We start from the raw sequence: 40,567 nt of genomic DNA on the forward strand, positions 1-40,567 counted from the left end.
CCTTTCCGTTGCTCCGCAGGAGCAGGAAAGACGGGCCTCATGCGCGAGGACGTTTTCAAAACCAAGCCCGGCCCCGGCCGGAGGGACCACGAGCGCTACAGGTTCTTGACACCCATCGCGCGCATGGCGTTCAGGATGGCGATGATCGCCACGCCTACGTCGCCAAAGACGGCAAGCCACATATTGGCGATACCCAGCGCTGCCAGCACAAGGATCAGCAGCTTAATGCCCAGCGCAAAGATTATGTTCTGCCAAACAATCGACATGGTCTTGCGCGCCACGCGGATCGCGCGGGAAATGTTGGACGGCTTGTCGTCCATCAGCACCACGTCGGCGGCCTCGATCGCGGCGTCGGAGCCCATGGCGCCCATGGCAATGCCCACATCGGCGCGCGTAAGCACAGGCGCGTCGTTGATACCGTCGCCGACAAAGGCGAGCTTGCCCTTGCCACTTTCGGCCGCGAGTAGTGCCTCAACGCGCTCGACCTTGTCGCCCGGCAGGAGCTGCGCGTGGAACTCGTCGAGACCGAGTTGCTTGGCCACAGACGCTGCAACCTCCTCGCGGTCGCCCGTGAGCATGACGGTGCGGTTGATACCGGCGGCATGCAGGTCGCGAATCGTTTGCTCCGCATCGGCCTTAACGGTGTCTGCAATCACGATGTGGCCGGCGTACACGCCGTCAACGAGCACGTGGAGGATCGTGCCGACAACCTCGCAGTCCGGTGCTTCAACGCCGGCCGCGCCGAGCATCTTGGCGTTGCCAACGACGACGTGCTTGCCGTCGATGGTTGCCGTCACGCCGTGGCCCGCGTCGTTGGCGGAGTCGCTCACGCGCTTGGGGTCGACCTCGCCCTGGTAGGCGTCGCGCACGGACTGCGCGATGGGGTGATCGGAGAACGACTCAGCAAGGGCTACGACTTCGAGCAGCGACTGCTCGGTATAGCCAGCCTCGGGGTGCACCGCGACGACTGAGAACGTGCCGTTGGTGAGGGTGCCCGTTTTGTCGAAGACGATGGTGTCCACGTCGGCGAGCGTCTCGAGGTAGTTGGAGCCCTTGATGAGAACGCCCAGCTTGGACGCGCCGCCGATGCCGCCAAAGAAACTCAACGGTACGCTGATCACGAGGGCGCACGGGCAGCTGACGACCAGGAAGGTCAGGCCGCGCAGGATCCAATCGGACCAAGCGCCAGTCACCAGGCCGCCGCCAAGCGCGAGCACCGCGGCAGCGCCAGTGACGGCGGGGGTGTAGACGCGGGCAAAGCGCGTGATGAAGTTCTCGGTGCGCGCCTTCTTTTCGCTGGCATTCTCCACGAGCTCCAGAACACGCGCGACGGTTGACTCGCCAAAGGGCTTGGTGGTGCGCACGTGGATGAGGCCCGTCATGTTGATGCAACCGCTGATGATATCGTCGCCGGTCTTGGCCGGGCGGGGGACCGACTCGCCCGTGAGTGCGGCGGTGTCGAGCTGGGTTTCGCCCTCGACGATGACGCCGTCGATAGGCACGCGCTCGCCGGGCTTGACCACGATCACGGTGCCGACGGCGATGTCATCGGGAAAGACCTGTTCGAGTGTGCCGTCGGCTTGCTCGACGTTAGCGTAGTCGGGCGCGATGTTCATCATGGCACTGATCGACTTGCGGCTCTTGCCCACGGCGTATGCCTGGAACAACTCGCCGACCTGGTAGAACAGCATGACAGCGGCACCTTCGGCCATGTGCGGGTCGGTGTCGGGGAAGAGCACCATGGCAAACGCGCCGATGGTCGCGACGGCCATGAGGAAGCTCTCGTCGAAGGCCTTGCCGCGGCGGATGTTATTGAATGCCTTTTGCAGTACGTCGTAGCCGGCAATCAAAAACGGCACGAGGAACAGCACAAAGCTGGCGTAGATGTTGCCGGGCTCCCCAAATGCGATAGTGAGGGCGCCGAGCTCGTCGAGGGCATAAACAACGGCAAAAATGCCCAGTGCTACCAGGATGCGGTTGCGCTTATGCTCAAGGGACTCTTTCTTCTTGCGCTTCTTCTTTTTCTTTTTGGGATCGGCGGCTGTCATGATTCAAACCTCTCATTTGAGTTTATGAACACTCGCTCATATAATTTCGCGAGCAAAGGCCGCGGCAAGCGCGGCCTCGCAGGTCAACGTATGCGCGGGTTAGAGAATGATCTCGCAGTCCGGCTCGGCGTCGGCGGTGAACTCAACGACGCGGTCCAGGACCTCGTCGAACTTGGCGTCGTCGGCCTCGAGCGTCAGCTTCTGGGTCATAAAGTTGACCGAAACGGACTTGACGCCCTCGAGCTTGGCAAGTTCGTCCTGAAGCTCGCGCGCGCAGTTGGCGCAATCGATCTCGTCGAGCTTGAACTGCTTTTTCATGGTGGGTTCCTTTCCCTGTGTTAGCGGTCTGGGTGCCGGCCGCGCTGATACCGTGGTTGATTGCTATTCGCAGATATGGCTCATGCCCTGGTTAAGCATGGTGTAGACGTGATCGTCGGCGAGCGAGTAGAGAATGTTGCGGCCGTCGCGGCGGAACTTGACCAGGTGCGACTGCTTAAGCGTGCGCAGCTGGTGCGATACTGCCGACTGCGAGGTTGCGGTCGCTTCGGCGATGTCAGCCACGCAGAGCTCGCGGCCCATGAGGGCATAGAGGATCTTGATGCGTGTGGTGTCGCTGAAGACCTTGAACAGGTCGGCCAGGTCGTACAACAGCTCCTCGTCGGGAAGGTCCTCGGGCGAGCAGGTGGTGGGGACGATCAGCTCGGTGGCCTCGATGCCAGTCTTTGTTTCATCAGCGTGGCTGCTCATTGCAACATCCTTTCATATGAACATGCGCTCATATAACTTACTTCCGATTATATGAGCGCATGTTCATATGTCAATACTATTTACGTTAATTTCGATGACTGCTTGCCGCCTCTGCGATTTTCTGCGGGTTGGGAGACATCGACGCAATGCTCGCCAACATATTTCGAGATGTTCGGCCAGCATGCTAAGAAAGCCACCTTGAGAAGCATTAGAACTGTTCATATTTGTACTTTATCGTGTTAAATACCGCGAGAATCAGTTCTTCCTCTACGGGAGTTCCTGCAGAATCAGTTTTATCTAAAGTTATATTGAGCATTGCTGCAGCCAATCTGGCACATCGGTGGCCGAATAAGTCGAAAAATGTAGGTGGACATCCGCAGAGATCGCCTTTAGAAGAGCGAATTCTCAATTAGATCAATAATCGTGTCGTCTTCCGTGCGGTTTTCATCGATTTTTGCGAACATGTCGCATTCCCAAGGCCCATTGATTTCCTCAGCAAGGGCCCCGACGTGTTGCATGTCGTCGGGTTCTGGCACATCGTTGATGCTCGGGTCATCAGCTTGCGGATATTGGCTTGCAATTTCGCGCTTGGCGGCCTCTTCTTCTTTGAGTGTCTCCAGGACGCGGCGACCGTATTCGAAGTAGCGCCGCAAGACAAATTGACGAAGAGTTTCTTGCAGGATGGCGAAGTTATCCGGGAGTCGACCGGGCCATATCTTCTCGCGAATGCGAATCGCTTCCATGACCCGCCTAAAAGCGGACTGCTTGAAAAACGAATGACGACTAACTGTGATAACGGCATATCCCATGTTTCGCAGCGTGTTTCGGCGTTCCTCGTCAATTGATTGCTGTTCGGGCTCGTCGTGGTAAAAGCCGTTGTATTCGATATCGGTCATCGAATTTTCGAGCAGCGCGTCGAGGTAGAAAACCGTCCGTCGCGTTAGGGCGGCGTATCTTTTGGGGACTGGGATCGGATAGTCCGTTTTGATAGCGCGTATGGCTAAGCCACCCATTGACTTGGGCATTGTCAGCATCATGACAAACGCCGTTTCGAGTGGGGAGCGACAGCCTTCGCGTACATAAGAAAGTGCCTTAAGTGCTTTATTAGATCCACGATACCCCGATGCCTCTGAAAAGAAGGCTCTGAGCTCTTCAACGCTGGTTAGGGCTGGGCGCTCGCGATATTGAGTTTCGTCGGACGTTCCAAGCGCGTAGGAGCCGCAGATTTCAAAGTAATACTCAACGAGCTCCGAAAGGTTGAGGTCGGCTGTTGCTTCTAACGCGCACAGCTTGATGTCGACGATGTAGACGTTCGGCTCGAGTTCTAGGTAGCTTTCTGCATCAAACGTATAGCGCGTGCAGTGGCAGATGCAGCCCTTGCGGTGCCTTTTGGCATTATTGGAAAACGTCAGCACATGGATGCTTTCAGAATCGACATTCTTTCTGTTGAGCCATGCTCGCGCCGCTTCCAGGTTGGACGTGGTCGGCGCAGACACCTTGATCTTTTCCATAGATATGGGATCGGTCGCGTGGCTTGCGAGCGAGTTGACTGTTTGGTATACAGCGCGTGCCGTGGTATGTGACAGAACGATTCCCATACGCGCATGATGGCATAGCGGACGCCATATACGCTCGAAACTTCGGGCAACGGTATTGGGGCGCGGCTTATCTTCTGCGAACGGTGGGTTTTTGAGCTGTCGTATTGAGGGGGGCAGCTTCGGCTGGGGAGGTTTCTGTCGGCTGCCCCATTTTGGTGAACTTTAGTTGCGGATTCGTAGCTTCTAAGCGTTTTTGCCGACCGCTCAGATGCCTCACCAACATAATTTGAGTTATTCGGCCTTATCCTATACGAATGGTGCGATCGCAACGTCCTATTCGAATTGATTCAGGTAGATTTATAGGGCTTGGTTGCGAAATTGGGGCGACTATAGCGCTCGATTGCGGTTCAAGGGGCCTTGACTAGTGGTTCAGCTGGCCGAACAACTCGAAAAATGTAGGTGGGCCAACCTGCCGACTATGTGAAGCACGCGTATTTGCTCGTTTTGATGAAAACTAGGGTGCAGCCATAAGGCTGCGCCCTAGTTTACTGCGTGCCGGTGTGCCCAGACGGATTGCGCTGTGCCTGGCAGGCGCTCCCGCAGATGGATCGGTTATTTCGCGAATAGGTTCTTGAGGTTGAACTCGGCTTGGACGGTGCGGAGCATGAGGTCGGTGTCGTCCAAGCCCAGGTGCTGCTCGTTGGCGTCGGCGGCGAGGGTTCCACGGCGGCGCGCCCAGTTCTCGAGCGCGGCTGGGGCGGACTCGCGGGGGAGCGAGCGCACGTCGGCGTCCAGGCTGCGGCAGATCTGGCGCGAGTCGATGACGATGATCTTGCCGGCGCGGCGTGCCTCGGCGTAGCCGTCCAGGTGGATCTTGAACCAGCTGTCCTCAAAGGCGGCGTTGTGTGCCATGTACGGGTACTTCTTCATAAGCTTGAGCAGCTGCTTTTGCAGCTCTTTGTTCTCGCGGAACGGCTTTTTGCCGTCGATGTCGTCCCAGGTGATGTGGTGGATATTCGACAGCGGCACATCTTCGCCGCGGTAGATGTCGGGCAGGCCGCAGTAGTGTGCCTCGGCGTCATGCGGGACGGCGTCGCTGGTGAGCTCCATGATCTCCCAGCCCACGTTGATGATATAGCCGCGCTCGGGTGCACGGCCGGTGGTCTCGATGTCGATACCGAGCACGGTGCCCTGGATGGGCTTGCGGGCGTAGGCCACGCCGAGCGCGTCGCGGTCGCCGCGGATTTCGCGCATAACGGACGCGGCGGTGCGCTTTTGCATCTTGCCGATGGCGGCGCAGGTGTCGGCATCGGACAGGCCGCGCGAGAGCGTCGCGGGCGTCACGTTGCGCAGACGCGCCTCGCCAATCTGGTCGCACAGGTCGCGGTTGCGGTCGGCCAGGTCGCGCACGGTGGCAAAGTCGAAGCCGGGGTCGCCCTCGGCGGTAAAGTACTCGGTCTCGAGCACCTTGAGGGCCTCCTCGCCCTTCTGGCGCTCGGACTCCATGGCGCCGTGGTCGCCGTAGATAAACATGGGGATAAACGGCTGGCGCTCGTATTCGAGTGCTTGCGATACGTTCATATGCTACTCCTTGGACGGGCCGCGTTGTGCGGCTCGAGGTTACTGAGTTATGGCGAGATGATAGTTTACCATAGGCAACTATTGGCACCGCGCCCGGGACAACTACAATACCCTAGTTGACCGCTAGGACTTTTACAATGCTGCCGAAAGACACGAAAGGTTCCATCCGTCATGGATTTACTGATTGATATTCTGCTCGACGCCGGCAAGGACACGCTGTCGCTGGTGCCGTTTTTGTTGGTGACGTATCTTGCTCTCGAGACACTTGAGCACGTTGCGGGCGACCGCGTCAACGGCGCTATCAAGCGCGCCGGCGCTGCGGGTCCCGTGGTTGGCTCGCTGCTGGGCATGGTGCCGCAGTGCGGATTTTCGGCCATGGCAGCAACGCTGTACGCCGGCCGTGTCGTGACCTTGGGCACGTTGGTGGCGGTGTTCCTTTCGACCTCCGATGAGATGCTGCCGCTGTTGCTTGCCGAGCAGGTTCCCGTGCAGACTATGGCGATGCTTTTGGCTTCGAAAGCGCTGATCGCACTGGTCACGGGTTTTATCGTGGACGCTGCCATTCGCGGCCTGCGCCGTAACGCCCGCGCGCACGCGGCGATTCGCCGTACCGTGCTGGGAACCGCGGCCAACCCGGCCCACGTGAACTGCGCGCACGACGACCACAGCGGCGGTGACATCATCGACGAGGTGGCCGAGGCAGGCGTGAGCGCCGACCACATCCACGAGCTGTGCGAGCGCGACCATTGCGGTTGTGATGAAGACGAGGACGAGCACGAACACGGACATGGCCACGATCACGGTCATGAGGGCGAACATGAACACCATGATGGTCACGGTCACTCTCACTCCCACGAAGGGACGCCTGTCCTGTCGATCATCCGCAGTGCGATCTCGCACACCGTGCAGGTCTCGGTATTCATTTTTCTGGTGACGCTGATTCTGGTCGCCGTGCTCGAGACGTTCGGCGAGTCCGCGATCGAGCAGTTCCTGCGCGGCAACGAGACACTCGCTGTCCTGGGTTCGGCGCTTGTCGGGCTGATTCCCAATTGCTCGGCGAGCGTGGTCATTACACAGCTGTATCTGGAAGGCGCGCTGCAACTGGCGCCGATGCTCGCCGGCACGCTCATTTCCGCCGGCGTGGGTTATCTGGTGCTGTTCCGCACCAACCGCAGCGCCCGCGAAAATGCCGTGTTCCTGATCATGATGTACGTCATCGGCGCTGGCTGGGGCCTCATCCTCTCCGCCGTTGGCCTCTAAGTGGGCCTAAAAAATGGGCTTCAAATAGCCATGCTCAGCGCCTGCGCAATGCGGCGACGCATGGCATTTTGAAGCCCGTTTTTTGTTGAGCCATGGATTCCGAGCGCTCACACCGCTCAAAACAAAAAGGTAGATTTCCGGACATGTCCCAAAAATCTACCTTGGTTAGCGCAGCAGCTCGGTGAGGTTGCGTTTAAAGCGGGCGCGGTCTTCGCTGGTAAATGCCGCCGGCCCGCGAGTGCGTCCGCCGGCGCGGCGCACCTTCTTTTCCTCGTGGCGAATAAACAGCTGCATGTCGATGGTTGCTTTGTCGTAGACGCGCCCGCGCACACCGATAGCGGCGGCATCGCGCCCGAGCACCATGCTCGCCAAGCCAATGTCCTGCGTCACGACCACGTCGCCCGCCTGCAGGCGTTCGACAATGGCAAAGTCGGCGCTGTCGGCGCCCACGCTCACGTCGAGCGTCGTGACCCAAAAGCCGCGTCGCGCGTGCTCGGCATCGCGCGGGTCGTCGCGGCGAATGTGCCGTTCCAGGTTTTGCGTGCTGTTGCCGGCGATAACAACGGCGACGCCCGCCCGCCGCGCGCAGTCAATCGACTCGCGCGTGACCGGGCAGGCGTCGGCATCAATAAAGAGCGTTCGCGGCATCTAGTGCACCAGTTTGCCAAATTGAATAGCGCGAACAATCAGCGTTACGCCAAACACCAGCAGCGCGGCGCCGCTAAAGATGACGAGCATCTTGGCCGACCACAGCGGATAGATAAACACGAACATGCCGGCGATGATGGAAAGTGCGCCGCTCAGGATGGCGAGGGCGCGGTTGGACGAAAGCTCGGACTCCAGAATGGACATGACACCTTCGACAATCCAGCCAAAGCCGGCCACGATAACCACCATCGTGGTGAGCGTCGCGGTCGAGTAGGCCTGGTTGCGCAGGATTATGACGCCGCCCAGAATGATGAGCAGGTTGGAGATGATGCTCGTAACGCGCCAGCCGGTGGGCAGCAGCGGCTCGAAAACAGCGGTAAACAGCCTGATCGCGGCCGTGATCACAAAGTAGATGCCCAAGACGGTCGTCAGGAAGACGAGGGATTTGGCGGGCGCAAACAGCAGTGCGATGCCGGCGACGAGCGCCAAGACGCCCGTGATGGCGTAAATCCAGCGCACGGCCTTGACGGCCTTGCCTGCCATGCTTTTCTCGTCAAATCCAAACTGGCTCGATTTTTGGTCATCGTTCTTAAAGATGCCCATAATGTCTCCTTTCCGTGCGGCGTAAGCCTTGATCGTTACAACCAGTAACGCTTAAAGGCGCTAGCGTATGGGTCGGGGAGGGCGAAACGTAACCCAAAGGTCCCGAATTGTTTCCGTTGTTCCCCACGTCGCGATTTTCTATTCAACAGGTGTAGAACATTGCAGCCCTGTTCGTTATTGCCCACGTTTTAGGTTAGATTTTCCTAAGGACAATTGGCTTGTATTGGGGGTCCCTATGAACGAAGCAGTTCCCGAGGCACCGTCGAGTGTCGAATCGATGGCAAAGCAAGGTTGCGAAAAGCTCGGTCTGGAAGCGTTTGATGCGCTGGTCCGTCGTGCCCGTACGTGCCGTCGCTTTGACGAGTCCATGCGCGTGCCGCGCGAGTTTTTGCTTGAGCTGGCGGAACTGGCGCACCTGGCTCCCTGCGGCGCCAATGCTCAGCGTCTGCGTTTTCATGTGGTGAGCGGTGCCGAGGACTGCGCGCGCGTATTTGATGAGCTTGCATGGGCCGGCGCGCTTAAGGACTGGCCGGGTCCTGCCGAGGGCGAGCGCCCGACCGGCTATATCGCGATTTTGGCCGAGCGCGCCGTTCCGGGCAAGCCTGCCGCTCCCATTACCGAGGTCGACACGGGCATTGCCGCGCAGACGATGATGCTCGCCGCCCGCAGCGCCACGCCCGAGGTGTCAGCCTGCATGTTCAAGGCCTTTACGCCCCGCGCGATCGATGCCATGGGGCTCGATAACGACAAGTATGAGCTCAAGCTGATCATGGCGTTTGGCGTTCCGGCCGAGACACAGGTGATCGATGCGATCGATTCCAATCCCGACGGCTCCATCAATTATTGGCGCGACGAGGCGCGGGTGCACCACGTACCCAAGCGTTCGCTCGCCGACGTGCTGGTGTAGTTGAGTGTCACCGCGGTGTGATCCGGCGGTAAACCACCACAAAGGTACCCGTCCCCTTTGTGGTGGTACGAGGGGAGGGTGTGTGGCAGATCTGTATTTGGTGCGGCATGGGCAGACTGAGCTCAATGTGCAGAGCATTTTGCAGGGCTGGCACGATTCGCCGCTTACGGCGCGCGGGCGCGAGCAGGCGCTGACGGCGCGTACGGCGTTTGCGGCGCGTGGCGTGGCCTTTGATCATGTGTATTCCTCGCCGTTAGGCCGGGCGCGGCATACGGCCGAGCTTATCGTTGGCGAGGGCCGTTCCATTGAGCTGGTCGATGACCTGCGTGAGTGGCATTTTGGCTCGCTGGAGGGCACATCAAATCGCGAGATGCCGCCGCAGCCCTGGGGCGATTATCCTGTTGCCTTTGGCGGCGAGTCGGAAGTGCAGCTTCAGTCGCGCATGGTCGCGGCGCTGTCCCGTATTATGGCCAGGCCGCAGCACGACTGCGTGCTGGCGGTTTCCCATGGCTCAGCCTGCCAGGAGTTTCTTGAGTATGTGACTGGCGGGGGAGAGCTGCCCGACAACGGTGCCGTGCTTCATTTTGGCTATTGCGACGGGGCGTTTTCGCTTTTGGGTTGGTAACGAACGAAAGGACCCCTATGAATAAAGATCTGTATCTGGTCCGTCATGGACAGACGATATTCAACCTTAAGCGTATCATTCAGGGGTGGAGTGATTCGCCGCTTACGCAGTTGGGTTGCGACCAGGCGGCGCGCGCCGGCATGTTTTTACGTGCGCGCGGCATTGAGCCCGATCATGCCTACACCTCCACGCTTCATCGCACCGAGCAGACTATCGCCAACTTGTGGCCGGGCTTGGCGTACGAGCGCCTGGACGGCCTGCGTGAGTGGTTCTTTGGCGACTTTGAGGCCGAGCGCGTGATGCTCATGCCCGAGCGCCCGTGGCGCGATTTCTATCGTCAATTTGGCGGCGAGGGCCAGATCCAGGTGCGCACGCGCATGGTGGCGACGCTGACCGATCTTATGCAGCGTCCGGACCATACGTGCGTGCTCGCGGTAAGTCATGGCTCAGCTATCAAGGAGTTTTTGGACCACGTGCGGGGCGCGGCGGCCGACGAGCGCGAACGCGTGCCGGGCAACTGCTCAGTGCTGCATTTTGCGTTTGACGATGCGGCCGATACGTTTGAACTGGTCGAAGTCTTTACGCAGGAAGACTACGCGCGCGAGCTGGGGCTAGAGCCGCTCGTGGCGGCGGCAGGTCCGCAGCGTGGATGACGCTGACGTTGCGGCCCGGTTTACCGGCGTAATTGTTTGATGCGAAAAGGGCGGAGGTGCATGCGTTTGCTGCATCTCCGCCCCTTGTTTGTTTGGATGCTGGGTTTTCCAGCTTAGCGTTTGAGTTCGCTAGAACCGTGAGACCTGGTGAGTGAGCAGACCCGTCGGAACCTGCGGCGCGCTGCCGCTGACCTGCGCGGCGGGGAACAGCACGGCTACAGCAAAGTTGAACGGCTCTTTGCCAGAGTAGGCGCCGGCAGCGCGGGCCTCGTCGGCCAGAATCTGCGATGCCCCAGCCAGTGCGGCGACATAGGCGGAGTCACCGGCGAACACCGGGTCGGGCGCCTGATCGAGCATGGCACGGATGGCGGCAACGGCGTCCTCGCGCTTGACCTCCCACACGCGATGTGTGACGCCCGCGGGATCGGTGACGGCGTAGAGCGATGCGCCCTCTTTGGCAGCGCTCAAAATGATATCCATGACGGGCGACGCCTCGTAGGCGAGCGACACGGGGCGCGGCTGCACCTTGAGCTCGGCGATCGCGCGCGCGGTGGCGAGTGCGTCGATGCTCTCGGCGGCAGCCTCGTCGCCGCCCGTCAGCACGTTAACCGGGCAAATCGCCACGACACCCGTCACGCGTCCCGGCTCACCCGAGCATTCGTACACGTAATACGCCGCGCCTGGATCCTTGAGCATCAGACCATCGGCAATGGCTCCGCGCAGAGCATCGTTGCCGCTCAGGATGCTGCCCATTGCAGGCAGTGCCTCGAGCACGCGGTCCTGAGCCGGGCGGATGCAGGGAAACGGAAGTGCTTTCATGGGGCGGTCCTAACGCACGAGTCGGTTTGTTCGCGGCTTATTATGCCCCAACTTGGCCGCTCGCGTCCCAGAGCACGTTATCGGCGAGCGCGATTAGCACCTGCTGACAACGAACGATGTCGGCGTGGGGCACATATTCGTTGGGCTTGTGCGCGAGCGCGAGCGACCCGGGACCGTAGCTCATGCAATTGCGGTTACCTGTCTTGCCGGCAATGACGGCGGTGTCGGTGTAGCCGGTAAAGAAGCCGACGGTCGTGTCCGCGTCCGTCACGTCATCGGCGGCACGCTTGAGCGCTGCTAGAAGGGGAGAGTTCGGGTCGCGCTCGATGGCGGGGCGGTCGCCCGTCACGGTGTAGCTGCCATGGCAACCGGGAACGGCGGCTTCGGCGACGGCGATGGCATGCTCGACCATATTGATTGCGGCGGCCGTATCGGTCGGCGGGGTCAGGCGCATGTCGACCCAGACCTTGGCGTGGTCGGGCACGACATAGGGGCGATAGCCGCCCTCGATCTGTCCAAATGTGACGGTCGAAGGCCCCAGGTCATCATGTACGGGCAGCGCCGCGAACGCACGGCGCAGCGCACAGACGACCTCGGCCATGGCGGCGACGGCGTCGGCGCCCTTCCACGGCTGGCTCGCATGCGCTGTGACGCCGGCCATGTCGATCTCGAACCACGTGCGCCCCTTGTGCGCCACCTGAATCTGTCCGTCGGTGGGCTCGGTATCCAGCACCCATTCGCGCGAGCCGACCCAGTCGGCGTCGATGGCCGCCTCGGAGCCGCGCATAAAGTCCTCCTCGTCAACCGAGCAAATGAGCGAAAAGCCGCGGTGGGGAAGTGCGCCCTTCGCCGCAATACGCTCAAACGTGTGAATAAGTGCGGCAATGGCGCAGGCCAGACCGCCCTTCATGTCGCAGGCGCCGCGGCCATAGAGCTTGTCGTCCCGCACGGTCGCCCCGAGCGGCGGTATGTCTGCGTCCCAGCCATCTCCCAGGGTGACGGTATCCATGTGGCAGATGTAGACGAGCCGCGCCTCGTCGCTCGCGTCCGGCACGGTAATCATAAGGTTGCGGCGCCCGGGGAGCACTTCGAGCTCCTCAATCCGCACAGCATCGAGCGCAGGACTATCAAGCTGCGCTAGCTGCTGCTCAATGAGCCTCTTAATGAAGTGCTCAATCTCGCCCTCATATGCGCCGGGGTCTGAGCTGTCAATCTTTACAAGGTCCTGCGCAAGCCGCCAGGCAAAGTCCTCATCAACCATATGCAACCTCACAATCAGTTTGCTTTCCAAACCGATTGTAAGCCTCCCGAGAGATTCACGACGTGCAAGTAGCAGTATTTACCGTTCGCAGGCCGAGCCATCGCGTTTGTCGTCTGGGCGGGCTCACAAACGACGTACTGGGTACGTACTCTTCATGGACGACATGCTGTGCGACATATCAGCCTTTAGGTATTACCGGATACCTCCACAGGTTTTGGCAATAATGCCGGACCTGCCCGATTCTGCGGACGATCCGCGCAGGGAGCACCTATGTGAGCATCCGCTCGTCACGCATTTCCTGGGCACCCCGTTACACGTGTTGGCGCAGGGCAGCTGCGGACGTAAGGGCGATCGCATTGTCAGGCATGTTTGGAACGGGGAGAGGCCGTTTGATTCCGTGCGGCAGACGGAGTTTGGCTTCGATGTTGCGTCCCCACTCTTTACCCTGCTGACCCTGGCTTCCTCGGTCTCAAACGAGCGTCTAATCATGTGCATGTATGAGATGTGCGGCACCTTTGCCGTGTGCAAGATTGCGCCTCAGGTAAAGTCGGCACTTGAGCAGGCATATGGGAGCCGATGGAGTGACGCACGGTCGGGCCGGGAAAACGTAAAGGATGTCTCGGGGAATCCAACGGACTTGTGGAAACGACCTCCCTTGATCGAGCTCTCTGAGCTTACAGAGTTCGTCGATAAGGTCCGGGGGCTCCGCGGCGCTAAATCGTTCATACGAGCCGCGAAATGCATTACGGGGGTGGCAGCATCGCCGCTCGAGGTCCAGGCTTCGATGCTGTTTGGTCTTACGAGGTTGCGCGGCGGCGAAGGGCTGCGCCTTACCAATAACGTTGAGATTCGTATGACGCGCAGCGCCCGTCTGATTTCGGGGCTTGATAGGCGCTATGCCGATATCCTGCTGGCAAATAAGGACGGCAGCCGAGAGTGTCTGGTTGAATGCCAGGGTAAAGCCATTCACGGATCCATTGAATCCAAGATTTCGGACTCCGATCGAACGACGGCCTTGCAAGCCATGGGATATCCCGTCGTTCTGATGACCTATGGTCAGCTGGCCGACTTCGATGCCTTCCGCGTGGTGATGGAGCTCATCATGTCCTATCTCGATGTGCCGCTGAAAGACAAGACGCCGCGACAGCAGGAGCTCGAACGGCGGCTTCGTGAGGAGATTTTTATCGATTGGGCGGGAATGTAGTCGCGCGGTGGGTAAACGGTAGCGCGAGCTAGAGTTCTGGTCGCAAAAAGGCTTCAATTTTGCCTTGGAGGGACCCTAAAAATGCTATCTAGAATAAGTTGTTTCGGAAAATAGACAGTCAACTTACATTCGGCACATAGAGACCGATTTTTACCTACTAAAGTCCCTGATAAAGCTGTTTATCAAAGCGGGTGTGCTTAGCGACTGGAGCCTCACTATCGATTATCTGAAAAAACTTGTTCTGGGTATCATTTTAAAGTCGTCCGGAGCAACAAAATCGCCCCCCCGTTTCGTGAATACGGGGGGGCGAATGGGCTTCGTGGTCTGTCTGGCAGGCTTGGCACCGGCGCTATTTAATCACGCGCACGCGATACATCGACGGAATCTGCTTGAGCGCCTCGATCGTGCTGCCGTCCAGGTGCTCATCGGTGTCGAACATGGTGTAGGCGTTCTCGCCAGCGGACTCGTTGGTCATGCGCTGCACATTGGCGTTGTCCTTGGCGAGAATGGCCGTGATCTGGCCGATCATGTTGGGCACGTTGGCATGCAGGCAGGCAATACGGCTTGCGGCGCGCGCCTTGCCCATGCTGCAGGCGGGGTAGTTGACGCTGTGCGCGATGTTGCCGTTTTCCAGGTAATCCTTGAGCTCGCTGATGGCCATGTCGGCGCAGTTGGCCTCGGCCTCGCCGGTGCCGGCGCCCGAATGCGTGGTGATAAACGTATTGGGCATCTTGACGGTCTTGGGCGTGGCAAAGTCGCAGCTAAACCAGCTGAGCTTGCCCTCGCGCAGGGCGGCGTCGACGGCGTCTTCGTCAATGATGGTCTCGCGCGCGTAGTTGATGAGCACGGCGTCGGGCGCTAGCAGGTTAATCTGCTCGGTGCTGATCATACCGATGGTGTCGGCCTTGCTGGGCACGTGCACGGTGAGGTAGTCGCAGCCGCGGCACAGATCCTCGAGCGTGCCCACGCGCTGCACCTCGCGGCTCAGCACCCACGCGTGCTCGACGGAAATGAACGGGTCGTAGCCGTAGACGTCCATGCCCAGATCGACACAGGCGTTGGCGACCTTGGAGCCCACGTTGCCCAGGCCGATGACGCCAATGCGCTTGCCCTTGAGCTCGCGACCCACAAAGGCCTTCTTGGCCTTCTCGGCGTCGACTTGGATATCGGGGTCGTCGGCGTTGTCGCGCACCCAGTTCATCGACTGCACCACGCCGCGGCTCGAAAGCACCAGCATGCCCAGGACGAGCTCCTTGACGGCGTTGCTGTTGGCGCCGGGGGAGTTAAAGACAACGACGCCCTTCTTGGCGTACTCCTCGACGGGAATGTTGTTGACGCCGGCGCCGCAGCGGGCGATGGCGCGAATGCCCTCGGGCAGCTCGTAGCCGTGCAGGTCGGTCGAGCGCATCAGGATGGCGTCGGCCTCCTCGGCGGTGCTTACAAACTCGTAGCCCTCGCCAAACTCGACTTTGCCGTCTTTAGTGATGTCGTCGATGGTCTTAATCTTACGCATGGAAAAACTCCTTAGCAGGTTTTGATCTAAGCAGGGTGGTTTGAAGTGGCTGGTCGGCCCGCGCGTTGCGGGCTAGTTAGATCGCGGGCTCAAACTATGCTGCGCTTCGAAGTCTTTCATGTACGAGGCCAGTGCCCGCACGTCTTCCATGGTTACGGCGTTGTAGACGCTGGCGCGCATGCCGCCCACCAGGCGATGGCCCTTGACGTTTTGAATCTGGTGCTCGGCCGCGCCTGCGACAAAGGCGGCGTCGAGGTCGGCATCGCCGGTACGGAAGGTGACGTTGGCGATGGAGCGGCTGTCGGCCTGTGTGGTGCCATGGAACAGCACGCTGTGCTCGAGCAGGTTATAGAGCAGGTTGGCCTTGGCCCAGTTGCGTTCGGCCATGGCGGCAAGTCCACCGGTCTGCTCAACCCAACGGAACACCTTGCCGCACACGTAGATACCAAAGGTGTTGGGCGTGTTGAGCATGGAGCCCTTGGCGGCCTGGGTCTTAAGGTCCATGTACTGCGGCGTCTGCGCAAAGGCTGGACCGTCGGCGATCAGGTCGTCGCGCACGATAACCACGGTGACGCCCGCGGCGCCGGCGTTTTTCTGAGCGCCGGCGTAGATGAGTCCGTAGCGCTCGACGTCGAGCGGCTGCGACAAAAAGCAGCTCGAGACATCGGCGACCAGCGGTACGTCGCCGAAGTTAGGCAGCTCGTGGTACATGGTGCCAAAGATGGTGTTGTTCTGGCAGATGTAGACGTAGTCGAGCCCGCCGCCCGCGGCCTCGGCGGCAATGCGCGCGTTGATGTCGGCCATGGCGGGAATGCGGTCGAAATTGGCGTCCTCGGAGCTCGCGAGCAGCACGGCCTCGCCGTACTTGGCGGCTTCCTTGTACGCCTTGTTGGCGAAGTTGCCGGTCACGACGTAGCCGGCGCGGCCGCGGCGCATGAGGTTCATCGGGATGCCCGCAAACTGCAGCGTGGCGCCGCCCTGCAAAAACAGAACACGGTAGTTATCGGGGATGCTCAGCAGGCGGCGCAGGGTTGCCTCGGCGTCGTCGATGATCTGCTGGTACATGCTAGATCGATGGCTCATCTCGAGCACGGACATGCCGCAACTGCGGTAGTCCATCATCTCGTCGGCGATCTCGGCGAGCACGCTTGTAGGCAGTGCGGCCGGGCCAGCTGAGAAGTTGTGCACACGTGCCATCTTCTAGTTCCCCTCGTAGTCGTTTGAACGTTCGGGATACTTTAGCACAGTGCAGCGCCGGGTGCGACCGCATCACGGTAAAACTCGAGTGCGCCGCTATGATTTACAGGATGGTTACATGGGGGAGGGTTGCCTCGAGGCTCACATACGATCCGCCTCGGCCTTCATTCTATGTTGAGTGTAGCGGAGGGCGGGGACAGATTCACAAGCGCGGTTGTCTGGCAAGTGTGATTTGGGGCAACCTCGTCAAAGCTTCTGAGCTGCGAAAATAACCGTTAACCGGATTTAATTTTGTTGCTCAACATTTGACACTCTGGGCGTGGTAACTTTTTTACCAACAGGTATGATTATTGTCATGTGCGCCGCGCCTGCCTGCCGGGCCGCGGCGCATTCGTGACAGCCTCTGACACCCTTGGAGCGTGCACTGTGGATGTAACCGCAAAAAGCGTTCGGGGGGGGGGGTGCTCACCCGCGAGCAATTCCTCCCGCATGAGATGCGCATCGTCGCTGGCCTGCGTACGCAGGGCGTAAGCGACGAGCAGGTCATTGTACGCGTAAAGAGCGAAAACCTCTTTCAATATCCCACGGAGCGCATGGTCGCCAACCGCGCAACCGTGTGCCTTCGCCGCCTCGACGCCATGGTGCCCACGGACGCCGCATGCGCCGCGCGCGGCATCGACCCCAAAACCGCCGTCGAGGCTGCGTTATCCCTAACCGGCCTCATGGCATCCGGTACTCCCACGCAGGCGGACCAGGCCATCTTTTACAGCATGATCTGCCGCTACGATATCGTGCGCGAGTTCGTGCTCGTCGAGGTGGGGGAGCGCCTGCAAAACTTCGACTATGCCTTCACGGCGGCTGACCTCAACGCCTTTATGACGCGCTTTACCACGGAGTATCCGGACGCGGCCCGCTGGACCGAGGCCACGGTCAAGCGCATTAAGGGCTCGATTCGCCAGACGCTCCGCCATGCCGGCCTTATCGGCGAGGGTATGGGCCCGGAGTCTGAGCGCCTGTCACCACTCTTCCTCGATTCCGATGTCGAGCGAGCCTTGGTTCAGCTGGGTGAGCAGCCGCTTATCGCGGCCCTTACCGGTAGGGAGGTGATGTAGCGTGGTTCCCGCCAACAGCGCCGTCGACCCCGCAATCACCCCGGCGACGGACATCACCACCAATATCGGCATCCATTCCCGCCAGAGCGTCGTGGCGGCGCATGCCCGCTCCGAGCGAGCCCGCCAGGAATTTGAGCGCCGCGCTCAACTCCTGCGCGAGTGCCTGTGCAGCGAGGACTTTTTGGCCAACAGGGGCATAGGCAATGAGATCGGCTTCCACACCTTTTGTTATGACCCCGCGCTGGAGTTTGAGGCGCGTGCATTATTTGACGCCCTTTCACGCGATGCCGAGGCCGACAAGCTTCCGTGCACGCTCAAGGTCGTGAACCTCTACGACGCCGTGCTGGCAATCCTTAAAGATCTTGATGTCCTTGAGCCTATGCAAGAGCAAGAAGGTGATTTTGGATTAGAAACTGTGTTCGATGATGTGGTGGATTATTGCCAGCCGGATGCTGTCTCCGACCTGATTTTGGATTTGACTCAACCTCGCGAGTCGGGCGATGTGATTTTGCTTGTAGGGGTTGGCGAAGTCTATCCCTTTTTGCGAGTTCACAACCTGTTTGATTCTATGCAGTCTGACTTCCATGATGTGCCGGTTATCGCGGCTTATCCCGGTAGCTTTAATGGCTCGTCTGTCACCTTGTTTAACAGGCTTGCAGCAGAGAACTATTACCGCGCGATCGATATCTCATAAGTCGACCTCGACCCCTGCGTTGTTGGCTGTCGTTCTCCAAATTTAAGGAGCTTAAAATGGATAAAACAATTGTCCGTAATCTCTTTTCGAAAGATATCAACCGTTCCATTAACGGGGTTGTTGTCGTTGACGATAAGAAAGACGAGTCAATCAGGCAAGAGCTTAGCGAGTACGTGGTGACACGTGAGCTGCAGGGGCATTTTGCTACTCTTTTCAATGCTTATAGCGCTTCTTTAGATTCACCGACCAATAAGATGGGCGTGTGGGTCAGCGGTTTCTACGGATCCGGTAAATCGCATTTCCTTAAAATTGCGAGCTATTTGCTTGGGAACCTCAACGTTGATGGCAAGCGCGCTATTTCCTATTTTGACGGCAAGATTGCCGATCCCATGGTGTTTGCTTCAATGGAGCGCGCCTGTTCCATTCCTACGCAGACTCTTCTCTTTAATATCGACAGCAAGGCGGGCTCATGGAAGGGTGATAAGTCATCCGTTGCTGTTCTTTATGGATTTGAGCGTGTGTTTTACGAGGCCCGAGGTTTTTACGGCATTAAACCTAAGCTCGCTCAGCTTGAGGAGTACATTGACGAAATTGGCAAGACTCAAGAGTTTCGCGATGAATTCGAGCGTTTAACGGGCAAATCATGGGTCGATAATCGTAAAACCTACAGGTATAACAAATCTTTTCGCGGGCTTCTTAAAGATACTTTGGGCATGAGCGACGATGAAATCAAAGCTTGGATTACTAGCCCTGATGACGAGCTTCTTCAACCCGATGAGTTCGCCCAAAAGGTTAAAGAATACGTTGATGCTCAAGCAGCCGCCAATGGTGGCGATTTTCGCCTTGTTTTCATGGTTGATGAGGTTGGACAGTTTATTGCTAACGACAACGGCTCGGATCGCTTGCTAAGTCTTCAGACGGTGGTCGAGGAGTTGGGATCGGTTTGCGGCGGCCGCGTTTGGGTAATGGTTTCGAGTCAAGAGGACATTTACAATCTCGGTCTTCCGGGCGGGATTGATACGGGCAAGTTCTCCAAGATTTTAGGTCGTTTCGACACCCGCCTTTCGCTCTCCAGCTCCAGCGTGGACGAGGTCATCCAGCGCCGTGTGCTCGAGAAGACCGCGCCGGCGGCCGATATGCTTGCACAGGTCTACGAGCAAGACGCCGCCGTGCTCAAAAACAACTTTACCTTTGAGGGTGGCTCGCGCTCCGACCTTGCCGGCTACGCTAACTCCAAGGATTTTGTGGCAAGCTACCCGTTTGTGGGCTACCAGTTTAAGCTCCTGCCCGACGTGATGACCGAGGTACGCAAGCACGGTGTCAAGGCCAAGCACATGTCCACGGGCGAGCGCTCCATGCTGAGCGCCTTCCAGGAGAGCGCTCAGACCATCCAACTTGAGCAGACCGGTGCGCTCGTGCCGTTCTGGCGCTTCTTCGACACCATCTCCAAAGATCTTGAGCATGGCATTATCCAGGTGGTCGACCGCGCGATCCGTGCGGCCGAGGACGCAAAGGGCCTTGAGCCCTATGACGTGCGGGTGCTCAAGCTCCTGTACCTGATTCGTTACATCGGCTACGTCAAGGCCACGGTCGAGAACATCTCCATTCTTATGATCGACGGCCTCGATGTGGATAAGCGTGTCCTCAAGGACCGCGTCAAGGAGTCCCTTGCCCGCCTGGAGCGCGAGAACTACGTGGCGCGCCAGGGCGATACCTATAGCTTCCTCACCGACGAGGAGCAGGAGATTACGCAGGAAATCGCGCGCACCCCGATTGACAACGCGCAAGTGATCGAGTCCATCAAGAAGCGCCTGTTCGACAGCATCTACAACGCGCGCAAGCTCAACCGCGGGGCCAACGACTTCCCGTTTGACCGCTATGTGGACGGCTCAATCCACGGTGGCAGCATGGGCGGCATGGAGCTTTACGTGGCGACTATGGCGAGCGACCTGGGCCGTGCGGACGATACCGAGCTGGCCTTGGCTTCTTCGGGCAAAGCCGTCGTGGCCCTGAGCGATGAGGCGGATTACTGGGAGACGCTCGTCAACGCCGCCAAGATCCGCAAGTACGCCAAGACACGCAACCTTCAGGAGCTCCGGCCGAGTACGCGCCAGATCGTTGAGTCCAAGATGCGCGAGGCGGCCCATAGCGAGAAAGAGGCCGACGCCCTTCTGACCGAGGCCGTGCTCCATGCGCGTTGCGCCGTCAACGGCCGCATGGTCGAGGTGCGTGCAGCCAAGCCTGCCCAGGTCTTTGAGCAGGTGCTGGCACAGCTGTGCGATGTGGTCTTTGAAAAGGCCGACTACATCGGTGCGCCGGTCACGAGTGATTCCGATATCCGCTCCACGCTGGCGGGCAACGTCCAGACGGGGCTCGATGGCATGGATGCGGGCAACACGCGTGCGCTCAAAGAGGTCGAGGACTTCCTCAAAGTGCAGCATCAGCGCCATCTGGATACCACTATGGGCGATATCCAGCGCCAGTACCAGCAAAGGCCCTTTGGCTGGCGCGAGGTCGACATCGCCAATGTGGTGGCGCAACTTGTGGGGGAGCAGCGCGCGCAGGTGCTGTTTGGCGGCCAGACGGTCCAAGCTAACGACAGCCGCATGGTGGCACTCCTGCGCAAGGATGCCGATAAGGCCCAAGTGCGCCTTCGCGTGCGCATGAGCGACCGTTTGCTGCGCGCCACGGGCGAGCTTATGCGCGACCTATTTGACCTCAAGACCGTACCCTCCAACGAGGATAAGCTTGTGGCCGAGCTCAAGGAGCATCTTGAGGGGTTGCGCGAGACGTGCCTTGCTATGGCGCGCGACTACTACACGGGCATCAAACCGGCCTACCCGTATCCCGGCGAGGCTGAGTGCGAGAAGATGCGCTCGGAGGTGGCCGACGTCCTTAAGGATCAGAACGAGGCCGAGGCGTTCTTGACCACGTTCACCAAGCACGAGGACCGCCTGTTCGACGCCAAGGAAGACTATGACAGGGTGGCTGAGTTTTTCGATTCCAACCAGCGCGCAACGTTTGATCACGCCAAGGAATTCTTGAGTCGCACGGAGGGCATTGAGTATGCCTCCGACGACATTCCCGGCGCGGTGGAGAATGTGGCAAAGGTGTGCGAGATCCTCAAAGATCCCAAGCCCTACAGCCGCATTAAAGACCTGCAACCGCTGATGGCCCCCGTCGAGGAATACATTAAAAAGCTCCTGGGCATGCGCCGCAACGAGTTCTTGCATCGCATCGAGAACGACCTGCAGGACCTGCAGAAGCAGGCCGAGAGCCAAGATGGTTTTGTCAAGCAGGCCAAGGATGCCATAGCAGACGCCGGCACCAAGTATGAGTCGTTCAAGAACCGCACCCACGGCGTCCAGAGCCTCAACGAGCTTAACGCCCTCGCGGCAAACTGGGAAAGCTGGACCATCACGGCGGCCAACAAGATATACGACGCCGTGGACGCCGCACGCGAGCGTATGGAAAACGAGCGCCGTTCCACCGAGGTCACCAGCACGGGTGAAGTGGTCAAAAAGATCACCAACAAGGGCACCGCTACGCCAAGTCACGGTTCCGTTCCCGTGCCCGTGCCCAAGCCCCAGCGCAAGGTCAAGACCGTGCGTCGCGCCGACCTGGCCAAGCCGAGCCGCCTCACAACCGCAGAGGACGTGGATCGCTACGTGGACGACCTGCGCGCCCGCCTTATGCAGGCGCTTGCATCAAACGACGAGATCCGCATTAACTAACCCGCTCAGCCGCCGGCGCCCAAGCATGCGCCGGTGGCTTATGGCGTTTTGAAAGGTACGGGAACCATGAACGATTCCGCTCTCAAGAACTTCTGCACGTGGGCCCGCGTGGAACTTATTAACGGCGTGGAGGCGCAGATGGTGCGCTACGGCATCACTGAGCCTACGCTCGCGCCCGCTGGGTCCGAGACCGTCAACGGCCAGCCTCTGAGTCCGCTCGAAGTTGAGCAGCGCGACGAGCTGCTGCGCCTACAGGCCGCAGAGGGGCACGACGCCCTGCGCGACCGTGCGGCCTACACCTGGTTCAACCGCATCGTGGCCATTCGCTTCATGGACGCACGCGGATGGCTTCCCGGCCGTATGCGCATGCTGAGCCGCGCGGACGGCAGCCATGGCAGCGAGGCCGTGGAGAACGCACTGGACGTGGAGATGGCGACGGCCGATACCGATCGCATAGCCGAGCTCAAGATGGCGGGCTTGGATGAACCGCTGTGGCGCTATCTTTTTGTGGCTCAGTGCGAGGAACTTGCCGATTGCCTGCCAGGCGTCTTTGAACGCGTGGGCGGTGCCATGGAGCTGCTGTTGCCCCAGGGCCTCATGATGGCCGACGGCGTAGTGGGCAAGCTCAACGCCGTTATCACTGACGAGCGCTGGCGCGAGGGCGTGACCGTTCTGGGCTGGATGTATCAGTACTACAACGCTGACGTAAAAGACGAGTTCTTCAAGTCAAAGCGCAAGGCAGCGGCGGCGGACATCGCGCCCGCCACGCAGCTCTTCACCCCTGAGTGGATTGTGCGCTATATGGTCGAGAACTCGCTCGGCCGTCTGTGGATGCTCAATAACCCGGGGAGTTCGCTGCGCGAGTGCATGGATTATTACATCGAGCCCGATGCTGAGCACGAGGACTTCATACGCATCTCGAGCCCCGAGGAGATAACTCTCTGTGACCCCGCATGCGGCTCGGGCCATATCCTGGTCTATGCGTTCGAATTGCTCTTCCATATGTACGAGGAGCGCGGCTATCGTGAGCGCGAAATTCCCGAGCTTATTCTTACTAAAAACCTTGCGGGCATGGAAATCGATCCCCGCGCGGCGCAGATCGCGGAGCTGGCGCTTGCCATGTGCGCCCGCGAGCACGATCGTCGCTTCTTTAGGCGTGGCGTTGGCGCCGACGTTACCGTGCTCTCGAGCATTCCGCTGGGGGAGGACGAGCTGCCGGGTAACAAGAAGCTCGCCGAGGAGTTGAGTCATTTGGGCGAGATTGGCTCGCTGCTCAATCCTTCAGAGGCCGAGATTGACGAGCTCAAAGCTGCCGCCGCGAGCTGTTCCGACGACCTTTTTGCCTCTGCGACCAAAACTAAGCTCGAAGGCGCCGCCGCCATCTGCGAGAAGCTGTCCCGTCGTTTTACCTGCACCGTGGCTAATCCTCCGTATATGGGCAGCAGCAGCTTTAACCCCTTCATGAGCAAATGGGTCAAGAAGAACTACTCTGACGTGAAGAGCGACCTGTTCTCTTCGTTCATCGTGCGCATTATGGACTTTGCCAACGAGCACGGCGAAGTTGGAATGATGACTCCGTTCGTTTGGATGTTCATCGGTAGCTACGAGAAGCTTCGAAATAGGCTTATTGATGACAAGACCCTAACCACGCTCATTCAGCTCGAGTATTCTGGCTTTGCAGGGGCAACCGTGCCTATCTGCACATTTACCTATCACAATTCGCATATCGATGGCTATAAGGGCGGATACGTTCGTCTTGCCGATTTTACTGGTCCCACGGTTCAGGCTCCCAAGGCGCTGGAGGCCATCCAAAACCCCGACTGCGGCTGGTTCTACCGCCGCGACGCCGAAACCTTCAAGAAGATCCCCGGCACTCCCATAGCCTACTGGCTTGGACAAGGGGCGCGTCTTTCGTTCAAGGAAGGAACGCCATTGTCTGTGATCAGCTCACTAGCGCAGGGGCTAAAGTGCGGCGATACCGATCTTTTCGTTCGATGCTGGTTCGAGTGTTCGAATCGGGACGTCCTAGGCGTTACGGGAGATCCATCTCGAGCGAAGTGGCACTTTATGCTTGATGGGGGCGACTACAGAAAGTGGTCAGGAAATCAGATAGATGTTGTTAATTGGCTGGATGATGGGCATGAGATTAAGACTAATAGGGACAAAAATGGAAAAGCAAAAGCCCGTGTCCAAAATGAACGTTTTTACCATAAAAACGGCGTGTTAACCTGGTCAGCGCTTACAAGTGGTCCGATTAGTGTTCGAAATTGTTCGGACAATTCTATTTGTGGCGGAGCGGGCTATTACATTGTTCCGGTTAAGCAGGAAGACAGGCTATTCATTCTTGGCCTGCTTAATAGCTCTACAGCGCAATATATTAAGCTGGCGTTGAGCCAGACTTTTAATAATGAAGTTGGAGACCTTAAACGCATCCCTGTCCACGGGATAGATTCTTCTAATGAGGAAGTTTTGAAATTGGTTCAGGAATCACTCCATGCATCCGAACTTGACTGGGACTCGTTTGAAACCTCCTGGGATTTCAAACGCAACCCCTTGGTTTAGGTGAGATTCATGTTCGAAACAGTATCAGCAAATAAGGTTGTGTTTGTTGAATCTAATCCTGCATGGGTTAAATGCGGTCTATCTCAGAAGTCACTGGGCCCTGTGCTTGCCCCGCTTCTTAGGTTCTTCGTTGTCGAAACCCCAGCTCCGGGGCTGTCTAGCAGAAGCATCCCGGTATCTGAATACGGGTGGGATACTCCCTGGAGAAAACCCCAATATTTGAATAAAAAACTTAAGGCAGCAAGCTCAAACAAATCTTTATATTGGTCCGCTGCAACCATTGGCGATATGGAACAGGCTTTGCGGAGCGCTGATTTGTTTGATTGCGGTGACATTGTGTCAAAGCCCTTTGAGTCTGCGGTCTTTTATGACGCTAAAAGTAATCAAACGCTCAGCTTGTTTTATCACTTAAGAAATGGATTTGCTCACGGTAGATTCTGCGCGTTTAAGGCAAAAGGCGATATATGGTTCGCAATCGAAGATGTTGCAGGTAAACGAGGGAACGATCCGGCGACTGATGTTAGAAGACTTACGGCAAGAATTCTGATTAAGAATTCGACATTATGTAAATGGATGAAGTTGATAAAGGCTGGGCCTAGTATCTGCTGATGGGCTTCAGCCCGCGTTGGGTGATGGACTGGCTATGAGTAACGAGTTGAGAAATGACATTGAGCGTGTCTTCTGCGCGCCTGACGCAGCTTGCAATATTTAACTTGCGATTTCGTTGAAACCCTGGCGCGTTTCCTACAAATGCTCGATGCAGCGAGCGAATTTTCCAGAGTCGATGGGTAATGCCGAGATGACCTTACATCCCTTCGCTTCTAGCTTATTTCCCTCCTTGACGAATCATCAACAATGAAAGGACGGCCCACCATGGCCACTTTACTTCAAGATAAATACGAGGCCCGCAAGGCCGAGGTTAATGCTCGCTTTGAGCGGCTTCGCGCTAATGAGGAAGAGCTCAACCGAATCTTTGCCAAGATCTACAACATGGAGGGCGAGGTGCCCATCGAGGTTGAGGATAAGTACGTCTCGGTGGCGCGCATCTTCGATACCGCCGATGAGATTCCCGAGAGCTATAAGGGCAACAAGTACGTGCGCACCAAGCGCGACGAGATCACCTCGCTCATAAGCTATGCCGTGGGCTGCATGTTTGGCCGCTATTCGCTGGATGTGGACGGGCTGGTCCTGGCCGATCAGGGCGCCACGGTCGACGACTATCTGGCTAAGATGCCCGATCCCGCGCACGTGACCTTTATGCCCGATAGCGACAACGCGCTGCCCATTACCGATGACGAGTACTTTGACGATGACATCGTGCGCTACTTTATCGACTTTGTGCGCACCGTGTACGGCGAGGAGACGCTTGAGCAGAACCTGGCCTTTATTGCCGAGGCACTCGGCGGCAAGGGTACCTCGCGCGAGGTGATTCGTGCCTATTTCCTAAAGGATTTCTTTAAGGACCACTGTCAGACCTATAAGAAGCGCCCCATCTACTGGCTGTTCGACAGTGGCAAGAAGAATGGCTTCAAGTGCCTTGTTTACATGCATCGCTATCAGCCCGACCTGTTGGCTCGCATCCGCACCGACTATGTGCATGAGCAGCAGGAGCGCTACCGTGCCCAGATCGGCTATGCCAACGATGCCCTTGCCAGTGCCGAGCGCGGCGAGCGCGTGCGTTTGGATAAGCGCGTCAAAAAGCTCAACGACCAGCTCAAAGAGACCATTGTCTATGAAGAGAAACTGCACCACTTGGCAGACCAGATGATCAAGATCGACCTGGATGACGGCGTCAAGGTCAACTACGCCAAGTTTCAGGATGTGCTGGCAAAGATTAAGTAACTGCAAATACGGTAAGGATATTCATGCCCAAGATCGATGTAGAAGAACAGCTCAAGCTGCGTTTTTTGCAGCCGTTGCCCGCATGTATGCTGCGCCGTGTGGTGATTTGGCACGATGCGGACGGCGAGTTTGCTCCTGAGTTTGAGCGATTGGCTGCCGAGGGTTTCGACGGCGCGGGGGCCGATGACGGCGTTATGCCCGCTCACGGTGACTTTGAGCGCCCAGTGCGCTTTGTTGAGGCCTGCGAGGGCCACATGTTTGCCGTTAAGAAGCTCATCAACCGCGATGACCTTGCGAGCGATATCTTGCTGTATCGCCGTTGCCCGCGCGGCAGGCTTGAGGGTGATTGGCTTGCCGATGTTGAGCTGTATGCAGATCAGTTCCAGGCTGACTATCTTTCGCTTTTGGCCGATCAGCTGGGCATCGAGAATATCGACGCCGTGCGCGAGAGCCTGCGCGAGCACAAGACGTTCTTTGATGCCAAGACCCGTTGCGCTAAGTTTGCCGCGTGTGTTCCGCATGCCTCGGGCGCATCCGATATCGAACTCGGCACCCTTACGGTGATTTTTGGCGGTAAAGAGCTTGGCGACGCGCGCCCCGCGTTTGTGCTGCGCGGCTGTATGACCACGCTGCTGCACGAGGGCCCCGAAGCGCTGGCCGAGTTGGTGGACAAGTACTGCGTGCGCGATGTCCTCTCTGCCTTCATTGTACGTTGCTATGGGTTTGAGGGGCCGCTGTATGAGCGTGATTCGCTGCTTGCGCTGGCATCCCATATGCTCATCACGGCGTCATCCACCGCGCTTCCCGAGGGAGCGCTCAAGGGACTCGAAAGCTATGTGGCTCCCGCCTACGGACCCTATTGCCTTGAGGCAGTGCGTACGTGGGACCAGACTGCTGATGCTCAGGCGTCGAGCGAGGATTTATTTGAGATCTGCCGTTTGGTGGAGGATGCTCGCGGGCTCTTTGCGCGGTTTGAGGCTCTGCCGATCGATGTGCTAGCCTCGCTTGATGTGTTCCCGTGCGTCAATGAGGCCGTGCTCTCGCAGCTGTTCAGCTCGTTTGCTCAGGGTGCGGACCGTGTTGAGGACGCGCGCACTTTTGCGTCGCGTCGCTGCGACCTGAGCTGGTACCGCCGTGTCAAGAGCTACTTTGACCTGCTTGTCGCTGTGGCCGATATGTGTGCGTTTAGGCAGGCGCATGCGGGCGGGTTCCATCTGGCGCAGCCCCAGCAGGTGTGGGATGCCTACACGTCCGATTGGTATGCCATGGACGCTGCCTATCGCCATGTGTGCACCGCGTATCTGCGGGCGCGTTCCGTCGAGTGCGATGTGCTCGAGGAGCCTGCCCGAGCTGTGGTGGACTGGGCGGAGAATCTTTACAGTAACTGGTTCTTGGCCGATGCCAATGCCTGCTGGACATCGGCTGCGCAAGGGGAGTGGGCCGATTGCGGCTACATCGAGGGTCCCGAACGGCAGGATGAGTTCTACTGGCACGTGCTGCCCACCTTTGTGGGCTCTGCCAAAACGACGATCGTCATCGTGAGCGATGCGCTGCGCTATGAGGTTGGCCGCGATGTTGCGACGCTGCTCGAGCGCGAGCGCGGCGGCAACGTCAAGGTCTCTAGCATGCAGGCGGTCTTTCCCTCCATTACCGAGGTGGGTATGCCCGCGCTGATGCCGCACCAAGCGCTTAAACTTGCAGCGGATGGCTCGTTTGTGCTGGCTGACGGCATGCCCACTGCGACGACTCCGCAGCGCGAGGCCGTGCTTACCCACGTTGAGCCCACGGCCCGCGCTTTGCGCTCGAGCACATACCTCAACATGGCAGGAACCGAGCGCAAGGCGCTGCTCAAAGACTCCAAGCTCGTTTATCTCTACCACAACAAGATCGATGCCACGGGCGAGAAGGCCGCTACGCAGGATGACGTTTTCGATGCCTGCGCGGATACCGTGGAGGAACTTGCCGCGTTGGCGCGGCGCGTGTGCACCGACGCCCCGGGCGCGCGTGTTGTTATAACGGCGGATCACGGCTTTATCTACACACGTCGGGAGCTCAACGAGTGCCAGATGCTCGGCAAGCCAGACCTTCCCTTCCTTGACGCTCCCGTCATGCACGGCAAGCGTCATCTTGTGGTGCCCAACGAGGCCGTGGCTAGGCTTTCGGACGAGGCACGCGGGGTGTTTGTTAATGTTGACATGGGACGTTTGGGTGCCGGCTTTGAGGGGTTTGCCCCGCGCGAGAACGTGCACTTTAAGCGTCCCGGCGGCACTAACAACTACGTACACGGCGGCATGAGCCTGCAGGAGCTTTGCGTGCCCGTTATCGGATTTTGGCGTGCGCGCTCGGGTTCCAAGGACTTTGTCGATACGCGCGCGGCGACGCTGCGCGTACTGAGTGAGGGGCGTCGAGTGACCAACTCGCTCTTCTCGGTCAACTTGATCCAGGAAGAACCCGCCCAAGGCAAGGTCTTGCCGTGCGAGTACGAGCTGGTGTTTACCGATGCAAGCGGCAACGAGGTGAGCGATACGGTTAAGGCGCATGCCAACAAGACTTCTGTTAACTCGCAGAAGCGCGTTGTGCATGCCAAGTTTGCGTTGCGTGCGGCGGATGGATTCTCGGCCAAGGGTCCGTACTATCTGGTCTGCCGTGAGCGCGAGACGGGCAAGATCGTTTGGCGCGAGACGTACACCATCGCTGTTTCGTTTGCCCCTGTTGCTGACTTTGGTTTTTAGGAGTGTGCCCTATGTTTGATAGTCACGACGACGATCTGTGGGAAGTTCCCTCGATTGATGTGAATGTGCCGGTGGAGGCTGTGCCCGCGGTGGAGGCTGTGCCTGTCCCAGAGGCCGTGGCTGCTGCGCCCGTCGAGGCTGTGGCGCCTGCCGAGGACGAGCCCTCGACCGATGACTATGTCCAGGCCGTGGCCGAGGCTCCCGAGGACGACGGTTACGACATGGATGGACTGGACGGCAAGCTGCTCGAGCACTTTGGTGGCAAAATCGTGCGCAAGGACCTCACGGCCCTTATGAAGCGTGGTGCCAACGTGCCCACCTTTGTGCTGGAGTACCTGCTGGGCATGTACTGCTCAACCGATGACGAGGACGCCGTGGCGGAGGGCCTGGAGCGCATCCGCAAGATCCTCACCGATAACTACGTGCGTCCCGACGAGTCCGAGCGCATCAAGTCCAAGATTCGCGAGCTGGGTCGCTTTACCATTATCGATAAGGTGACGGCCAAGCTCGACGAATACAAAGACATCTACGTGGCGTCGTTTGCCAATCTGACTATTGAGCCGTTTGTGATGCCGGCCGAGTACGTGCGTGACTATTCCAAGATTCTCCAGGGTGGTATTTGGTGCATTATGAGCATCGAGTACCGTCATCCCATGGAAGAGGAAGACGAGTTTGGCATGGAGGTCTTTGGCGACGATGCGCCGCGCCGCTCCAAGGCCAAGCGCAAAAAGCGCGGGCCCGAGGACTCTCCGTTTAGCGTGGCGTCGCTCACGCCTATCCAGATGCCCAACCTGGACCTGGAGGCCATGATCGACGAGCGCCAGTATTTCTCGCGCGACGAGTGGCTCAACATGCTGCTGCGCTCTGCCGGCTATGAGCCCAGCGAGCTTTCGGAGAAGGAGCGCCTGCACTTTATCGAGCGTATGGTGCCGCTGATCGAGCGCAACTACAACCTGTGCGAGCTTGGCCCCCGTGGCACCGGCAAGAGCCATATCTACAAAGAGGTTTCGCCCTACGCCATCTTGCTTTCGGGCGGGCAGACCACCACGGCCAACCTGTTCGGCCGTATGAACTCCATGCGCGCCGATCGCGTGGGCCTGGTGGGCCATTGGGATTGCGTGACGTTTGACGAGGTCGCCGGCATGCGCTTTAAGGACACCAACGCCGTGCAGATCATGAAGGACTATATGGCGAGTGGCAGCTATGCGCGTGGCCGCGACCAGATCAATGCCGATGCCTCCATGGTCTTTGAGGGCAACATCAACGACACCGTGCAAAACGTTCTTAAGACCACGCACCTGTTTGACCCGTTCCCGCCGGAGTTTAACAACGATTCGGCCTTCTTCGACCGTATCCACTATTACCTGCCGGGCTGGGAGATTCCCAAGATGCGCTCGAGCCTGCTGACCGGGCATTACGGCTTGATCACCGACTGCCTGTCGGAGTTTTGCAAGGAGATGCGCCGCAAGGACTTTACGCATCATATCGACCGTTATTTCCGCTTTAACAGCGACTTTAACAAGCGTGACGAGATTGCCGTGCGCAAGTCCTTTAGCGGCCTCGCCAAGCTGCTGTTCCCCGACGAGGCTATGGACAAGGACGACGTTCGTTGGCTGCTGGACTACGCCATCGAGGGCCGTCGCCGCGTAAAGGAGCAGCTCAAGATTATGGCGGGCGTCGAGTTTATCGACGTCAACCTGGGCTATATGGATGCCGACAACCCGCAGGACGTGCATGTGGTACGCGTGCCCGAGCAGAGCGAGGACACGCTGATTCCCGACGGGCCGCTGCTGTCCGGTCACGTGTTTGGCGTGGGCAGGTCGCAGGGCGGCGAGGTTGCCGTGTACAAGCTGGAGAACAAGGCCGTTGCCGGCGAGTGCAAGTTTAAGCACGAGGGCGTGGCCTTTAACAAGCCGGTGCGCGATACGCTGGAGGCCGCGTTCGACAACTTTGTGAACCTGGCGAACCGTGTGGCGCCGGGCATGCACATTGGCTCCAAGGATTATCTACTGTTCTATAACGACCTGCAGAGCAAGGGCCTGTCCGAGGAAGTTTCGCTTGCCGAGTTTGTGGGCCTGTGCTCCGCGGCGTGCAACCGCCCAGTGATGCCTGCGCTGGCGGTTCCGGGAATCTTGCGCATGTCGGGCTCTATGGATGAGATCCGCGGGCTCGAGGACATCATGCGCGTGGCCAAAAACGCCGGCGCCAAGCGCGTGATATTGCCGCTGAGCGCCATCGCGGGCCTGCAGAGCGTGTCGTCCGAGATTATCTCGGGACTGAGCCCGGTGTTCTACATGGATGGCGACCCGGTCGACGCCGCGAAGAAGGCGCTGGATCTGTAGGGGTGCGGGCGTGCGGGCTTGCGTACGCGTGGGCCCGCGAGCGTGTTGGCGTGTTCGGGTAAGGAGGCCTGCCATGGCAGACGAGCGTTCTGTTGGTGAGCTGCTCGACGAGCTGTTTGGCTTTGAGTCGGTGGCCAAGCGGCAGACGGCGCTTGAGCAGTACGATCGCGGGGAGTTGGTGCGCAATGCGCGCTCCCGCGAGCTGCTGGGCGTGCTTAGGGGCGTCGAGGCTGCCGAGCACGCTGCGCGCGAGTCTGCCGTGCGGGCTGTTGACGGGTATGTTCGCCGTGTTGAGGGCGCTGCGCTTGCACGCGCTCGTAAGCAGGCAGGTGTTGTGGGCCCGCTGCAGATGGAGCGCCGCTATGCTGCCTTTTTGCGCATGGAGGACAAGGCCGAGCTGTTGACCCGTCTGGAGCAGACACTTGCGTTTATCGAGGTAAAGCTGCGCGCCAATACGGCGGACAGGGTTCGTGCGGCATACGATGCCGCGGAGGCTTTGGTGTTGCGGGGCGTGGCGCGCCTGAGTGACGTGCGCGTTGTGGATGCCGTGCCCCTGGATGCCGATCTGCTATGCACGCAGTTGGAGCAACTGCGTTGCGCCGCCGACGCAACGGACCTTGCCGGCATGATTACGGCGACGTTTGAGTCCGAGCTGAGCGCGACCGGACCGCAGGGTGTTGACGAGCTTGCTGGTGGTGTTGCCGGCGACGTAGCACTGAAGCGCGAGCTGACTAACGTGCGCGGCGCTGCGCAGCGAGCGCGCTTGGCAGCCCAAGCGTACCGGGCCGAACGCGCTGCCCGCGTTGCAGGGAGCACGGTGGAGCCGGTATCTTTGCCGGGGCTTGTTTGCATTACGTGCGAGACGGGGTGCGATGCCGGGGAGCTTGCCGAGTTGCTCGCTCAGGTTAAGAAGTCGTTTGAGACCTATAGGCGCGTTGTTGCCGACGGTGGGTTGTTCCGTGCCTTTGGCGCTGGTTCGCTGCACGGGATTTGCCGCGGCAGTAGTTATTTCGACTACGATGATCGGTTTGACGAAGACGTGTTGGTGGGTGAGTACGATGGTGTTACCAGGCATAATGTTCGGCGCGAGGTTGCGATTCCCGAGCTTGTGGACGAGGCTTCGGCCGACGGCGGCGACTCTCTCGAAGTTGCCGTGGCGCGCATGCGCGAGTTTAACGGACGGCGCTATGATGGAGTGCTGGACGAGGATCCTGCGCGCCATGTGAATGCGTTTTGGTATGGACTCAAAAAGCTCAGCCAGTATTGCGAGGCCGCTGTGCGTGTGGATGAGCGCGCTTGGGATTGCTTTATCGATAAGGTTCAGTTTGCCTATGACGAGCCCGCGGGGCGCTTGGCCACGCAGATGGACGACAAACAGGCTGCGGCTTTCGTTGCAGCCGTGAATGTGCTCGGCGCTGCTGAGTAGGGGCCTGATCCGGTAGGGGGTTTCACCATGAAGATCGATGTTGATGTTGACCAGTTGCGCGAGAGTTTACTCGACCGTGCGGGGAGTGCAGCCGGCGTGGGCTTTCCAGTCGCTATGCTCGACGTAATGGATATCGAGGACGAGTCGCCCCAAGAGCTCCTAGCCCGAGCCGAACGCGAAGGCCTCGACCTCCGCGATTTTGCCGTTGACGATGACTAGGAATGTGACAAGGGTAGCTAATTTGGGACGGGCGTCTGCACCCACAGCTGCTCAAAATGCACGATAAGCCGTCGCAATGGAGTCTAATGAGTTCGCGACAGTTCTATTTTGACTGCACGCTGGCTAAGTGAGTAGGCTTTATTGCAAATCCTGAGCACACGACAAATTCGCTTCAACAAACCCGCAGGTCACAGAGTTGTGCTTTGGTGACGTGGTCGGCGATTCGGCAAAAGTCTACTCACTTAGTTTTGCGAGACGCAAATTGCCCGCAATGTAGCTAATTTGGGACGGGGGTCTTTTAGCTACCTGTACCTCCCCTAGAGGCTAGGTAGGAATTGCGGCAACGTTACGCATAAAAAATGCCGGGGGGATCCCCCGGCCCTTGACTGCCCTCCATAAAGGAACGCAATCCATTTATACCATGGTTGCGATAAGAACGGCTGGCTCACTCGATTCTCTTTTTCCTCAGCTTCTTGACGAAGTTCTTTTTGAATGGGGCAATCGAGCCGAAGAATTCCGTGTCTGTTTTGGTCGCTGTCCCATTCTGGAATTTAAGGAGCGTGAGCTCAATTCCGCAAATATAGTCGGCGACCTGGGAGAGTCGGTATGTCTTGGGCGAAGCGTCGCGATATACCGTGGCCTTTTGGGAAATGGCCTTCTCGATAGCACCATGAAGTGCTCGCGTTACAACGCTTTGGCCTCCGTCGTAGTAGATCTTAACGTGGTCAAAGCTCTGTATATACGCCAAGTGATCTCTGAGAAATATTGTTACGTCGCGCTCGATCTTTGCGGAGAGCTTTTGCGGTTCGTAAAGGCCCTGTTTCTTATCGTAGATGAAGGGCTGATAGGTGATGGGGGAGCGGTCTACAAACTGGCGGAATAGGCTGAGCTGTTTCTTTCTGTTGCGAATGTTGACCCATTGATAATCATCGTGACCAGTGAGAAGAGGCCCAAAATGAAATGGCATAATATCGAGCTCGCAGTCTTTAACGTTGCGCTCGTATGCGGCGATATTTGCATTTAGCTCTATTGCCTGCTCATGAAAAACAAGGGTAACGATGTAGTAGCGAGATACGGGACCCGCGTCACCAGATTCGTCGATAAAGATCGACAGTTCCGTCATGAGGTGACCTCCAATTACGCAAAAAAAATGCCGGGGGGAAGCCCCCGGCTCTTGGAGGTCCCTCTATTCGAGGGTACCAACCCTTTTATACCACGAGACGAGGAGTCTATTCAAGTAGAAATTATAATAAGCAAACACATGTTCGTCAATCTACCTGCGGGTATAGGAATACAAGGAGGGGCTGGGGTAGCTGTGCCTCTGGCCCCTATGACGCCAGCGTGGCGATGACGGCTTCGTCGCCGGCGTATATTAGGGTGTTGCCATCGGGGATGATCGTTTGGCCTTCGCGCTTGAGCATCACCACGATAAACGGGTGCTTGCCCTGCGGCACGTCGCGCAGGCGCTGACCGGCCAGGCGACCGTGGAGCGTCACGGTGACCTCGCGCAGCGTAACCTCGGCACGCTCTTCGAACGTTGGGGCTGCCATCACCAGAAGGTCGCCTTCCTCGATGACGGTATCGCCGTTGGGCAGTACCGGGTGCGCCCCGTCGCGCAGCACCAAGACCACGAGCATGTCCGTCGCGCTGCCAATATCGGCGAGCGAGCGCCCGGCAAACGGATGGCCAGCGCCCACCTTGAGCTTTACAAACGACATGCCGTCCTCGTCGCGGTAGTCGTTAAAGGTGCGGCGCACGTCGCCGGCCGCATCGATCATATCGAGTTTCTTCGCCACCGCCGGCAGTAGCGAACCCTGCACCACAATGCTCGATACGGCAATCACAAACACCAGGTCAAATAGGTCGTGTCCGCCGGGAACGCCGGCCACCACAGCAAAGAGGCTAAAGACGACCGAAGCCGCGCCGCGCAAGCCCGCCCAGCTTACGAGCGCAACCTGGCGAGGGCTCGTCTTAAAGGGCGCCAGCAGCAGACCGACGGCGATGGGGCGGCTCGCAAAGAGCATAAACGCCATGAGCGCAAGGCCGGGTAGCAGCATTTGCGGCAGGCGCGCGGGCGTGACGAGCAGGCCGAGCAAGAAGAAGATCGTCATCTCGGCCATCTCGGTAAGGGTGTCAAAGAAGTGCGCCATCTCGACCTTGCCGGTGATGTCGCTCGCGCCCAGCACAATGCCTGCCAGGTATACGGCCAAAAAGCCGTTGCCGCCCAGGTAGCTCGGCAGTGCGTAGACGACGATCGCCACGGCGAACAAAAAGATAGTCTGCGCGCCCTCGGCCGTTGCGTGTGCGCGCTCAATCAGGCGGCTGGATATCCAGCCGATGGCAAGGCCCAGCCCCACGCCCAGGATGATCTGCTTGGCCAGCAGCACGGGAATGTCGATGTTGCCACCCGCCGCGAGGGTGGCGAGTACCGCGGTGAGCATGTAGGCGACGGGGTCGTTGGAGCCCGATTCGACCTCGAGCAGCGAGTCGGTGCCGCCCTTTAGCGACAGGTTGTGCTCGCGCAGCACGCTAAAGACGCTCGCCGCGTCGGTCGACGCCACGACCGAGCCCAGCAGCAGGCCGCCGATCCAGTCGAAGCCCAGCACAAAGTGGGCGAACACGCCGGTGATGCCTGCGGTGATGACGACGCCGAGCGTGCTCAGCAGCACCGCCGGCGCGGCGACGGGCTTGGCGCGGTCTATGTTGGTGTTAAAGCCGCCGTAGAACATGATGAACAATAGCGCCGTGCTGCAGACGGTTTCGGTGAGTGCGTAGTCGCTAAAGTCGATATGCGCCGGGCCGTTGACGCCCAACAGCATGCCGAGCGCGATAAAGATAAGCAGGGTGGGGAAGGGGAGCTTTTTGCCGATGGGTTTGATGGTCAGGCACAAAATGATGACGAGGCCGATAAAAAGAAGGATCTGGTTCATGGATGGTGTCCGCTCCTGGGTGGTTGGCGTGGCACGGTTAGTTGTCTGCGGTTATTTGTACCCAAAGATGGTGGGTTTATGGGGTTGGATTGCGGGCGTGCGCGATATCGTCATAGACGGCTGCCGTCTTTGCCTCTGCTCGGAAACCCTTTCCAGCTTTATTGCAACGGAGTACAATGGGTAACGTTTAAGTTCAACTTGAAGTTTTAGTTGCGGCGCCGGGCTTTGGCCGCAATGCAAGGAGAGGCGTACCATGGCGATCTATGTGACATCTGATGCTCACGGGCACGTGCGTGCGCTTGACGAGGCCCTGTCTAAGATTTCGCTGGCGTCCGACGACACGCTGTACGTGCTGGGCGACATGATCGATCGCGGGCCCGATCCGGTCGGCGTTATTAAGCTCGTGCGCTCGCTGCCCAACGCCCTCGTGCTCAAGGGCAATCACGAGCAGATCATGCTCGATGCCATCATTGGCCAGGATCCGCTCGATGCCGAGACCTGGGATATCAACGGTGGCTGGACGACGCGCGAGCAGCTCAACGACATGGAATTTGACGCATACGAGGAGCTCGTGCGATGGATGGCCGCGCTGCCGCTCTACGCGGTGGCCGAGACCGAGGAGCGCCCGTATCTGCTGGTACATGCTGGAATCGAGATGAAGGCGGCGCGCGCGTTTTTGCTTGAGCATGGCGTCGATTGTGCCGATGGCGTTGGAGCGGTGGGTGCCGATCGCGAGCTGCTGCAGCAGATGCTCGCGGTGCAGTCGGCCGATGACCTGCTGTGGATTCGTCACGGCTATTGGGATGCGCCGACCGGGCTGCTTTCTGCCGGGGGCAAGGGTCCGGTCGTGGTGAGCGGTCACACGCCAACGGTGTCGCTCGGGCGTTATTGCGAGGTCGGTGGTCTTGCGGGGCTCGATGAGGAGTCGGGCCGCGGGCAGATCGTGCGCCTGGGCGGCGAGGATGCCGCCGGTGTGCCCGATCGCATCGACATCGACTGCGCTGCCGCCACCGGCTCCGAGTTCGGTCGCGTGGGCATCCTGCGGCTCGATGATGGGGCGGAGTTCTACGCGAATATTCGCCCCGGGGAATAACTTTGTTCCGCCGTTCTACCGAACGGCGGCCACGTTGATGCTGCGCAGCCCCGAAGCACCCCATCTTGTCGCTCAAACCGTCGTTCGCGTACGGAAGTACGCGTCGCTCCTCTTTCGCGCCAACCTGGGGCACTTTGAGACTGCTCGCTCATATGACCCAATCCACTGTCAAGGGCCACAATGGCCCCGCCGACCGCTTGCAATCGGTCGGCGGGGCCTGCCGTTAAACCCGTCCCGGTCCGCCCCCGGCATGTCATCGACGCCTTCGGCTCAGTCTCATATCCGCGGATACCGCTCCGGCGGCCCGCAATCCTCTCCTTCGGCGGGGTTCCCCTAGTCTGTCTTCGCGCATGCGGCGGCCGCCGCGCGCACAGCGAGAACGGGGGTGTCCCCGAAGGCTGCCCGGCTCGCCGGGACGGGGGCTTATGTCTATTCCGCGCCCTCCCGGCACATCGTGCCGAGGGCCCACAGCCACCTCACGAGCTCGGCCGCGGTGGCCGCGTTCGCCTTCGCCTGCGGCATCCCGCGGGCGATCATCTCCTCGCGGCGGCGCAGGAGCCTCTCGGACCCCTTCCTCCCGTGCATCCTTATCTCGAGGGGCACGCCCGTGTCCCTCGGCATGAGCTTCGGCTGGTGCCGCGCCGCGGCGTAGCACCATGAACCCTCAACAGCCAGCTTCCTGACGAGCGCGTTGCCGGCCCCGCTGATTCCGCCGAGGCGCACGGAGTCCGCGCTCGACCTCTGCTTCGGGGCGAGGCCGAAGTAGGCCGTCACCTGCCTGCCGGAGCGGAACCTCGAGAAGTCGCCGACCTCGGACGCGAAGGCGGCGGCGAGCGCGAACCCGCACCCCTTGATCGACTGGAGCGCCTCGACCTCGGCCGAGAGGGGGCCCGCCGCGACGGCGGCCCTGTATTCGGCGAGGAGGGCCTCCCTCGTCTCGTCGGCCGCCTCGACCTCGTTCCTCAGCGCCGCAAGCGCCCGGATGCCTCCGTCGTCGGCGGGGTGTATGCCGTCGAGCCACCTGAGGAAGCCGTACGTCCAGTACTTCCGGGGGTTGCCGGCCGGCGTCGTGCCGCCGTAGACATAGCCGCGGCGGGCTAGGAACGCCAGGAGCCGCTGCTTCGCCGCCGCGAGCCTCGCGGTCGCCGCGTCGTGGGCGGCGGCGAGGTCCCTGAGCCCCTCGATCTCGGGGGACGGCACCCATACCGGGGTGACGTCGTGCGACAGTATCGCCTTGGCCATCCTGGCCGCGTCGTTGCGGTCGTTCTTGGACGAGAGGTCGGCAGCCGACCTCGGGACCTTGGAGACGGCCGCGACGACGCAGTCGACGCCGAGCCCGGAGAGCTCCCTTTGCGGGGCGAAGCCGAGGTAGCCGCTCTCGTAGGCGGCGAGCGACGGGCCGGGGAAGCCCGACATCCACTCCGCGACCTCGCCCCAGGGGTTGCCGCGGAACCTCCTCGTCACGGCCTCGCCCGTCTCCGCGTCGAGCGCGCAGACGGTGGTGGACCTGAGGTGTACGTCCATTCCGAAGGCGGTAGAATATCTAGGCACGGGAGCCTCCCAACCTCGTTGCGGCGCGGCTGCGCCTCTGGCACTTCAACAACATTGTCGCAGCCCCGACCCGCGGTCACGAGCGGGGGCTCCTGTCGTTTCCGTGCCCCTGGATTGGGTCATAGTGTCTGTCGGTGCCAAAACATCGACGTTTCTTTTCTTCAAATTGATTCGAATTAGGCGCCGTACGGGTTGCGGTCGCGTTCTATGCGCTGGCGAATGTGGGCGTATTCGACAATCAACAGCACCAGGAGTAGGGCCATGATGGCTAGGTAGCTCACCACAGCGCCCATCAGACCCAGTAGCTTAATCAGGATCACCGGCAGCACCACGCTTACGGCGAAGCAGATCAGGTAGATCTTGGTGACGTCTCCAGCGTGGCGCAGCACCGTGATAATGGCGTAGATAAAATCGATGGCCGCGGTTACGCCGCCGGCGACGACCATCAGCAGCGCCAGCGTACGGTAGCGTTCAAAGCTGAGGCCGTACATAAAGCTCATGAGGGGAATACCGGGACCTGCCATAAATGCGGCGCACACGCCGGTGATGACCACGATCAGCGCCATAACGGCAACAATAATCAGGTCAAAGCGACGACGCTTGCGAGGATTAGCCCAAATGCTCGACAAGCGCAGGAGCTGCGGTTTATAGATAAATCCAATGCTCAACAAAATGGCCTGCGCCGGAAAAAACAGTGCATTAAAGTACAGCTGATATTTGTATGCCAGCGTGCCCTCCATCACAAACTTGGGCATGCTCTCGATAAGGTTGAACAGGAACAGCGCACCAAAGAGCGGGGCGCACTGGACAAACAGGTGGCCAGCCTCGCGCAGACTCATGCGGCGTGATTTTTCGGTTTCGAGCAGGGCGAGCGGGGCGGTGACCAGTACGAGCGAGGCAATCGCGGCGATGCCCATGGCCATGGCCGCGATGGGCATGCTGCGCGTGAGGAACAGTGCCACGCTAAAGACCGCGATGACGCCGGCGGAACGCAGCGTTTGGCTCATGCCTGCCAAATAGAGCTTGTCGGCCTGCTGCAGGCGGCCCTCGTACACGTCGGCGATGCCGTCGATCACCTTATAGAGGTAGACGCCCAGGCCGATCGTGGCCATCTGCGCATCGTAGCCGCGGGCGCTGCTGTATACCAGGCCGCATGCCAGCGCGAGCGCTCCACAAAGCCAGCGGTTGAGCTGGTAGGAGGCAAAGGACGTCTTTTCGTCGATGTCCGAGACCTGGAAATTGCGCACGCCGTAGTTGCACGCGATCATGATGAGCGTGCCGGTGACAAAGGCGATGGAGAATTTGCCTGCTTCTTCGGCGCCCACGAGCTGCGTAGACACGATGGTGAGCAGCGGAAATGCCAAGCCCCACACGGCGGTGCCGAGGGTGTTCCAAAGATAGTCGCGACTGGTGGCGTGCTCCTCGTATTCCGCTTCCTGCATGGAGAAGCCGCCGCCGTAGACGGCACCGAGCAGACGGTTCCACCAAGCGTTGACCATGCGGCGGACGGGGCCGGGCTCCCGATCGCGTTCGCGCCGGCGACGGCGCGTGGCCTGGCTGCTGTCGGGGCCGCCGGCGTTGCGCTGGCTCAGCTCCTGGATGCGCGCGAGCTCTTCGGCCGTGTGGGAGGCGGGGAACAGGCCATTCTCGATGCGTCCGCCCTGGGCCCTTGCGGTGCCGCTGCCCGCTACGGCGGGGGCGGCGACGCCATTGCGGCGGGGGGTGG

Annotated in this window: 31 protein-coding genes; 16 read left to right on the forward strand and 15 right to left on the reverse strand. The window is 59.4% G+C overall.

Annotated features, from left to right (window positions below; genetic code table 11):
* Window positions 1–95: 95 nt before the first annotated feature.
* The 5 genes from DXC67_RS06460 to DXC67_RS06480 form a co-directional block, all read right to left on the reverse strand.
* Window positions 96–2,048 carry a heavy metal translocating P-type ATPase gene (locus DXC67_RS06460; RefSeq protein ID WP_199410653.1) on the reverse strand — a complete coding sequence of 651 codons (1,953 nt, stop codon included), beginning with the start codon at window positions 2,046–2,048 and terminating at the stop codon, window positions 96–98.
* A gap of 99 nt (window positions 2,049–2,147) precedes the next feature.
* Window positions 2,148–2,366 (reverse strand): cation transporter, encoded by a 219-nt coding sequence (locus tag DXC67_RS06465; protein ID WP_089572082.1) that lies wholly within the window; start codon window positions 2,364–2,366, stop codon window positions 2,148–2,150.
* Between the two features lie 63 nt (window positions 2,367–2,429).
* Window positions 2,430–2,795, reverse strand: coding sequence for a helix-turn-helix transcriptional regulator (locus DXC67_RS06470; RefSeq protein ID WP_117637779.1), 366 nt, complete (start codon window positions 2,793–2,795; stop codon window positions 2,430–2,432).
* A gap of 389 nt (window positions 2,796–3,184) precedes the next feature.
* Window positions 3,185–4,306, reverse strand: coding sequence for a hypothetical protein (locus DXC67_RS06475; RefSeq protein WP_118094647.1), 1,122 nt, complete (start codon window positions 4,304–4,306; stop codon window positions 3,185–3,187).
* A gap of 639 nt (window positions 4,307–4,945) precedes the next feature.
* Window positions 4,946–5,914, reverse strand: a complete 969-nt coding sequence (locus tag DXC67_RS06480) for a DNA polymerase III subunit epsilon (protein WP_089572078.1) — start codon at window positions 5,912–5,914, stop codon at window positions 4,946–4,948.
* Window positions 5,915–6,085: 171 nt separating this feature from the next.
* Between DXC67_RS06480 and DXC67_RS06485 the strand changes: the two genes are divergently transcribed.
* A complete protein-coding gene (locus tag DXC67_RS06485) occupies window positions 6,086–7,174 on the forward strand; it encodes a putative manganese transporter (protein ID WP_055252059.1) in 1,089 nt (362 codons plus the stop codon).
* 165 nt (window positions 7,175–7,339) lie between these two features.
* On the opposite strand, the gene DXC67_RS06490 is transcribed toward DXC67_RS06485, so the two are convergent.
* Together DXC67_RS06490 and DXC67_RS06495 are read right to left on the reverse strand one after the other, a co-directional pair.
* Complete coding sequence (locus DXC67_RS06490) at window positions 7,340–7,822, reverse strand: DUF188 domain-containing protein (RefSeq protein ID WP_006235439.1); 483 nt, start codon at window positions 7,820–7,822, stop codon at window positions 7,340–7,342.
* Window positions 7,823–8,425, reverse strand: coding sequence for an HdeD family acid-resistance protein (locus DXC67_RS06495; RefSeq protein ID WP_117637781.1), 603 nt, complete (start codon window positions 8,423–8,425; stop codon window positions 7,823–7,825).
* Window positions 8,426–8,660: 235 nt separating this feature from the next.
* On the opposite strand from DXC67_RS06495, the gene DXC67_RS06500 reads away from it, so the two are divergent.
* From DXC67_RS06500 to DXC67_RS06510, 3 genes are all read left to right on the forward strand, one after another.
* The gene (locus tag DXC67_RS06500; protein WP_199410655.1) at window positions 8,661–9,332 is read left to right on the forward strand and encodes a nitroreductase family protein; all 672 of its coding nucleotides are present in this window, start codon (window positions 8,661–8,663) and stop codon (window positions 9,330–9,332) included.
* An 82-nt stretch (window positions 9,333–9,414) separates the two neighbouring features.
* The gene (locus DXC67_RS06505) at window positions 9,415–9,957 is read left to right on the forward strand and encodes a histidine phosphatase family protein (RefSeq protein WP_055252053.1); all 543 of its coding nucleotides are present in this window, start codon (window positions 9,415–9,417) and stop codon (window positions 9,955–9,957) included.
* Between the two features lie 17 nt (window positions 9,958–9,974).
* Window positions 9,975–10,610, forward strand: a complete 636-nt coding sequence (locus tag DXC67_RS06510; RefSeq protein ID WP_117563979.1) for a histidine phosphatase family protein — start codon at window positions 9,975–9,977, stop codon at window positions 10,608–10,610.
* Between the two features lie 129 nt (window positions 10,611–10,739).
* On the opposite strand, the gene DXC67_RS06515 is transcribed toward DXC67_RS06510, so the two are convergent.
* Together DXC67_RS06515 and DXC67_RS06520 are read right to left on the reverse strand one after the other, a co-directional pair.
* Complete coding sequence (locus DXC67_RS06515) at window positions 10,740–11,429, reverse strand: DUF1015 family protein (RefSeq protein ID WP_117637782.1); 690 nt, start codon at window positions 11,427–11,429, stop codon at window positions 10,740–10,742.
* 40 nt (window positions 11,430–11,469) lie between these two features.
* The gene (locus DXC67_RS06520; RefSeq protein ID WP_117637783.1) at window positions 11,470–12,690 is read right to left on the reverse strand and encodes a M20 family metallopeptidase; all 1,221 of its coding nucleotides are present in this window, start codon (window positions 12,688–12,690) and stop codon (window positions 11,470–11,472) included.
* A 154-nt stretch (window positions 12,691–12,844) separates the two neighbouring features.
* On the opposite strand from DXC67_RS06520, the gene DXC67_RS10640 reads away from it, so the two are divergent.
* On the forward strand, window positions 12,845–13,894 hold the full coding sequence (locus DXC67_RS10640; protein WP_147327759.1) for a hypothetical protein: 1,050 nt from the start codon (window positions 12,845–12,847) through the stop codon (window positions 13,892–13,894).
* Window positions 13,895–14,243: 349 nt separating this feature from the next.
* On the opposite strand, the gene DXC67_RS06530 is transcribed toward DXC67_RS10640, so the two are convergent.
* The gene (locus tag DXC67_RS06530) at window positions 14,244–15,407 is read right to left on the reverse strand and encodes a phosphoglycerate dehydrogenase (RefSeq protein WP_117637785.1); all 1,164 of its coding nucleotides are present in this window, start codon (window positions 15,405–15,407) and stop codon (window positions 14,244–14,246) included.
* A 72-nt stretch (window positions 15,408–15,479) separates the two neighbouring features.
* The gene (gene serC, locus DXC67_RS06535) at window positions 15,480–16,604 is read right to left on the reverse strand and encodes a 3-phosphoserine/phosphohydroxythreonine transaminase (protein ID WP_117637786.1); all 1,125 of its coding nucleotides are present in this window, start codon (window positions 16,602–16,604) and stop codon (window positions 15,480–15,482) included.
* Window positions 16,605–17,065: 461 nt separating this feature from the next.
* Between serC and DXC67_RS06540 the strand changes: the two genes are divergently transcribed.
* The 10 genes from DXC67_RS06540 (at window position 17,066) to DXC67_RS06580 (ending at window position 33,267) form a co-directional block, all read left to right on the forward strand.
* Entirely contained in the window at window positions 17,066–17,716 is a 651-nt protein-coding gene (locus DXC67_RS06540; protein WP_117637787.1) for a DUF1819 family protein, read from the forward strand.
* Between the two features lies 1 nt (window position 17,717).
* A complete protein-coding gene (locus tag DXC67_RS06545; RefSeq protein WP_117637788.1) occupies window positions 17,718–18,410 on the forward strand; it encodes a DUF1788 domain-containing protein in 693 nt (230 codons plus the stop codon).
* 56 nt (window positions 18,411–18,466) lie between these two features.
* Window positions 18,467–22,144: a BREX system P-loop protein BrxC gene (brxC, locus tag DXC67_RS06550; protein ID WP_117637789.1), complete on the forward strand. Its 3,678-nt coding sequence runs from the start codon at window positions 18,467–18,469 to the stop codon at window positions 22,142–22,144.
* 66 nt (window positions 22,145–22,210) lie between these two features.
* On the forward strand, window positions 22,211–24,706 hold the full coding sequence (gene pglX, locus DXC67_RS06555) for a BREX-1 system adenine-specific DNA-methyltransferase PglX (RefSeq protein WP_117637790.1): 2,496 nt from the start codon (window positions 22,211–22,213) through the stop codon (window positions 24,704–24,706).
* A 9-nt stretch (window positions 24,707–24,715) separates the two neighbouring features.
* The gene (locus DXC67_RS10310; protein ID WP_147327760.1) at window positions 24,716–25,315 is read left to right on the forward strand and encodes a hypothetical protein; all 600 of its coding nucleotides are present in this window, start codon (window positions 24,716–24,718) and stop codon (window positions 25,313–25,315) included.
* A 264-nt stretch (window positions 25,316–25,579) separates the two neighbouring features.
* Window positions 25,580–26,548 carry a hypothetical protein gene (locus DXC67_RS06560; RefSeq protein ID WP_117637791.1) on the forward strand — a complete coding sequence of 323 codons (969 nt, stop codon included), beginning with the start codon at window positions 25,580–25,582 and terminating at the stop codon, window positions 26,546–26,548.
* Between the two features lie 23 nt (window positions 26,549–26,571).
* Window positions 26,572–29,280: a BREX-1 system phosphatase PglZ type A gene (pglZ, locus tag DXC67_RS06565; protein WP_117637792.1), complete on the forward strand. Its 2,709-nt coding sequence runs from the start codon at window positions 26,572–26,574 to the stop codon at window positions 29,278–29,280.
* An 11-nt stretch (window positions 29,281–29,291) separates the two neighbouring features.
* Window positions 29,292–31,622, forward strand: a complete 2,331-nt coding sequence (gene brxL, locus DXC67_RS06570) for a protease Lon-related BREX system protein BrxL (RefSeq protein ID WP_199410657.1) — start codon at window positions 29,292–29,294, stop codon at window positions 31,620–31,622.
* Window positions 31,623–31,695: 73 nt separating this feature from the next.
* Window positions 31,696–33,048, forward strand: a complete 1,353-nt coding sequence (locus DXC67_RS06575; RefSeq protein WP_117637793.1) for a hypothetical protein — start codon at window positions 31,696–31,698, stop codon at window positions 33,046–33,048.
* Between the two features lie 27 nt (window positions 33,049–33,075).
* Window positions 33,076–33,267: a hypothetical protein gene (locus DXC67_RS06580; protein WP_117637794.1), complete on the forward strand. Its 192-nt coding sequence runs from the start codon at window positions 33,076–33,078 to the stop codon at window positions 33,265–33,267.
* A 445-nt stretch (window positions 33,268–33,712) separates the two neighbouring features.
* On the opposite strand, the gene DXC67_RS06585 is transcribed toward DXC67_RS06580, so the two are convergent.
* Both DXC67_RS06585 and DXC67_RS06590 read right to left on the reverse strand, forming a co-directional pair.
* Window positions 33,713–34,390, reverse strand: coding sequence for a DUF3800 domain-containing protein (locus DXC67_RS06585; RefSeq protein WP_117637795.1), 678 nt, complete (start codon window positions 34,388–34,390; stop codon window positions 33,713–33,715).
* 205 nt (window positions 34,391–34,595) lie between these two features.
* Window positions 34,596–36,197, reverse strand: coding sequence for a potassium/proton antiporter (locus DXC67_RS06590; RefSeq protein WP_117637796.1), 1,602 nt, complete (start codon window positions 36,195–36,197; stop codon window positions 34,596–34,598).
* A gap of 253 nt (window positions 36,198–36,450) precedes the next feature.
* On the opposite strand from DXC67_RS06590, the gene DXC67_RS06600 reads away from it, so the two are divergent.
* Entirely contained in the window at window positions 36,451–37,290 is an 840-nt protein-coding gene (locus tag DXC67_RS06600) for a metallophosphoesterase (protein WP_117637797.1), read from the forward strand.
* Window positions 37,291–37,719: 429 nt separating this feature from the next.
* Here DXC67_RS06600 and DXC67_RS06605 read toward each other — a convergent pair whose 3' ends face one another.
* Window positions 37,720–38,841: an IS110 family transposase gene (locus DXC67_RS06605; RefSeq protein ID WP_147327762.1), complete on the reverse strand. Its 1,122-nt coding sequence runs from the start codon at window positions 38,839–38,841 to the stop codon at window positions 37,720–37,722.
* 176 nt (window positions 38,842–39,017) lie between these two features.
* Window positions 39,018–40,567, reverse strand: a 1,550-nt coding sequence (locus DXC67_RS06610; protein WP_369831367.1) for a lipopolysaccharide biosynthesis protein, incomplete at its 5' end; no start/stop codon positions are given.

Origin of the sequence: Collinsella sp. TF07-1 (assembly GCF_003437235.1) — a bacterium.
In the GTDB taxonomy this organism is placed as follows: Bacteria; Actinomycetota; Coriobacteriia; order Coriobacteriales; family Coriobacteriaceae; genus Collinsella.

What these genes read in the sequence shown, in the direction of transcription:
- DXC67_RS10310 (WP_147327760.1), top strand. Translation starts at nt 24,716, where the DNA reads ATGTTCGAAACAGTATCAGCAAATAAGGTTGTGTTTGTTGAATCTAAT.
- brxC (WP_117637789.1), top strand. Translation starts at nt 18,467, where the DNA reads ATGGATAAAACAATTGTCCGTAATCTCTTTTCGAAAGATATCAACCGT.
- DXC67_RS10640 (WP_147327759.1), top strand. Translation starts at nt 12,845, where the DNA reads ATGGACGACATGCTGTGCGACATATCAGCCTTTAGGTATTACCGGATA.
- DXC67_RS06575 (WP_117637793.1), top strand. Translation starts at nt 31,696, where the DNA reads ATGGCAGACGAGCGTTCTGTTGGTGAGCTGCTCGACGAGCTGTTTGGC.
- brxL (WP_199410657.1), top strand. Translation starts at nt 29,292, where the DNA reads ATGTTTGATAGTCACGACGACGATCTGTGGGAAGTTCCCTCGATTGAT.
- DXC67_RS06515 (WP_117637782.1), bottom strand. Translation starts at nt 11,429, where the DNA reads ATGAAAGCACTTCCGTTTCCCTGCATCCGCCCGGCTCAGGACCGCGTG.
- DXC67_RS06560 (WP_117637791.1), top strand. Translation starts at nt 25,580, where the DNA reads ATGGCCACTTTACTTCAAGATAAATACGAGGCCCGCAAGGCCGAGGTT.
- serC (WP_117637786.1), bottom strand. Translation starts at nt 16,604, where the DNA reads ATGGCACGTGTGCACAACTTCTCAGCTGGCCCGGCCGCACTGCCTACA.
- DXC67_RS06500 (WP_199410655.1), top strand. Translation starts at nt 8,661, where the DNA reads ATGAACGAAGCAGTTCCCGAGGCACCGTCGAGTGTCGAATCGATGGCA.
- DXC67_RS06485 (WP_055252059.1), top strand. Translation starts at nt 6,086, where the DNA reads ATGGATTTACTGATTGATATTCTGCTCGACGCCGGCAAGGACACGCTG.
- DXC67_RS06460 (WP_199410653.1), bottom strand. Translation starts at nt 2,048, where the DNA reads ATGACAGCCGCCGATCCCAAAAAGAAAAAGAAGAAGCGCAAGAAGAAA.
- pglX (WP_117637790.1), top strand. Translation starts at nt 22,211, where the DNA reads ATGAACGATTCCGCTCTCAAGAACTTCTGCACGTGGGCCCGCGTGGAA.
- DXC67_RS06510 (WP_117563979.1), top strand. Translation starts at nt 9,975, where the DNA reads ATGAATAAAGATCTGTATCTGGTCCGTCATGGACAGACGATATTCAAC.
- DXC67_RS06480 (WP_089572078.1), bottom strand. Translation starts at nt 5,914, where the DNA reads ATGAACGTATCGCAAGCACTCGAATACGAGCGCCAGCCGTTTATCCCC.
- DXC67_RS06580 (WP_117637794.1), top strand. Translation starts at nt 33,076, where the DNA reads ATGAAGATCGATGTTGATGTTGACCAGTTGCGCGAGAGTTTACTCGAC.
- DXC67_RS06585 (WP_117637795.1), bottom strand. Translation starts at nt 34,390, where the DNA reads ATGACGGAACTGTCGATCTTTATCGACGAATCTGGTGACGCGGGTCCC.
- pglZ (WP_117637792.1), top strand. Translation starts at nt 26,572, where the DNA reads ATGCCCAAGATCGATGTAGAAGAACAGCTCAAGCTGCGTTTTTTGCAG.
- DXC67_RS06495 (WP_117637781.1), bottom strand. Translation starts at nt 8,425, where the DNA reads ATGGGCATCTTTAAGAACGATGACCAAAAATCGAGCCAGTTTGGATTT.
- DXC67_RS06475 (WP_118094647.1), bottom strand. Translation starts at nt 4,306, where the DNA reads ATGGAAAAGATCAAGGTGTCTGCGCCGACCACGTCCAACCTGGAAGCG.
- DXC67_RS06530 (WP_117637785.1), bottom strand. Translation starts at nt 15,407, where the DNA reads ATGCGTAAGATTAAGACCATCGACGACATCACTAAAGACGGCAAAGTC.
- DXC67_RS06590 (WP_117637796.1), bottom strand. Translation starts at nt 36,197, where the DNA reads ATGAACCAGATCCTTCTTTTTATCGGCCTCGTCATCATTTTGTGCCTG.
- DXC67_RS06600 (WP_117637797.1), top strand. Translation starts at nt 36,451, where the DNA reads ATGGCGATCTATGTGACATCTGATGCTCACGGGCACGTGCGTGCGCTT.
- DXC67_RS06490 (WP_006235439.1), bottom strand. Translation starts at nt 7,822, where the DNA reads ATGCCGCGAACGCTCTTTATTGATGCCGACGCCTGCCCGGTCACGCGC.
- DXC67_RS06520 (WP_117637783.1), bottom strand. Translation starts at nt 12,690, where the DNA reads ATGGTTGATGAGGACTTTGCCTGGCGGCTTGCGCAGGACCTTGTAAAG.
- DXC67_RS06470 (WP_117637779.1), bottom strand. Translation starts at nt 2,795, where the DNA reads ATGAGCAGCCACGCTGATGAAACAAAGACTGGCATCGAGGCCACCGAG.
- DXC67_RS06465 (WP_089572082.1), bottom strand. Translation starts at nt 2,366, where the DNA reads ATGAAAAAGCAGTTCAAGCTCGACGAGATCGATTGCGCCAACTGCGCG.